Here is a 57,671-nt window from a genome sequence, read left to right on the forward strand (position 1 = left end):
CCCCTTTAGGGGCTGACTGAAAAGGTTATGCGGTTGGTAGACTTTTTCAGAGAGTCTTGAGACTCAGCTAGTGTCATGCCCTTATAGGGCGTAATCAAGCCACCCGTTTTACGGGTGGGTACTGACTATTATTTCTTCTTATATACATCCCATGCTTCTAAAATTTTCTTGCGAGAAAAATCTAAACGGTTAGCTATTATTTTTGCTCCGGCCTTATCATTTTCAACAGATAAATCGTAGAGGGAATTCGTGAGAGACGCAATTACCACAGTTAACAACTCTTGCAAAGCTTGTTCCGTAACTGTCTTTACCGGCTGCGGTTCTTGAGGAGCTGGAGTCAAAAGTGATTTTATTGACTCGATTGCCGCAGGTACTTTATCTTCTGGTAGATTCTTAAGTAATTCTAGAAGTTCGGCTTTATTCTTCATATTATCTCCTTAAAAAGTCGCTTATTTTAAATATAAGGTAAAAGACTGCTTAGTGCAACTATATTGAGCATTTATCAGAATTAGCATAATTATAGACAAAAATTACCGATAGCTCTAAACAGCTGCAAGTGTTAAAGTAATATTGAGGTGGGAACATGAGTCATACATATTATATTTTAGCATTGGCAGTTGTAATAGTTAAGACATCAAGTAAGTATGTTGTTTATTTTTAAACGTCCATTAGGGCGTTTTTTTTTAACTGTTTTTTTGGATACTTTCGTAAGCTAACTGTAAAAAAGCAGATATTGCTGGGGATAACCATTTATCTTTATGATAAGCAACTTGATTTAATACAGCAAAGTCTGGTCCGTTCCAATTTAGATCAGCCAAGTCTCCGCTCGTAAGTTCTTCTGTCACGGCGGTTTTTGATAGCAGCGTTATGCCGAGGCCGTTAATTGCACACTGCTTTATTGCGGCGATGCTTCCAAGTTCTAAAATATGTCCAGGTCGCACATGGGCATCTATGAGCATTTGATCTAAAATAGCCCGGTAACTGCAGCCTTGTTCAGATAAGATTAAGTATTGGTTATGCAGATCAGCCGGTTGTATTTTACCTTTACTAACCAAAGGGTGATCAGGGCTGCTAATAATAACCATAGGCTCAGTATATAGAACATTGCTAATTAATTCTGGGTAATTAAGTTTGCGATCAAGAAAAAAAGCAATATCTACTGTATTGTTGTTAAGCCAGCGGCGAAAGTCGCTGCAAGTCCCTGTCTTAAGCACGATCTCTACCTGGGGATATCGCATGCGATACTCGCGGAGCATTTTAGGTAGTCTGATGGCACAAAGTGAGTCTGGGGCACCGATTATTAACGTTCCTTTTGGTACTAATGAGTCTGAAACAGCATCCTTAGCTTCTTGAGCCAGATGAATAATTTTTTTTGCATAGGTTAAAAACTCGGCACCTTGTTTAGTTAGTATTACTCTTCGGCCAAGGCGTTCAAACAACTTAGTGCCAAGTTCTGTTTCAAGCATCTTAATTTGAGTGGTTATGCTTGATTGTGCATATCCTAGTAAGTCCGCCGCCTGCGTAAAACTCCCAGTTTTAACAATAGTACAAAAAGTTTCTAATTGCCTAAATTCCATACCTTCTCCAATTGTTCGATATTTTTGATCGTTCCAATCTAAAGATTCAATTTAAATAATTATATTTTACATGTTATTATAGTTTCTAAATATAGTCTAGGCTTTTATAGGAGGAGTATATGGAAAATGAAACTTTGAGTTTAAAAAAGGTAATTAGCTGGCAGCAGGGTGCTGCTATGACAATAGGTGCAGTTCTTGGTTCAGGCATTCTGATATTGCCGGTAGCTGCAGCGGAAATTTCTGGTCCGGCTTCTTTGATAAGTTGGGCCCTCATGGGGCTCTTGGCTATACCTTTAACGACAGTTTTGGGAATTTTAGGTTCAAGATACCCTGATGCAGGTGGGATAGCGGCATATACGAGGCGTGCATTCGGGGAAACAGTTGGAGCTGCTACTGCTACGCTCTTTTTAGGGACTGTTCCTATCGGGGGGCCAGTAGCGGCGCTAATAGGAGCAAATTATCTGGGGAGCTTATTTGCATTATCTGACCAAGCGATCTATGTTATCGCTGCTTGCATGTTAGTTTTAGCTATATTTTTTAATTATTGGGGTATACAGCTATCAGGGAAAGTTCAAGTTGGAGTTATTATTTTGATAGCGGTAATATTATTAGTCGTTGTTATTGCAGCGTTGCCGCAAGTGGAAATGACTAATTATATACCCTTTGCCCCTAATGGATGGTTGGCAGTTGGTAGTGCAATGACAATGCTCTTTTGGGCATTTGTAGGCTGGGAAATGATTGTACATTTGTCAGAGGAATTTAAGAATCCAGCTAAGGATATACCGCGTAGTTTAGCGGCTGCTCTTGGTGTTGTGAATTTATTGTATTTTGGAGTTGCCTTCGTAACAATTGGAACGGGTGCATATTTAGGAGCAAATAATGGTGCGGCATTGGCAACTATGATTGGAAATGGCTGGGGGAAGTGGGCAGGAGTTATTACCGGTATTATAGGCTTTTTAGTGTGTTATGGCACAATACATACATATGTCGCAGGTTTTTCCAGACTGATTTATTCACAAGCTAGAAGTGGTGTCTTTCCGGAATATTTTTCACACCTTAATGCAACGTATAAAACTCCAGATCGGGTACTACTTGCTCTTGGGCTGGTTTTCTTTATTGTTATTGCATTTAGTTATTCAAATAGTTATAATATCGCCTTTCTTATGCAGCTGCCAAGTTCTATATTTATTGCGCTATATATATTGGCAATGGCAGCAGCTGTAAAGCTCTTTTTTGATAATAAATTATTAAGATACTGTGCCTTAGTATCATTAATTACCTGCACTATAATTTATGCTTTTACAAGCTGGGTAGGTTTGTATCCTATTATTTTAGGCGGAGTCGGTTTGTGCTTAAAGTATTTTAAGAAGCAAACCATTAGTAAAAAATAATATTTACAAAGTAACTGAATTTTTTGTAGGGTTTTGTTATAATCTGTAGAATAACTAGGTATAAAGTCCTGCTTGGGGGGAATGAATAATGCCTAGTAGATATCATAATAAAATTAGTATATACCTATATAAATTTATGTCTCCCAAAGAATTGGTGATTTGGGCAGGAGTGATATCAGTATGCGTTTATATAAGTTCACTGAACTATTTGCTATACCACACTTTGGCGGAATTATTCACAATAATTATTAGTTGTTCAATAGCTTTAATTGTAATTAATACTAGAAAAATTTTAGATAATGGCTTTTTTCTATTCTTAGGTATATCTTTTGCTTTTTCTGGCATGTTTGATTTGTTGCATATTCTGGCTTACCAAGGGATGGGTGTTTTTCCTCAATACGGCACAAATCTTGCACCACAAATGTGGCTAATAGCCAGATTTATTGATAGTATTGCCTTAATGGCCGCTGGTTTTTTCCTTAATCGCAAATTTAAGCCGCATCCGCTTATTATTGTATATAGTCTAATATCGCTATACCTTTTATGCATGGTTTTCTATTGGCGGACTTTTCCTACATGTTTTGTTGATAATGAGGGCTTGACTGCATTCAAAATAAATAGTGAATACTTAATATCTACAATATTAGTGTTTGCCATTTTCGCCTTGGCCAAGAATAAGCACCACTTTCATGCTAAAGTATATAGGAAGCTTATCTTTGCTTATCTAACCACAATAGCAACTGAGCTTTCGTTCACAAGCTATGTCAATATGTATGGACTTTCCAACATGATTGGTCATATATTTAAACTTATATCTTATTATTTTTTATATATGGCTATAGTAGAAACAAGCTTGCGAGAGCCTTACAACCTGCTATTTTATAAATTGACAACTGCCAATAAAAATCTTCAATTGAAAACGGAAGAACTAAATTTGGCTAATAAACTTTTGCATGATGAAATAAGTGAGCGAACTGCTGTTGAACAGCGTCTGCAATATATAAGTTACCATGATGTACTTACTGGATTATATAATCGCAGCTATTTTGAAAATTACATAAATAAAAAAAGAGATATTAAGGATATTGTGAGCCTTATAGCTATTGATATTGACGGTTTAAAAAAGGTTAATGATAGTTATGGTCATCAAGCCGGTGACAAATTAATTAAAAGTGCGGCAGATTTGCTTGTACTAAGTTTTTTTAGTTCGCACGTTATTGCTCGGGTCGGCGGTGATGAATTCGTTGTAATTTTGCCGCAAGAAGATTTAAGGACTGCTAATGAACTAGTAATAAGATTAGAAAATAATATCAAAACCTTTAATAGCAAGCGGCCTGAATATCCAGTATCGTTATCAATCGGCTGTGCTTGCAGTACCGAGGGCCTAACCAATTTTGAGGAATTATATAAATTAGCCGATAACAGGATGTATCAATGTAAGAAATTAAGAAAGTTAAACTTAAAAGCATTAGGTATGACTTAAAGCATTTGATAAGTGTGGTTACGATGCTGATAAAATATAAGAAAGATAATACAATTAACACTCAAAAATGGGAATTTTAAAATTCCCATTTTTTATTTTTTCTAAAAGTATTGCACAGAATGGACAAAACAGTTAAAATAGAAAATCGTTGATAAAATATTTTTAGGGGTGGTGAAAAGTGATATGAAAAAAACTATATCTATCATAGGCGCTCCGATGTGGTTGGGACAAACGCGCTATGGCACAAATTTGGCGCCTGACGCACTTCGTACCGCGGGTCTGTTTGACCGATTGGAAGCGATAAATCAAGATGTTAATGATCTTGGAAATATTCCTATCACTACCACCGGTCACTTTAGAACCAATGAGTCTAATGTTAAAAATCTTAAAGCAATTGCTTCGGCTTGCGATAAGATTGCCCAAACTGTATCTAGCGTAATTGCTGAAGATAGCTTCCCACTCGTTATCGGCGGTGATCATAGTATCGCCATCGGTACTATTGCAGGGGTTGCCCAGCATTATAATAATCTTGGAGTTATCTGGTATGACGCTCATGCCGATATCAATACACCTGAAACTACTCCAAGCGGAAATATACATGGAATGCCATTAGCTGTCAGCATGGGAATCGGACATGAAACGCTTGTTAGTATTGGCGGAAATAATGTCAAAGTAAAGCCTGAGAATATCGTATTTATCGGGGTTCGTGATATTGATCCTGGTGAAGCAGATTTAATCGCTGACAAAAAAATTAAGGTATTTACTGCCGAGGATGTCGATCGTTTAGGTATGGCAGATGTAATCAGCCAGACGCTGAAACATTTAGAAAAGTGTGACGGCATTCATTTGAGTTTTGATATTGATGGTATTGATCCTTCGTCAATGCCGGGTGTCGGTACACCGGTAGCTGACGGTGTCAGCTACGAAGACAGCATGCTTGCAATCAAACTGCTTGAGCAAAGCGGCTGTATTACTTCTGCAGAATTTGTTGAGCTTAATCCGCTCTTGGATAAAGAGGGAAAAACTACTCAAGCGTCTGTTAATTTAATCGCAGCTTTTTTAGGCGAACATTCAAGTGTCGGACTTGGTGTGTTTGCTCGTCAGCCAGATGTTAGTATAAAAATCTAATAAACCACAAGTAATAGCGAGAACTAATGTTCTCGCTATAGTTATAATAGTCCGTATAGTAAGAACATGAGTAATAAAAAAGCTGGAAATATTATATATATAAAGGATTTAGTAGACTAATGTAAAAAATAGCCTATATAATATTAATTAAAATAGTGTAAGGGGATTTTGATGAGCAAAGAACCTGAAATTATAAATTCTGTTGATCGAGCGCTCGATATCTTGTTATTGCTGCAGCAGGAAGGCAAAGAAATGGGTGTTACTCAAATAAGCACTCATTTGGGAATGTATAAGAGTACTGTTTACAGAACAATCAATACCCTTGAGAACAAAGGTTTTATTCAGCAAAATCCGGATAATGGGAAGTACTGGCTAGGGATGAAATTATATTCTTTAGGGATGTTAATACGAGAAAAATCTCATCTTACAAGTGTTACATACCCTTTTGCTAAAGCACTATCGGAAAAATACCGAGAAGTTGTTCATATATCAGTTTTGGATAAAAGTGCAGAAGGTTACCCTAAACATATAATTATCGATAAAGTAGAAAGTCAGCAAGTGCTAAGTTTAACTCCTCCAATTGGCTCAAGCGCCCCATGTCACAGCTCGGCAGTAGGTAAATGTTTACTAGCTTTTAGTCCGGAACACTATATTGAAAAATTTTTGGGTAACGAACTGCCTGGGTATACAAATAAGACAGTAACAGACTGGGATAAATTAATAATTGAGCTGGCGGAAATCCGCAAACAGGGCTACGCTGTCGATGATGAGGAATTAGAATTAGGTCTAACCTGTATTGCTGGTCCTATATTTGGCAGAGGCAGTGATGCCATTGCGGCACTTAGTTTATCTGGACCAACTTCAAGGGTAAAGTCGGATCGTTTTCAAGAGCTGGCAGCTGAAATTATTAAAACCACTAAGCTAATATCATCAAAATTACGTTAAGATACAGGTCTAGGCGGCATACTTCCGCTTAGACTTTTTTATTTTGGTTAAAGTTATTTTGCAATAACATTAACTGTATACATGGATACCTGCGTAAGCAAAGAGGAATATATGGCTAGTTGGTGAATAGACTAAACTAGATAAATGGAACGACGTTCCGGTGAGTGGAACAAATCGAGTGAAATACGGAGGCTTATATGGCAGATAAAGAGTTTATATTAGTAATAAATCCTGGTGCAACCTCGACTAAAATTGCCTTATTCGATGGGGCACAGCTTTTTAAAGAAACAATTGAGCATTCTGTAAGTGATTTGCAGGAGTTTAATCAGATATTTGACCAGTATCAATACAGGCTTCAATTAATTCTGGCAATTCTTAATGAGAAGAAGATACAACTGAACTGCCTAAAAGCCGTTGTAGGTCGTGGTGGTCTTCTAAAACCGCTTTCTGGTGGTACTTATATAGTTAATCAGTTAATGGTAGACGATTTGGAAGCTGCTGAGCGGGGTGAACATGCTTCGAATTTGGGGGCAGTAATGGCTTTTAATATCGCCGAGCGGCTAAGTATACCTTCATATATCGTTGACCCCGTTTCAGTTGATGAAATGGATGCTGTAGCTCGAATCTCAGGACTGCCGGACTTACCGCGTATAAGCTTATCACATGCTCTTAATATGAAGGCAGTGGCCCGTAAAGCAGCCTCAGAACTAAATAAGAAATACGAAGACGCAAACTTCATTGTTGCCCATCTAGGAACAGGAGTTTCTGTTACTCCACATAAGCAAGGAAAAATGATTGACGTTAATAATGCAATGGAAGAAGGACCATTTTCCCCAGATCGCTGCGGTGGATTACCAGCAAGTCAGTTAGCAAAACTTTGTTATTCAGGTAAATATACATATCAAGAACTGAAGAAGAAACTTAATGGATCTGGCGGCATTTTTGCCTATCTCGGTACTAAAGATATTCGCGAAGTTGAAGCAATGGCCCAGCAAGGAAATGACCAGGCAGAGCTGATACTCCAAGCACTAAGCTATCAGGTAGCCAAGGAAATAGGAGCTATGGCTGCTGTTCTAGCAGGCCAAGTTGACCGGATTATAATTACAGGCGGCATTGCCTACTCTGCAAGGATTGTAGCTGATATTAGAAGGCGTGTCGAGTTTATTGCTCCAGTAGTGGTTATTCCGGGCGAAGAAGAGCTGGAAGCGTTAGCCTTAGGGGCAGTTAGAGTAATTCGAGGCGAAGAAGTGCCAAGATTATATGTGTAAATAAATGAGGTGGCTAGGTTGTTTAAAAACTATCAGCAAGTTTTAGAAAAAGCAAAAGAAATTGGACCGCTAACTATAAGTGTTGCGGCGGCCCAGGATAAAGAGGTTATTGCCGCAGTAAAGAGCGCTCAAGACGCCGGGATTGTAAAGGCAATTTTAGTTGGCGACAGTATACAGATTAAGGCATTGATGAATGAAGTGGGTTTACCACAAGATACACCAATTATCCATGAACCAGATATTGATCAGGCTGCACAAACAGCTGTTGCTATGGTAAATCGGGGCGATGCTCAAATTCTAATGAAAGGTCTTATAAATAGCAGCGGGTTTCTTAAAGCTGTACTCAACAAAGAGCAGGGATTGCGCACAGGAAGATTATTAAGTCACTTGGCATGCTTTGAACTAGGCAATAGGGAAAAATTACTATTTATAACTGATGGCGGTATGAATATATCTCCTAATCTAACAGAAAAAAAAGATATTCTAGTAAATGCAATGCTGGCACTTAATTCTATGGGCATCACGCCTAATGTGGCAATTCTAACTGCTAACGAAGAGGTGAATCCCAAAATGCCCGCTACTGTCGATGCATTACAATTGACTGAATTAAGTCTGGCTGGGCATTTACCAGAGGGTATTGTCGAAGGGCCAATTGCGCTTGACGTAGCCATAAGCCGTGAGGCGGCCGAACATAAAAATATTAAAAGTAAAGTTTCAGGTGTTGTTGATTTAATGCTTGTTCCTAGCATTGAAACAGGAAACGTTCTTGGTAAAGCTCTGATTTATTTTGGCGGCGGAAAGATGGCCGGGTTAATACTAGGAGCGACTAACCCGATAGTAATGACATCAAGAGCAGAAAATGCAGAAGGTAAGCTTAATTCTATTGCGCTGGCTTGTCTTGCATATAGCGTAAGGCAAAGCTAAAGGAGGGTATGATTATGGCAAAAGTAACAGTCTTTCACGAATACTGCAAAAGCTGTGGGTTGTGCATAGCTATTTGTCCAAATAAGGTTCTAGAAATCGGAGATAAGGCCAACCAAAAAGGCTATTACACAGTAAGGACTAATGATGAATCCAAATGTACTGGATGCTCATTGTGCGGAATTATGTGTCCTGATTTGGCCCTGGAAATATCAAAGTAGGAAAGCGGGTGGACTTAATGGATAAAGTTTTAATTAAAGGGAATGAAGCAATAGCCGAGGCGGCGATACGTTCAGGATGTAAGCTGTTTTTTGGTTATCCTATAACACCTTCGACCGAAATTATGGAATATCTGTCCAAAAATATGCCTAAAGCGGGCGGTACTATTTTGCAGGGGGAGGACGAAGTTGCCTCGATAAATATGTGCTATGGTGCTGCTGCCACAGGAGCACGAGTAATGACAGCCTCGTCAAGTCCTGGTTTTAGTCTTAAGCAGGAAGGATTGTCATATATTGCCGCAGCTGAACTGCCAGTTGTTGTTGTTAATGTTAACCGAAGTGGTCCTGGTCTAGGTGGACTAGGTCCAGCTCAGTCTGATTACTTTCAATGCACTAAGGGTGGCGGTCACGGTGATTATCGGTTAATAGTGCTAGCTCCATCCAAAGGGCAGGAAATGTACGATTTTACGATGCAAGCGTTTGATTTGGCGGATAAATATCGTAATCCTGTGCTCATTTTAGCAGATGGTTTTTTGGGACAAATGATGGAGCCTATTGAGTTAAAAGAAAGACCAGCTGTAAACTTGCCTGCGAAAGACTGGGTTACTAATGGATGCCGCGGCAGGAATAAGAGGAAAATAGCCAGCTATGCGTTAACGAACGAAATTGGTGAAGCGAACTGTATGTACTGGCAGACTAAATATAAACAAATTAAGGAAGAAGAACAGCGGTGGGAAAGTTACCAGGCAGATGATGCTGAATATTTGCTGGTAGGATACGGAACTTGTGGACGAATTGCTAAAAGCGTAGTGATAAATGCGCGAAAACATGGTATTAAGTTGGGTCTAATACGTCCAATTAGTCTGTGGCCATTTCCTGAAAATGCATTTAAACGCCATATTAGCACAGTAAAAGGCATTGTTGCTATTGAGCTGAACGCCGGTCAAATGGTTGAAGACATTAGACTTGCTGTTAACTGCAAGATACCAGTAGAGTTGTATAACAGGCAAGGTGGAATGCTGCCTACGGAAACTGAAATATTCCAATATGTCAGCCAAGTCTTTAATCTAAAACTTCCAGAGGAGGGCTAATAATGCAGAAAGTATTTACAAGACCCAAAGGCCTTACCGAACTGCCTTTTCACTATTGCCCGGGCTGTACACATGGGATTATTCATCGGCTAATTGGTGAGGTACTTGACGAATTAAATATTATCGAGGATACAATCGGTGTTGCCCCGGTAGGCTGTGCTGGGTTTTCCTTGGATTTTTTCAGCTGTGATTTTGTTGGGGCGGCGCATGGCAGAGCACAGGCCGTAGCTACAGGTATTAAACGGGCATTACCTGATAAATTAGTTTTTACGTATCAAGGTGATGGTGATATAAGTGCGATAGGTACATCCCACGCTATCCATGTTGCGGCCAGATCCGAGAAGATTACTTCAATTATGGTTAATAATGCCGTTTTTGGAATGACTGGCGGGCAAATGGCACCGACAACTTTGAGTGGCCAAGTGACGACAACAAGTCCATATGGCCGTGACTCAGCAGCCTTTGGAAATCCAATTGATCTACCTAAAATAATCGCAACGATGGATGGGGCGGCTTACGTTGCAGCAGTTTCTGCAGATTCACCAAAGAATATTATTGCTGCCAAGAAAGCGATTAAAAAAGCATTTCAGGTTCAGCAATTAGGCTTAGGTTTTGCTTTTGTCAGTGTATTATCTACGTGTCCGACGAACTGGGGATTATCGCCTGTAGAAAGTATCAAATGGCTGCAGCAAAATATGCTGCCAATTTATCAAATGGGTGAACTTAAAGTAAACAAGGAGGTAGAAGCTATATGATAGACAAGATTCTGCTTGCCGGATTTGGCGGACAGGGTGTTATGTTTATTGGCAAGGTAATGGCTTATGCGGGAATGCTAAGTGACAGCCAAGTATGCTGGATACCATCCTATGGCCCGGAAATGAGAGGCGGAACAGCAAACTGTTCGGTAATAATATCCGACGAAGAAATAAACTCACCTGTCATTGATACAGCGGATGTCGGAATCGTGCTTAATCAGCCGTCCTATGAAAAGTTTATTACCCTTATTAAGCCTGGCGGGGTACTTGTTGTAAATAGTTCGATTGTCGAGGCAGCTGCTTCTCGAACTGATATTACTATAATTAGAGTTCCGGCGAGTGAAATTGCAAATGATTTAGGTAAAGCAAACTTGGCAAATATGGTATGTTTGGGAGCTTTACTATCGAGTTTAAACTTAATTAATAACATTAGTATAAAGAAAGCTGTGGAGACCATTGTAGGAAGTAAAAAACCTGAACTTTGTCAGTTAAATCTAGCTGCCGTTAATAAAGGAATTGAATATAGTGTCTGTTAAAAATAAGTATGACCTAGTCTTTTAGTAAGAGACTAGGTCATACTTATTTTTAAGTTAAGCATTATCATTTCTTTGTATTTAAAATAGAATCAGGGTAAATGGGCAGAACTTGACTGATATAAACATTAGGCGTACTATAGGAGGTATTCTATAGTACAGGTGAAAATATGAGAAATATTTTTGAGACTTTTTTGATTGCTGTATCGGGAGCTTTAATTTTTAATTACTTACATATACCATTGCCATGGATGTTAGGCTCGCTTACAGCCGTTGGAGCTTATAAAATTGTTATGGCTAAATCATTAAAATGTCCAAGGAAACTGAGGAATACATCACTAGTAATATTAGGATATGCTATTGGCAGACCTTTTTCCCAAGATGCAGGTTTAAAGATTATAGAGCAGCTTCCATTAATGGTTCTAGTTACAACAATAACTATAGCCGCTAGTCTGTTCATTGGTTATATTATGCACAAAAAAACTGGTATTAGCTTGGCAAGTGGATTATTGGGCAGTGTGCCGGGAGGACTTTCCCAAATGGTCGTTTTAGCTGAAGAAATTGCCGGTTCAAGTGTTACAATTGTAACCTTCATACAAACTGTACGTCTGCTGACAGTAATCTTTACAGTGCCTTTTCTAGCAACTCATGGTCTTGCAGGCACGGAGAACCTACATAATCAAATTGTTCAGCCGCAGCTATCGGGAGAATCTACCGAAGTTGTGAGCGCTCTGATGTTTTTCTTGATAGTAGTAGTCAGTGCACTTGGAGCAAAATACGCTAAATTACCTACACCATATTTATTGGGGCCTATTCTTGCAACAGGATTTACAATTATAATTACCGGCATTGAAGCACCTGCACTGCCTTCAGCAGTAATTATTGCAGCCCAAATAGTTTTCGGAGTTTACTTAGGCACTTCAATTAACATAAGCAGTATTAGTAATTATCCTCTGCTTTTGCCATATGCAGTGTGTGGCTCGTTGGCAATTGTGTCAACTGCCTTGGCAGCAGGATATTTGTTAAACTTTTTAGGAAGGATGCCGCTTATAACTGGTTTTTTGAGTACGGCTCCGGGAGGAATGGCTGAGATGGGGCTTACAGCAATGCAGCTCCACGCTGATATTTCAATAATTGTTGCATATCAGCTATTTCGGCTATTAGTAATATTAATAATAGTACCTTTATTACTTAAAAAATTTCTTAAGAATGTTTCGTTATGACCGTATCTCCGTAGAGTTACGGTCTTTTTTATTTGATGACTTGCATATGTTTAAAACAGTATAAGGATTATAGTATTTCTTTATTTCCAGGCCATAAGGAGGAATTTATATGAATGAAACTGATAAAAAATTCATCATACCAGAATTTGGTCCTCTTGCAGGTGTTAAAGTTGTAACTGCCGGCACACTTATAGCTATGCCGCACGCAGCAAATATGATGGCCGACTTTGGTGCAGAAGTAATACATATCGAACGCCCAAATACAGGTGATACGTATCGTGGTATGCCGCCTTTCGCAGAATGTAATGACAAGCAGATAAGTACAAGCTGGGCTCAGGATGCGCGAAACAGACTAAGTTTAACTCTGAATTTAAATCTTAATATTCCAGAAATAAGAGAAATATTTTTGGGTCTTATAAAGCAGGCCGATATTTTTATGGAAAACCTTGTATGGCTTGAGAAATATGGAATAACAGATAAGCTTTTACTCGAAACTAATCCTAAGCTAGTAATAGTACATATCAGCGGTTATGGAAAAGCACAGTTTGGCGGCAATCCTGATGTATGTAACCGAGCTTCGTACGACATGATAGGCCAGGCTTATAGTGGTTTTCTTAGTCTTAATGGTGAAAAAGAACCTTCGGTCCCATTGATTACAAAACCTTGGCTTAATGATTATGTGTCATCGCTATATGCTGTTTTTGGTGCTTTAACAGGCTATATACATGCTCAAAAAACGGGTATAGGCCAGGCTGTTGATGTTGCACAGTTCGAAGCTAATGCTAGAATAATGGCTGACACATTTGTATCTTTTACCGAAGCGGGAATTATTCGATCGAGAACAGGGTCAAAAGCAGCGGCCTTTCAACCGTGCGGGTTATTCCAAGATAAAAATGGAAACTATTTAGTTTTAGGAGCTTTTGGTCCGGTGGTATACAACAGGTTTATCAAGGCACTGCAGCTTGATGAGGAATACTACAGCTTTAAAGAATGTGCTTCGTCTATGGAAGCAGTTAATTCTGATAAAGGGCAGGAGTTGGACCGCAAAATAACTGAGTGGGTCGCTAAGCATAGAGTTGATGAGATTGTAGAACATCTAGCTAATTTTAAAGTTCCTTGTGCTAAGGTTAATACGGCAGCAGATGTCATTAATGACCAACATTGGATTTCCCGCGGCGACTTTATTGAATATGAGGATCAGACTTTGCAAAAGAAAATTAAAGCTTTTGGGATTATACCTAAATTTGAATCTACTCCCGGGCAGGTCTGGAGAGGGGCTCCGTCATTAGGACAAGATAATGAAGTTATTTTAACTAGATTACTTGGATTTACAGAAGAGCAAGTGCGAAGTTTGAAAGCTAAAGGTTTAATCTGATCTAAAAAAGATACCTTCCAATAACTGATTACTGAAAAAGCAGAATTACCTGGTTGGTAATTCTGCTTTTTCGGTTAATCGCAACTCTGCTGATATGCCTTGAGTTGATAATTTTAAAACAATATAACTAAACCAACGTTCTTTGCGCTTATAAAAAGGCGAACCGGGATTTAACATTAGTATTTTATTTTTAGTACAAATGCTAGGTTGGTGGCTATGTCCGTAAATAATTATATCGACTTTCTCATTGCAAAAAGCCGTATAGGCTCTTTCTAAAGTGTTTTTTCCACTACCGTGACCATGACATATGCCAATATGGTAATCCTCGATAACTACTTTCTTTTTCAGTGGAAGTAAATCATCGAAGCACGCGGCATCGTTGTTTCCGCGAACAGCAATTAAAATAGCTGCTCTCTCTAAAACTGGAATAACCTCTAGACCTACAAAATCACCTGCATGGATAATATAATCAACTTGTTCAATTCGGTTAATCCATAGTGAAATGCTTTCATGGGTGGTGCTAAGATGGGTATCAGATAGTACCGCAATCGTTATCATTGATACAATACCACCTAATGAATATATTCTGACTGGGTCCGAGGGCTGATGAAAAGTTTGCCTTGTGAATCTATCACCGCATATGTTACTTGAGAGGCGTGGCTGATTCCTTGTATACTAAGCTGCTCATTCAGCCAAACTTCCGAAAGGTTATTGTTTTGAAGGTTTTCTGCTATTATTTCGCCGTCCATAATCAGCTCAATCGGATATTGAACTCCAGCCTGCTCTACACCAAACTCCTTTTTAGTAACAGGCTGATAATCAGCCTTTTTGATAACACTTAAATCACCGGTTGTTTCGACAATTGCAAACTGTACTTCGGACGGATCTAAAACACCATTTATTCTAAGCTGACACGTTAGCTCATCTAGATCATAACGCATCTGTTTCATATTATTCTCTAATATACGTCCATTCTCAATAACTAAGGTAGGTGCTCCATCAATAAGTTTGCGCAGGGGACGGCTTCTGATTGTTATTTGGGACAGCAGATAAGTCAGCAAAACAAACAATAGTAAATCATAATAATGATTCCAAACTTTATCCGGCTCGGCTGCTGCAATATTAGCCGCGATAGAGCCAATAGTGATTCCGCTGACATACTCGTAAAATGTTAGCTGGCCGATCTGCGTTTTACCAAGAAATCTAGCAAATATTAATAAACTTATAAAGACAAGCGAAGTTTGCCAAGTATCACGAATTAGTTCCTGAATATCCAATACATTCACCTGCCCCTTATAAAGTATCATGACTATTTTATTATAGAGAGAATTAAACATCGGCTCACTCAGAAAGTATGTGCAGAATTTTTCAGTCTTATTATTTAATTGCGATAGATTTTTTAGCTCGCAATAAGAGAACTCATATGTTTGTACCATATCGTACCATAAGGCACATATAATATACATAAAGCAGTAAGCCTCATTATGAAAGAGGTCAACTCCGACTGTGGGCGCAGGGGGCTGATTATGGAGAGTGCCAACAATAAATAAAGCAATTATAATAATTGAAGGAGACAGCCTTTTATCCGGTTAGACTTTCTAGTAGAGCCGGAGTTTTGCCAGCTTGTATGTCTTTAAGTAAAAAAGACAGATAATTTAAAAGGAGGAACTTAATTGAAAAAAGATTTGAAAAAATACGTACTACTCGGAGTAGCTTCTTTAATATTTGCAACTTCAGCAATTCCGGCAGAGGCTGCAGAATTAAATCAAACTCAATACAATAATATCCAAAATTTCTATAATCAGTTAGCTAATAGTCCATTGGCAAAATACTTTAATGTTAAACAGCCCACGACTACTCCAAAACCTGCACCGGCGCCAGCTCCCGCACCAACTCCAACTCCAACCCAAACACAAACACCAGCCCCCACTACAAACACTGGGACAGCATCAATTTCGGCACAAGAGCAGCAAATGGTGAATCTTGTGAATCAGGAGCGCGCAAAGCAAGGGCTCCCAGCTTTACAAGTAGATTCACGTCTAGTTAAAGTCTCCAGAATGAAAAGTCAGGATATGATTAGCAATAACTATTTTGGGCATCAATCGCCAACTTATGGTTCACCGTTTGATTTATTGAAATCACAAGGTATAACTTATAAATACGCTGGTGAAAACTTAGCCGGGGCGGGCACAGTTGCAAAAGCTCATGAGATTTTAATGAATTCAGCAGGTCATCGTGCTAATATATTAGATCCGCGCTTTACCAAGATCGGTATCGGAATAATTAGCGGCGGTCCTTATGGTTTAATGGTAACTCAAACATTCATTGGATAAAAGATTTTAAAATTAAATAAGTAAGTTTAAAAACAACAAACCCTTCTATTAGATTGCAAAATTTGCAAAATCATAGAAGGGTTTTTATTAATTATCTCGAAATATAAAATCTGGAATTTCAATTGAATAAGGCATTGTGAAAATTATATCATAGTTTCATTTGGTTATTCAATAGATGTTTTCTAAAAGTGCAAAAATTTTTTGAATAATGAAGAATTTTTTGTAAGGATTGGTAGTAATAATTTTATAGACATCCTGTATTTACATTTATACAGGATCGTTGTATAGTAATAATATTGACACAGTGGGAAAAGTATAATTATTCATTGATTGAAACCTATTGGTATATTATTATACGGATAATTATGAGTTAAAATACTACTGATGTTAATATAGCGAATAATTATACAGTATTTCGCTGTATAATTTATATTTTGTTACCCTATATATAGAAAAAAGATAGAGAGAGAGAGGAGATTGTTTAATGGCAAGAAAAATGAAAACTATGGATGGTAACGCTGCTGCTGCATATGTCTCATATGCATTTACTGATGTGGCGGCTATCTATCCGATTACTCCATCTTCACCAATGGCTGAAAACGTCGACGAATGGGCGGCACAAGGCAAAAAGAATGTATTTGGACAAACCGTAAAGGTTATTGAAATGCAATCTGAGGCTGGTGCGGCTGGTGCTGTTCACGGTTCCCTGCAAGCAGGTGCTCTTACTACTACATACACCGCATCTCAAGGTCTTCTGTTAATGATTCCTAATATGTACAAAGTAGCGGGTGAACTTCTGCCTGCAGTTTTCCATGTGAGCGCGCGTGCATTAGCTGCTAACTCCCTTAACATCTTCGGTGACCACCAAGACGTTATGGCTGCTAGACAAACTGGCTGCGCTATGCTTGCAGAAAGCAGCGTTCAGCAAGTTATGGACTTGGGCGCAATTGCACATTTAGCTGCAATTAAAGGCCGTGTACCTTTCATTAACTTCTTTGACGGTTTCAGAACATCACATGAAATTCAAAAAATCGAAGTTTTAGAATTCGATGAACTTGAAAAACTTCTTGATTGGGATGCAGTTGCTGCATTTAGAAAAAATGCTCTAAATCCTGATCACCCTGTTGTGAGAGGTACTGCACAAAATCCTGATATTTATTTCCAGGAAAGAGAAGTATCCAATAAGTACTATGAAGCTTTACCTGAAATTGTTGAATCCTACATGGGCGAAATCAGCAAGCTGACTGGCAGAGAGTATCACCTGTTTAACTACTATGGTGCACCAGACGCTGACAGAATGATTATTGCTATGGGGTCAGTTTGTGAAGCTATCGAAGAAACCGTTGACTACTTGAACGCTAAAGGTGAAAAGGTTGGTCTTCTTACAGTTCATTTATACAGACCTTTCTCCCTTGAGCATTTCTTCAAATATATCCCTGAAACAGTAAAAACAATTGCAGTTCTTGATAGAACTAAAGAGCCAGGCGCTTTAGCTGAGCCTTTATATCTTGATGTTAAAACTGCTTTCTACAACAAGGCTTATCAGCCTAAAATCGTTGGTGGTCGTTATGCATTAGGTGGTAAAGATATCGTTCCTAGCCATATCGTAGCAATTTACGATAACCTTAAAGCAGAACAGCCTAAAGACGGCTTTACTGTAGGTATCACAGATGACGTAACTTTCAAGTCCCTTACAATTGGTAAAGATGTTGATACAACTCCAGCAGGAACTACAGCTTGTAAGTTCTGGGGTCTTGGTTCCGATGGTACTGTTGGTGCTAATAAAAGCGCTATCAAGATCATTGGTGATAAAACTGACATGTATGCTCAAGCCTACTTTGCATACGACTCCAAGAAATCTGGCGGTATCACCATGTCTCACTTGAGATTTGGTAAGCAGCCTATTAAATCACCATACCTAATTAACAAAGCTGACTTTATTTCATGTTCACAGCAGTCCTATGTAAATAAATATGATTTACTAGCTGGTTTAAAACCAAACGGTACTTTCTTATTAAACTGCACTTGGAACGAAGCTGAACTTGAAGAAAAGCTTCCAGCTGCTATGAAACGCTACATTGCTGACAACAACATTAACTTCTATATTGTTAATGCTGTTAAGACTGCTCAGGATCTTGGTCTTGGCGGCCGTTTCAATATGATTATGCAATCTGCATTCTTCAAGCTTGCTAACATCATTCCATTAGATCAAGCTGTTAAATACTTAAAAGATGCAGTTGTTGACTCTTATGGTAATAAAGGTCAAAAGATTGTTGACATGAACAATGCTGCGATCGATAACGGAATTGAAGCTCCTGTTAAAGTAACTGTACCTGCTTCCTGGAAGAGTGCTGTTGACGAAGCTGCTGCAGCTAAAGAAGTACCTGCTTTCATTAAGAATATTCTTGATCCTATGAACAGACAAGAAGGCGACAAACTTCCTGTTAGCGCATTTGTTGGCAGCATGGAAGATGGTACATTCCCACTAGGAACTGCTGCTTATGAGAAACGCGGTATTGCTATCGATGTTCCAGAATGGCAAGTAGAGAACTGTATCCAATGTAACCAATGCTCTTATGTTTGTCCGCATGCGGCTATTAGACCAGTTCTTGCAAATGCAGAAGAAGTTAAAAATGCACCAGAAGGCTTTACTGTAAAAGCTGCTATTGGTGTTAAAGATACTAGCTACCGTATTGCTGTTTCACCTCTTGATTGTGCAGGTTGCGGAAACTGTGCAGATATCTGCCCAGCTAAACAAAAAGCACTTATCATGAAGCCTCTTGAATCACAAGAAAACGAAATTGCTCTTTGGGATTATGCTATGACTGTATCCCCTAAAGCAAACCCTGTAAATAAATACACAGTAAAAGGCAGCCAGTTTGAGCAGCCATTACTTGAGTTCTCCGGAGCTTGCTCAGGTTGCGGCGAAACTCCTTATGCTAAACTTGTAACTCAACTATACGGCGACAGAATGATGATTTCTAACGCAACTGGTTGTTCTTCAATCTGGGGTGCTAGTGCTCCTGCTGTTCCGTACACAACTAACCATAAAGGTCAAGGTCCTGCTTGGGCTAACTCACTGTTTGAAGACAATGCAGAGTTTGGTCTTGGTATGTACCTTGGTACAAAAGCTGTTCGTGAGAACCTAGCAAACGATGTTAAAGCAGCTATCGAAGCTGGCGTTAGTGCAGAACTTGAAGCAGCTCTTACTGAGTGGCTTGAAAACAAGGATAAAGGCGAAGGCACTCGTGAGCGCGCAGATAAAGTTGCAGCTCTCATCGAGGCTGAAAAAGGCAGCAACCCACTTCTTAACAAGATTGCTGGCAGCACAGACTTCTTGGTCAAGAGATCACAATGGATATTCGGTGGAGACGGCTGGGCATATGATATCGGTTTCGGCGGCTTAGACCATGTGTTAGCTTCCGGCGAAGATGTAAATGTTCTAGTATTCGATACTGAGGTTTACTCCAATACAGGTGGTCAATCTTCAAAAGCTACCCCAGCTGCAGCTATTGCTCAATTTGCTGCTAGCGGTAAGAAGACAAAGAAGAAAGACCTTGGCATGATGGCTATGAGCTACGGTTATGTATATGTTGCTCAAATCGCTATGGGTGCTGATAAGAACCAAACTCTAAAAGCTATTGCTGAAGCAGAAGCATATCCAGGTCCATCCCTAATCATTGCTTATGCTCCTTGTATCAACCACGGTTTGCGTGTAGGTATGGGTTGCAGCCAGCTTGAAACTAAGCGTGCTGTTGAAGCTGGATATTGGGCAATGTACAGATTCAACCCAACACTTAAAGAAGCAGGTAAGAATCCGTTCTCACTTGATTCAAAAGAACCAAGTGCTAGCTTCCAAGAGTTCTTGATGGGCGAAGTAAGATACTCTTCCTTGAAGAGACAATATCCTGAATTCGCTGATGCTCTGTTCGCTAAAACTGAACAAGATGCAAAAGAAAGACTTGAAGGATACAAAAAACTTGCAGGCTTAGGCTGCGCAACACAAGAAGTAGCAGCTAGCAAAGAGTAATAATTAAATTATTAAAGGCATCTGATGACTTGGTCATCAGATGCCTTTTCTTTTTGATATATATTAAAAGAAGATCAGAATTTATTAACAAATCCTTGAATGAGCGGGTAGTTATAGAGTTTTCCATCAAGAACGCGTAAAGACGCAATTAATGATGTAATTACAAGGGAAATCCAAAGAATTGCAAGTATTGGGATAAGCAGTATGCCAATAAGTAATGAGCAAAGTATAGATACAACTAAAGAAACAATTAAAATTGCTAAATGGGCGATTAAAGCCTGTTTGGAGTGATGATATACAAAAGGATCATCTTTTTTTAATAGCATCAATATTAAAGGGGCAATAATAAAGCCTACGCCTCCTAAAAAATATGCTGTATGAGCAATAATTGCAAAAAGCTTTTGCTCTCCAGATACTGTTTCCATAAAGTACCTCCCTGGAAATATCATTTTAATCTTTATTATAATATATGATATCACCTATTGGGATTAACATCATCATAAAGAAGGTTGTTCGCAAGACTTGATAATTAAAATTGCATATTTTAGTGCTTACTGCATATAAATATTTTTGTCGGTTCTTTCCGCCTTGCTCCACATTGCAAAAACTTTAGATCATAAAGTTATTAAATTGCAATTTTAGAAATAAAATTCTGTATATTGAAATTTAATCGAATTGTAGGTGAGAATAGTTGTTGACCAATAGTTTGAATTAATGTATAATAACGGAACGCCTAGTTTCCATATTTTTCAAGTTACAAAGGAGGATGTTACAATGGTTGAGAAAAGAATAAAGCATTTATATAATAGGCTAATGGCATTAGGATATTCACCGTTTCATGTAGAACGAATATTGCAGGAAACTATTGGCATTCAAGATATATCTACCGTTGAATACGATCAGCAGCAAGACCTGATAAAGGTATTAGAGGAATACGAAAAACTTGGTACAGAATATATGATAGCTTATAGCAAGTAGTTTATGAATAAATCAGAGTTATATGTTATAAGATGAAAGGCGATTAAGCTTCAGCTTAATCGCCTTTCATCTACTTTATTAAGCTTTTCCGTTTGCGTCGTACTGGGAAGTCAATGAGCCTGTTTTACTAGTTTTTTTACTGTTAGTTGATAGAGTTGAAGAAGAGTAGTCGCCGTTAGCATCGGAAAGAGCAGTCATTGTACCATACTGTGATTTGCTGGCGCTAGTGCTGCCCGCGAAGCCGCTTGTTGTTGAGGAAGAGTAGTCGTTGTTAGCATCGGAAAGAGCAGTCATTGTACCATACTGTGATTTGCTGGCGTTAGTGCTGCCCGAGAAACCGCTTGTTGTAGAGGAAGAGTAGTCGCTGTTAGCATCGGAAAGTGCAGTCATAGTACCATATTGTGTTTTGCTGGCACTAGTGCTAGGAGAAGAGCTTGTTGTAGAGGAAGTGTAGTCACCGTTAGCATCTGAAAGAGCAGTCATAGTACCAAATTTAGCTTTACTTTCTGATGTTTTTTTAGAGTTCATTCGAAAACCTCCTTTAAATTAAATTCGACTCCTTTTATAGTATCTAAATCTTTTGCTAAACAATGCGTGGAATTATTTGCAACCATATCTCTTTATAAATAGAAAGGACAAATGTATACTAATATCTGAAATTACGACAATATATTAGCTTATAAATACAACAATGTTCGCGTGTACAAAACAAATGTTATAAATATATCGAAAAAATTAACAAAAATAGCTTGACAAAATGACTCCAGATTGGGATAATGTATACAACGTTACAAGGTTACACCTTGATACAAACGAAGTATAAATTACGAAACTTAATGATAAAAGTAATGATTGGGAATAAGGCACGGATAATCGTTTCAGAGAGCCGGTGGATGCTGTGAACCGGTACGATATGTTGCTAGACTCACCCATGAACTCTTTTGCTGAAACCGGCTGCTTAGCAGCCTGAGATAGGTGAAAGCGCAGCCTTGCGTTATAGGGGAAGTTGGTAATCCAGCGATGTAAGTATAATGTAGGGTGGTACCGCGGTTAATAACCGCCCCTATTGACGGATAGGTCAATAGGGGCGGTTTTATATTCCTAGTAAAGGGAGGGATGCCATTGAAGCACGTATTGTCGGTATTAGTACAAAATCAGCCAGGAGTATTGGTTCGTGTCGCCAGTATGTTTTCACGCCGTGAGTTTAATATAGACAGTTTAGCTGTTGGTGTTACCCAACTTCCCGAGTATTCTCGGATGACAGTCGTAGTTCACGGTGATCAAGCAATAGTTACTCAGATGATCAAACAGCTTGAAAAGCTAGTTGAAGTTGTTGCCGTACAGATACTGCCATCACATTCATCAGTAAGCCGCGGCATGACACTCCTAAAAATTAATGCTGATGGCGAAAAAAGATCAGAGATACTTAAAATGGCTGAAATATTTCGTGCCAAAGTAGTAGATGCCCAAAAGGCGACACTGATTTTGGAGATTACTGGTGACGATGAAAAGATTGATGCCTTTACCGAATTATTAGCACCGTATGGAATTTTGGAAACAATCCGCACTGGGTTAATCGGCTTAGAGCGGGGAGATAATACAATTTACAAAAGATGTGAGGAGAGAGATAATTATGGCGAAAATGTATTATGAACAAGATGCAAACTGGGATATGATCCAAGGTAAGACTGTAGCGGTTATTGGGTATGGTAGCCAAGGGCATGCGCATGCTCTTAATCTTAAAGATAGCGGAGTAAGAGTAATTGTAGGTTTATATGAAGGTAGTAAGTCTTGGAATAAGGCTGAGGCTGAAGGGCTTACAGTAGCTCCGGTAGCTCAAGCAGTTGCTGCAGCAGATATTACTATGATTCTTATCCCAGACGAAAAACAAGCAAAAGTGTATAAAGAAGATATTGCCCCAAATCTAAAAGCTGGCAGCGCATTGGTGTTTGCTCACGGTTTTAATATTCACTTCAATCAAATTGTTCCTCCAGATGATGTTGATGTATTCATGGTAGCTCCAAAAGGTCCTGGACATCTAGTGCGCCGGGTATTTACTGAAGGCGGCGGCGTACCTTGCCTAATGGCAGTATATCAAGACTATACAGGTACTGCCCAAGAAGTTGCTTTGGCTTACGCTCGAGGTATTGGCGGAGCGAGAGCAGGCGTACTTCCAACTACATTTAAAGATGAGACTGAAACCGACTTATTTGGCGAACAGGCTGTACTTTGCGGTGGTTGTACTGAACTTATCAAAGCAGGCTTTGACACCCTTGTAGAAGCAGGTTATGAACCAGAATTGGCATACTTTGAGTGTCTGCATGAAATGAAATTGATTGTAGATTTAATGTATGAAGGCGGAATGGCTGCGATGCGCTACTCTATCAGTGATACTGCTGAATATGGTGATTATATGATCGGTAAGCGTATTGTAACTGATGAGACTCGTGCCGAAATGAAGAAAGTATTAGCTGAGATTCAAAACGGTATATTCGCAAGAAATTGGATTTTAGAAAACCAATCTAATCGGGCTGAGTTTTCAGCAACTCGTCGTAGAGAAGCTGAACACCAAATCGAAAAAGTAGGTAAAGAACTGCGTTCAATGATGACATGGTTGAATAAGAAGTAATAACAAGAGGCTGTTGATAAACGAAATGAGGTAACTCATTAGTTTCTTAACAGCCTCACTGATAAAAAGATATTGAGGGGTGTGCGTTATGGATATAAAAACAATTAAGATTTTTGATACAACTTTACGCGATGGAGAACAAACTCCCGGGGTTTGTTTGGAAGCTAGCGAAAAACTTGAAATAGCGCAAGCCCTTGCCAAATTAAATGTCGATGTAATTGAAGCTGGTTTTCCTATTGCATCGCCCGGGGACTTTGCAGCAGTCAGTATGGTAGCGGCAAATATAAAAGGACCCACGATAGCAGCTCTAGCTCGAGCAAGCAAAAAGGATATTGACGCAGCTCGTCAGGCTTTAGAGAAGGCCGAGAGAGCTAGAATTCATACTTTTATTGCTACAAGCGATATTCACCTTGAGCACAAGCTGAAAATGAGCAGGGTCCAAGTGTTAGCGCAAGCCCAAGAAGCTGTGCGTTACGCTAAACAGTTTATTCAGGACGTCGAGTTTTCAGCAGAAGATGCATCACGCTCCGACTGGGATTTTCTCTGTCAGGTATACACAGCTGTTATCGCTGCTGGTGCAACAACTATTAATGTTCCAGATACAGTTGGCTACACAACACCAGCAGAGTTCGGTGCACTAATTAAGTATTTGCGTGAAAACATTCCTAATATTGATAAAGCAGTTATAAGTGTCCATTGCCATGATGATCTTGGAATGGCTGTAGCTAACTCGTTAGCTGCTGTCTCAAGCGGAGCTACCCAAGTAGAATGTACTATTAACGGCTTAGGTGAGCGTGCAGGTAATGCTGCGATGGAAGAACTAGTGATGGCTTTAAACACCCGTAAAGAATATTACAGAGCAGCTACAAATATTGATACAAGACAAATATATCGTTCATCAAGATTGGTAAGTACATTAACCGGTATTGTTATACCGCCCAATAAAGCAGTTGTAGGAGATAATGCTTTTGCCCATGAATCTGGCATTCATCAGCATGGAGTTTTAAATAACTCCTTAACATACGAGATTATTCAGCCTGAACTGATCGGTGTTAGTCGTAATAATATTGTTCTTGGCAAGCATTCAGGTAGACATGCATTTGAAGAAAGATTAAAACATTTAGGCTATGAGCTTGATAGTCAAGCGATTAACAATCTATTTGTACAATTTAAAGATTTGGCAGATCGTAAAAAAATGGTATTTGACCGTGACCTTGAGGCGCTTGTCAGTGTTAAAAAGGCGGAGATACCTGAGGTTTACCGACTGACATATCACAATGTTGTAAGCGGCAACAAAACAGTCGCTACAGCCTCTGTTCAGTTAACAAGCCATGGTAAAGTAGTTGAAAACGCTAGCTGCGGCGATGGGCCTGTTGACGCAATTTTTAAGGCAATAGAAAAGGCAGTAGGTTTTGAGGTTGGATTAAAAGATTATCTACTTAAGGCTGTAACTGCCGGTGAAGATGCTCTTGGTGAAGCTACAGTCTGGGTCGAGCGTGAAGAACGTATATTCAGCGGCCGCGGTCTTAGTACAGACGTTATTGAGGCAAGCGCTAAAGCTTATCTAAATGCTATTAATAAAATGCTGGCAGCCTGTGGCTGTCCATCCGAGGGGCAAGGCGAGGAGGTAATTTAACGATGGGAATGACGATGACAGAAAAGATTCTGGCCCGTCACGCTGGTTTAGCCAGTGTGCAGCCAGGACAATTAATAAAATGCAAGTTGGATCTGGTATTAGGAAACGATATTACCACACCGCCTGCTATCAAAGAGTTTAATAAAATCGGGCGTCCGGTATTTGATAACGAAAAAATTGTATTAGTACCAGACCATTTTACGCCGAATAAAGATATTAAATCTGCGGAAATGGCTAAGACTGTACGTGAATTCGCTAAGAGACATGAAATTGTGAACTACTTCGAGGTCGGGCGCATGGGAATAGAGCATGTACTGCTTCCGGAGCAAGGTCTTGTTGCACCAGGCGATGTAATAATTGGTGCGGATTCTCATACTTGCACTTACGGAGCTGTAGGGGCTTTCGCTACTGGCGTAGGCTCAACCGATATGGGAGCGGCAATGGCTACTGGAGATACTTGGTTCAAGGTCCCATCTGCAATTAAAGTTGAATTGAAGGGCAAGCTGCCAAAATGGGTAACTGGCAAAGATGTTATTTTAACACTTATCGGTATGATTGGGGTAGACGGTGCACGGTACCAATCCCTTGAATTTACAGGTGAAGGTGTAGCAGCCTTAACTATGACAGACCGTCTTACTATTGCTAATATGGCAATAGAAGCAGGTGCGAAAAATGGGATATTCCCGGTAGACGATATTACAAGGGAGTATATTAAAGACCGTGTCAAAAAACAGTATGAAGAAGTAGAAGCAGATGCGGATGCTGTTTATGATCAAGTAGTAACAATTGATCTAAATAAATTAGCCCCGGTTGTGGCATTACCGCACTTGCCGGAAAACGTAAAAACAATTTCTGAGGTTCCGGAAATAAGTATTGACCAGGTTGTAATAGGATCCTGTACCAACGGTCGTATTGAGGACTTGGAGCAAGCAGCGCAAATACTTGCTGGCAGAAGTGTACATCCATCTATTCGCGCAATTATTATACCTGGAAGCCAAGAGGTGTATTTAGAGGCTATGAAACGTGGTTTTATTGAAACCTTTATTAAAGCTGGTGCTGTTGTAAGTACACCAACCTGTGGCCCTTGTTTGGGTGGATATATGGGTATCCTAGCTTCAGGCGAACGTGCTGTAGCAACAACAAATCGTAATTTCCGTGGACGTATGGGTCATGTTGATAGTGAGGTTTATTTGGCTGGGCCATACGTGGCTGCTGCTAGTGCCGTACTTGGCCGCATAGCTGCTCCTGAGGAGGTAATAGCATGATTTTAGAAGGAAAAGTGTGGCGATATGGTGATAATGTGGATACGGATGTTATCATCCCAGCCCGTCACTTAAACACTTCAGAGCCCAAAGAACTGGCCGCTCATTGTATGGAAGATATTGACATTACCTTTGCCGCTAATGTGCAGGCAGGAGATATAATAGTAGCTGATAAAAATTTTGGCTGTGGTTCTTCTCGTGAACATGCCCCTGTGGCAATCAAGGCTAGCGGCATAACCGTAGTTGTTGCCGATAGCTTTGCCCGAATTTTCTATCGTAATGCTATCAATATTGGTTTGCCGTTGTTAGAGATTGGCGAAGCTGTAAAAAATATTAAAGCAGGCGATAAAATTCGGATTGACTTAAGTGCAGGAACAGTTGAAAACCTCGAAAGCGGCGAAGTATTCAAGTCTCAGCCGCTGCCTGGCTTCATTCAAGATATAGCTAAAGCCGGCGGTCTTGTTAACTATGTTAAGGAGGCGCGGTCATGAGTAAAAAGATAGTAGTTATTCCAGGCGATGGGATTGGTGGAGAAATTACCGATGCAGCTACTGCAGTGCTTAGAAAAGCTGCTCAAAAACATTCGATAGATTTAGAATTTGAAACACATCATGCTGGAGGGGCTGCCATAGATCTTTATGGCATTCCGCTTCCTGACAGCACGATAGAAGCAGCACGACAGGCTGATGCTGTACTACTCGGTGCAGTTGGAGGTCCTAAGTGGGATAACGTTGCACCAGACATCAGGCCAGAAAAAGCAATATTGGGTCTTAGGAAGGCTCTAGGGCTATATGCAAATCTCAGGCCAGTACGTGTGCCAGCTTCGTTGTCAGAATACTCACCCTTAAAGCCTGAAATTGTCAGTGACACTGATGTACTGATCGTTCGCGAGCTGACTGGCGGTATTTACTTCGGCGAAAAATGCGAAGCTACAGTAGTCGATGGTGTAGAGCAAGCATGGGATATAGAGGTTTATAGCGTCCCTGAAGTAACAAGAATTGTTGCTTTAGCCTGTCAAGCTGCTAAACTGCGTCGAGGCAAAGTTGTATCAGTTGATAAAGCTAATGTTCTAGCATCATCAAGATTGTGGAGACGTACAGCTGACAAAGTCGCTCAAGATCATGCTGATGTTGAGCTTAGTCACATGTATGTAGATAATTGTGCAATGCAGTTAGCACTTGCGCCGAAAAACTTTGACGTAATAGTTACAAGCAACTTGTTTGGAGATATACTAAGTGACGAGGCTGCTGTGCTAGGCGGCTCAATTGGTATGATGCCATCAGCTAGTATGGGTGAAGGCACCGGATTGTATGAGCCAATTCATGGTTCGGCTCCTGATATTGCAGGCAAAGGTATTGCAAACCCAATCGGTACTATCCTATCAGCGGCAATGCTGCTTCGTCATTCACTAAACGAAGAAGCGGCTGCTGCTAGTATTGAAAGTGCTGTAGATAAAGTATTAGCAGAAGGATATCGTACTGCTGATTTATATAGGGCGGGTCTTACTAAAGTTTCAACAGGAGAAATGACCCGCCTAATAGAAAACAATATTTAGAAAAGATTTCGCTATAGCGGAAAGAGGAGGCAGTCATGAAAATATCGGGTGCTAAGGCAGTAATTGAGTGTTTATTAGAACAAGGTGTAGATACTGTGTTTGGCTATCCGGGAGGGATGATACTGCCTCTGTATGACGCTCTCTATGATGCGGAAGGAATAAATCACATACTGACGGTACATGAGCAGGGAGCTGCTCATGCAGCTGACGGCTATGCTCGTGCGAGTGGGCGAGTGGGAGTATGTATCGCAACTTCTGGCCCAGGGGCGACAAATCTTGTTACCGGCTTAGCTGCAGCTTATATGGATTCCGTACCAGTTGTTGCAATAACAGGTCAAGTGCCAACAAATCTGCTTGGGCGAGATGCTTTCCAAGAGGTCGATATTACCGGCATTACCATGCCTATAACAAAGCATAATTTTCAAATTAAAGATATACGGAAGTTGCCGCAGCTTTTACGCCAGGCATTTAAAATAGCAAAGAGTGGTAGACCAGGTCCTGTACTTGTTGATATTCCAAGAGATGTTCTAAGCTCTGAGTTTAACTTTGACACAATTCCGCTGGCGCCAGTACCTGAGTGGAAGCTGACTAGGAGAGTAGAAAGCCTTATTCAAGAGGCGGCAGAAGTCATTAGCAAGGCAAGAAGACCGGTTATTGTTGCCGGTGGCGGTGTTATATCTGCTGGAGCCAGCAATGAATTAATGAATCTTGCCGAGGCTAATCAATTGCCTGTCGTGAGCACTTTAATGGGGCTTGGTTCATTCCCTGCCTCTCATCCACAATTCTTAGGGTTAACTGGTTTGCATGGCTGGCAAGCAGCTAATAATGCTGTTCATGATGCTGATGTAATCATTGCTGCAGGCAGCCGTTTTAGCGATAGGCTTACAGGCAACAGAGCTCAGTATTCTACGGATAAAGTAGTTATTCATATTGATATTGATCCTGCTGAAATAGATAAAAATGTTCTTACTCACTTAGGCTTGGCAGGGGAAATGAGAACAATTTTATCAATGCTTAAGCAGTATACTCAGCCAGGCAATACTGATGAGTGGTGGAGTATAATTGATAGCTGGAAAAAGCAGTATGTGTATAACTACGATGAGAGTATTTTAAATGTACCATGGGTTATGAGGAAAATAGCCGAAAGTACTGCTGACAAGTCAGTCATTTTTACGACAGATGTAGGACAGCATCAGATGTGGGCTGCGCAACATCTAAAGATCGAAAAACCCCGCACGTGGCTAACATCTGGCGGCCTTGGGGCAATGGGTTTTGGTTTGCCTGCTGCACTTGGGGCACAGTTGGCGGCAAAAGATAAAAAAGTAATTCATATTGTTGGTGACGGCGGGATGAAGATGACTGGTAATGAGCTTTATACCATTGCGTCGCAGCGTCTGCCAGTCTTATCAATAATAATAAATAACAGTGGGTTAGGTATGATTAGACAACTTCAGCATGCTTTTTATGACAAAAGATATACGGCTTGCTGTTTGCCGCCCGATGTTGATTTCACCCTTTATGCCAAAGCCTTTGGTGTAAATAGTACTGCTGTCAACAGTGCGGCTGAGTTCGTTAAAGCCTTCGATTCAGCATTAGCATCTGACCTGCCTGAAGTTATTGTTGTAAATGTCGCTAAGAATTTTGTGACACCAATGATTACTCCGGGAGCGGCCCTGAACGAATTTGTTGAAATGTGATAGTTTAAAACGGGAATATAAAATCCACTTCATTTTTGTGAAGTGGATTTTATATTCCCGTTTAGTATGTAGCCTGCATATTAGTATAGAAAGTTTTAATATGAGGTGGAAAATATGTGGAGACAAATAATGGAACAGCCGCGTTTTTGTATAGGGGCATATACGGCTATGTTCGTTTTGATTTGGCTGATCGGCTGGGCTTGTAACGCAGTTTATAGCACTCATTTTGATTTAGACAGACTTAAGGATATATATATTTGGATAATGTCGCAGCTTAATGCTACTCATGCGATTAATTCAATCTGGAATAGCCCAAGAGGCATTGATCCTGGCGACAATGATAATAAAGCAGGGTGTTCTATTAAGTTATAGCTTACATACAAGCGTATTAATTGTAATTACTGCTAGTAATTTCGATAAGGACTTAGTTTATATAAGTAGTGATGTATTAGTGCTAAGCCAAATAAATAACGGTTTAAAAGCTTGTTTAATTAAAGCATATCCAAATTTCTGCAAAATGGAATAGCTATTTATAATGTTATTTTTCGTAATTTAATAAAGATAATTCTGGATAAAAATCCTTTTTCTTGGTAAGATTTATTGTAAGGATATAATAATCAAATAGCTTTTGGTTATCCGTCGGAGGGATACTAATGCATTTATGGTGTACTGAAAAACAAACTCATTCACTAGGTTTAACCACACGAATTAAAGAGACGCTTTATACTGGTACTTCAGAGTTTCAAAATATAGCTGTTGTTGATTCAATGCAATTTGGCCGTATGCTTATACTTGATGGTGTTTTTCAGACAAGTGTCTTTGATGAGTTTGTCTATCATGAAATGATTGCTCATGTACCTCTATACATTCATCCTAATCCTAGAAATGTACTTATAATTGGTGGTGGCGATGGCGGAACTGTGCGTGAAGTTGTAAAACACGATTCAGTAGAAATTGCCGAGATGGTTGAGATTGACGGTATGGTCGTAGAAGCCTGTCAAAAATACTTGCCTGAAATTAGTATTGCATTAAATGAAAATAATCCTAAAGTACGCCTTAAAATTGGGGATGGTATTCAGCATATGAAAGAAGCTGAAAAAAAATATGACGTAATTATTGTAGATTGCTCAGACCCAATTGGACCAGGCGAAGGATTATTTACGCATGATTTTTATAAAGATGTTTCTAGAGCACTTAAAGATGATGGTCTTTTCGTGCAGCAGACAGAGTCGCCTTATTACCACCAGGAACTAATAAGGCGTTTAACGAAAGATATTTCGTCGTTATTCCCAATTACTAAGATGTATCTAGCAAATATTCCGCTCTATCCAGGTGGACTGCATTGCTTCACGATTGGTTCAAAACAATATTATCCAGACAAAGTTGATATCAAAGGGCGTCAAAAAATAACAACTCGTTATCACAATGCAGAGATTCAAAAGAGCTGTTTCGTTTTACCTAATTTTGTTCAAGATTTAATTAAATAGTTAAATATTAAAATCACCCCTAACTGTAACGGTTAGGGGTGATTTTAATATAGGTCATTGATATAAAATAGTTATTTTAATTTTTCTGGGTTAAGTCCATCCAGCTCTGAAATTACAAAACGTCCATCTTTCCTAATCAGACGGTTATCAAACCAGATTTCTCCGCCGCCATAGTTTTCAGTCTGGATTGATACCAAATCCCAGTGGATTGCAGATTTATTGCCGTTATCAGCTTTTTCATAGGCCATACCAGGTGTGAAATGAAAGCTTCCCTGGATTTTTTCATCAAATAACGTATCCTTCATTGGTGTAGTTATATAAGGATTTACACCGATAGCAAACTCTCCAATATACCGAGCGCCCTCATCAGTATCTAAGACTTTATTGATTTTATCAGTATGATTGGCAATGGCCTTAGTGATTTTTCCATTGGTGAATTCGAACCTAATATTCTCATATGTAACTCCTTGATATACTGCTGGAGTGTTATATGTAATAAAGCCATTAACCGAATCTTTCACTGGAGAAGTATAAACCTCTCCATCAGGAATGTTTCGCAGCCCAGCGCATTTTATAGCAGGAATTCCTTTAATCGAAAAGCTGAGATCGGTATTTGGGCTGACAATACGAACTTTATCTGTCTTTTCCATTAATTCTACTAGTGGTGTCATGGCATCCGCCATCTTAGCGTAATCAAGATTGCAAACATTAAAATAAAAATCTTCAAAAGCTTCTGTACTCATATTGGCCAACTGAGCCATTGAACCATTTGGATAGCGCAGAACACACCACTTTGTTTTCGGAACTCTAATATCGCTGTGAACAGGTTTCAGCCAGTATTGCTGATATAGCTGGATTTGTTCACCAGGTACGTCAGATAATTCGCTTACATTTTCACTGGCTCGTAGGCCGATATAGGCATCCATATGCTGCATTCGGGCAGATTCAAATTGGCCAATCAATTCTAACTGCTCTTTACTTGCGCTTCGGACAAGAGCCCGTTGAAGCTGATTGTTTTTTATAGATATAAAGGGCAGAGCTTTTGCGGCATAAGCTTCATCTACCAGTGCTTTTGCCAGCGGGAATGCATCATCAAATACTTCAATCAGGATTTTTTCACCTGCTTGAAGATTAGTTGAATAAGTTATAAGATTTTTAGCTAGCTGTTGAATACGAATGTCCAAAATATCGCCTCCGAGTTAAGATAAACTTACTCCATTAGTATTGCATAAAAGGCATAAAATACCTCTAAAAAATATTTAGTATAGGGCTTGTTTTTTTTTACATAATGATTTATAATTTGTTATGTCGTTCCTCGATAGCTCAGCTGGTAGAGCAATCGGCTGTTAACCGATCGGTCGTAGGTTCGAGTCCTACTCGAGGAGCCATTTATGCAAGGCCCGTTGGTCAAGCGGTTAAGACACCGCCCTTTCACGGCGGTATCAAGGGTTCGATTCCCTTACGGGTCACCAAAATTGGGTGATTAGCTCAGCTGGGAGAGCGCCTGCCTTACAAGCAGGATGTCGGCAGTTCGATCCTGTCATCGCCCACCATATTAAATGCTTAGAGTGTTTAGATTTAATCTAAACACTCTTTTTGTTTTACAGTACATCTTTTGTGATGTTTTAAAAAACAATTATACCGTAATTTTAACTTGTGTTCTCATTGAACGCAGAGGAAATTGTGATAATTTGGCGAAAGTATGTTATCGATGTAAGTGTATGGATGTGATTATGTGAAAGAAGATAACTCACGAGGTGCTTGGGCTAAGTTTGCTATTATTGTAGCTCTATTATTTTTACTTGCGGGTATGTGTAATCTTCTGTTTGAAATTAAGTACCATACAGTTGTTGCTAACAAACGTGAAAGCTTGAACATGGTTACAAACCATCTGGACGTACACCTAAATAGTCGTCTTACAGCATTGCAGTTGATTGCAACAGATGCTAAGATTTTATCAATGATACCTAGCGAAATCCAACCTGAGCTTAATCGAGCAGTGAAGGTAATGGGATTTTTTAATGCAGTAGTATTTGATATTGAGGGAAACTTTATAGCCGAAGGTGAACCTGAAAGACATATTGGACAGGTATATGATCAGGAAAGCTTTGCTAAGGCAGCTCGAGGTTCGCCTGTTATTTCAGGGAGAATTGTCTATAGTGATTTAAATAGCGCCTATGTTAGTCTGCGTGTGCCAATAATAACTTTAGATGGAGAAATTAAAGGTGTACTTGTAGCGGGGCTGACTATTGATACGATAAGAAATTTTATTGAATCCAAATCTCAAAAAGATGATTATATTTTTATTATTGATCATAATACAAACTTTATTGCCCACCCTAAGCTTGCTGAAATATATCCTGAAAACAAAGCTTTTGCTAAATATGAAGGACAATTCTTCAAAACTTCGGAAGGCCAATTAATTGATACAGCAATAATTGACGGTTTTGAAAAGTTATATATTTATACCGCTTTTGATAAAACAGATTGGAGAATCGTAAGAGCCATTCCTGTTGATTTATTGTACTATGAAGTTCTTAAAGCAATGATCCCAGAGCTAACATTCATTGTTTTAATGATATTCCTTATTGGACTATCATATAGAGTTGTACGGCAATCACAGCGCTTTCATGCTGAAAGAGAGAATATGCGGCTTGAACGTCTGACAACTGTAAGCACTATAGCCGCTGGTTTAGCTCATGAGATTCGTAATCCCCTAACGGCAATTAAGGGTTTTGTTCAATTAATGCTAAGGAAGACAGATCGGCCTGTTCAGCCTAGTCATTTGCAGATAATGCTAACTGAAATTGAGCGGATAGAAAGATTGACAAACGAGTTCCGAATGCTGGCTCGCCCGCCAAGGCCGCCGAAATATGAGCCGCAGGATCTTGTTAAAATTATTAATGATGTTTTGTTTCTTATTGAACAGCAAGCAGAGGATTTGGGGTTAGAAATAGTTTTTCAAGTTGATACTTCGAGTGGAAATAACCAGTTATTATGGCCTATCTTAGTAAATTCAGAACATGCCCCTGAGGGCTTTTATCTTGTTTTTGGTGATGAAGGTCAGTTGAAGCAGGTCCTTCTAAATCTTCTGCGCAATGCTGTGGAGGCAACATCAGAAGGTGGAAATATACTTGTTACTCTCGGAAAGCATGATCAAAATATTGTAATTACAGTTAAGGATACTGGTGTAGGTATTCCGCCGGAAATACTTACAAGGCTTGGTACACCCTTTTTTACAACAAAAGAATCGGGAACTGGCTTGGGGTTGTCGGTTTGCTTTAGTATTATTCAACAACATGGTGGTAAAATAGAAATAAACAGTGATATAGGTGAAGGAACAAAAGTAGAGATTACTTTACCTAAACTAAAAAATTGATAACTACTCATTGGTTTTTCTTAAAAATGGACTTGGCATTGCCAAGTCTTTTGCAAATATAACAACTCATAAAGATATATATAATAATCTATTGCAATTTATATTGCGTTTTGGGAAAGGTGTGATTGAAATGGAAACGCAGGAACGTCGTTCAAAGATTTTAGCTAGGTTAAAGTCAACAAGTAGTCCGCTTACTGGAACGGCTTTAGCGAAAGAATTGGGTGTTAGCAGGCAAGTTATTGTAGGTGACATTGCTATTATACGGGCTTCAGGGATAACTGTTTATGCAACACCTCAGGGATATATGATACCGCAAGTACACACTGCATCTGTTATTGCAACTATAGCATGCCGGCATGATCGCGATGAGTTGGAGAAAGAATTATCCATTATTATAGATAATGGAGGTAAGGTACGTGACGTAATAGTTGAACATCCTATTTATGGGGAAATAACTGCGAACCTTATGTTAAGCTCTCGACGTGAGTTGGCTGATTTTTTACATAAACTTGCTGAAAGTGGTGCAGCGCCATTAGCGACTGTAACTGGTGGAGTTCATCTTCACACTATTGAAGTTCCTAGCGCTGAAGTACTCTCAACAATAGAAGAAGAACTACGTACCAAAGGTTTGCTTATGAGATAATTTCAAAAAGTAAGTAAGACAGTAGCTATAATATTGGATATTAACTTAAGCTGGGTGGTAACATATATCCACCCAGTTTTCTATTTTTAGAAATTCAAGTTGTCTTTTGCCTTATCTGGTTGTATAATAATCCCATTGACAATACTGGTGTAAAGACAGTAGGTGGAGGTAAAAATGGATATAATCAGTCGTCTAGAGCAGATACCGGTGAGTCGCTTTCACTATAAGCTTTTGTTAATAACAGGACTAGGGTGGATGTTTGATGCAATGGATACTGGCATCATTGCATTTGTTTTGCCAACCCTTGCTAAGAACTGGGGATTATCGGCAGCGCAAATGGGGTACATTGGCAGTATCGGACTATTAGGAATGGCATTAGGAGCCGTTCTTGCTGGAACTTTAGCTGACCGTTTTGGTCGTAAGTGGCTTTTCGCTGTAACGTTAGTTATTTATAGCGTAGCTACAGGTCTTTGTGGACTAGCTTGGAATTATGAGTCATTATTAGTATTCCGATTTTTGGTAGGTTTTGGACTTGGGGGACAGCTCCCTGTAGCTGTAACTTTGGTGAGTGAATATTCACCACCGGCTGCACGGGGCAAGTTTATTGTGTTGTTGGAAAGTTTCTGGGGATTAGGCTGGTTGGCAGCTGCATTGATAGCATATCTTGTCATCCCTCGTTTTGGTTGGCAGTCAGCCTTTTTGATAGGGGCATTACCGGCATTTTATGTTTTTTATGTTTGGCGTTCTGTTCCAGAATCGGTCAGATATTTAACCAACAAAGGGCGCTTAGATGAAGCGCACGCAATTGTCAGTGCTATGGAAAGAGAGACTGGACGTAAGGTTGAAACTAATATTATTGGCCCGCCAGTGATAAATGCTGGGAAAATTTCATTTGCAGATATCTGGGCACCCCAGTTTGCTAAGCGTACAATTGTACTATGGCTATTATGGTTTGGCATCGTATATTCATACTACGGGATATTTACCTGGCTTCCGTCGTTGATGGTTGGCCAAGGTTATACAGTAATAAAAAGCTTTGAATATGTACTTATAATGACTTTGGCACAGCTTCCAGGATATTTTACTGCCGCGTATTTAGTCGATAAGATTGGAAGAAAGCATACTTTGGCAGGTTTTCTAGCGATGAGCGCAGTGTGTGCATTCTTTTTTGGTCAGGGCGGCAGCCCTCAGAGTTTAATAATTTGGGGCAGTTTAATGTCGTTTTTCAACCTAGGAGCTTGGGGCGTTGTCTATACATATACACCGGAGCTTTATCCTACCAGGATAAGGGCATTTGGTTCAGGTTGGGCTGCTGCTGTTGGACGTATTGGTGGTATCTTGGCCCCAACAGTAGTTGGATATATGATAACAGGAACACAGGGGTTTGCTAACGTTTTTATGATGTTTACTGGCGTAATGCTGCTTGTTGCGTTAATCGTATGGATAGCAGGGGAAGAAACTAAAGGAAAAACACTTGATGAAATAAGCAGCTAGTCGGGCTTGAAAATTAAAACCAGCCCTTAATAGAATGCATGGGCTGGTTTGATTATTTGTGCTATAAAGAGTATAATTAATTCATATGTTTTTTTGGGGGAGTTAGATGGCAAGTTTAAGTTTTTTAATTGCTTTACTGGCAGCGTTCTGGGTATATAAAGATGCAAAATCTCGAGGTCAGAGTAAAAATACGGCATTGTTATGGGCTGTGGGCACTCTCGCTATGTTAATAGTATTTTTGCCGTTATACCTGCTGTTTGGGAGGCGCAAACCAGAAATGCGTCGCAATGATGAAAAGACAATTGATGTTGAGGCAACAGTGATAGAAGATTCTATCAGCTGCCCGATGTGTGCTAGTAAAGTTAAAGACGACTTTAAGGTTTGTCCTTACTGCAGCTATACACTTCAGCCTAAATGTGAACAATGCGGCCATGAGCTAAAACGAGAGTGGAAAGCATGTCCTAACTGTCAAACGCCAAATTCTAATAAATAATCAATTGGATTAATATTCAAATATATAAGCTAACTTTTTATTAGACATCGCACCTGAATGTATGTTATAATAGCTTTTGTCATTAAATATGCGCCCGTAGCTCAGGGGATAGAGCGCCGGCCTCCGGAGCCGGGAGCGCAGGTTCGATTCCTGCCGGGCGCGCCATAAAATCATGCGATAATTACCAATTCTTAAGATCCGTCAATAAGAATTGGTTTTTTGATTTTTTAGTGGAATGCCAGATTACATACATAGAAGATTGTTATGAAGATTCTTGATATAGCATATACATTCTTGATATATTTAAGAAAGCAGCTCAAACCATCTCGAGTATCGCAGAGAAGATTTAAGCTGCTTTATATGTCAGTGTAATCTAGAATCCCTTCCTTAAATCTACAAAATTCTACATTGAAAAATAAAGCTGAGTGATATATTATAATATGTAAACTAGTAATAATTTCTAGTAAATAATTACTAAGATTGGAATGATAGTGTGAAATTTTTATTAATTGCAATAGTAATTGCGACAGCTGAGCTAGCTTATACGATCTTTCACGAGCTAGCGGAACACTCTAGCAGTACCCTAACCTTTTTTAAATTAATAAGTTTCACATTTTTAGTTTCAAGCGTAACAGTGCTGATTGCAAAGTATCGCAGCGAAGCTTCATCTGCAAAACAAAAAGCTGAGGAGTCTATAAAAAACAGTCTTAATGATCGAAACCTATGTGAAAATCTTCTAGAGAATATGCCATGCGCGATTGTATCCGTTGATCCAGATTTTGTGCTTCGGCGCGTAAATAAGCAGGTGTATCATATTACAGGTTTTGATCCGGATAAAATGATCGGGAAAAAATGTTATGATTTTTTTGGCATGGGAAAAGTTTGCATTGGATGTCCGGTTCAAAAATCGCTAGAGTCTGGACAGGTTAATTATAATGTTAAGCAAGAAGTGGACAGCAAGGGTAATGAAATTTTCATACATCAGACAGCTATTCCTATTTTTAATAAGGATAAATCCATAGATTACGTTCTCGAAGTAGTTATTGATGTAACTAATCAGAAAAAGCTTGAGTATTTGAATAGTAAATTATATAAACAAATGGTTATTAGCTTAGCTCATCTAATTGAAAGCAGAGATGAGTATACTGGCAGCCATTCATTAAGAGTTAGAGAAATAGCAGTAGAAATTGGAAGAGAACTAAATTTGGATTCAAATATTATCCAAGAGCTTTCAATTGCAGCTGAACTGCATGATATAGGGAAAATTGGGATACCCGAGTCCATCTTAAATAAACCCGGAAAACTTAGCAATTTGGAATATGACATTATAAAACAACACCCGATACTAGGCTATAATGCTTTAAAGAATATTGACCAGCTTGTATCAGTATCTGAGGCTATACTTTATCACCATGAAAGGTTCGATGGGACAGGTTATCCAACCGGAAAAAGCGGCGTAAAAATACCTATCATAGCAAGGATTTTAACAATAGCTGATGTCTATGAAGCGATTACCTCAAATAGGATTTATCGAAATGCAATGACGCAAGAGAAAGCTGTGGAAGTAATGGAAGATGGACGTGGAAGTCATTTTGATCCAGAAATTTTGGATGTATTTTTTTCAATATTAAGGCGGAAAGATAAAAATAACTAGCTGAGTTTTGATAATAAAATATGCAAATAAGAAAAAGAAGGCTGCCTGGCCTTCTTTTTTATATATTGATGAACTTCGAAACTCAATAATATGTTTAGGTTATCAACGCTTCTCGACTGCATTAATATCGTCCCGAACAAAAGATTTTGTGCACTCGTCTAATCTGCATAATATTTGACAATAGGCGTCCATAACAAAATCAATAGTTTCAGGCCGTAATAAATTACTTGTCTGAAATGAACTTGCGTTAAGCAGATTCAAAAGAATATTTTGGGCTAGCTGCAATCGTACAATGGTTATTTCGGCAAGTAATGCCGGGTCAGTTATCTGTCTTTCATTCATTATAATTCTCCTCCACCAATTGATCTAGATTATCCGAGGACTAAGCCACGCTAATACTACTAGTTTATACAAGTCGATACTCACTACTAATCATGCTTTTTAGATGGGTTTATACCCAAGGGGCACAGGCAAGTTTCACCTGAAATGGGGCTCACTTTATATATATTGTAGGCGACTGTAATTATTCTCACTTGTACACCTAGTATGACTTGGTAATACTGGCTTGTTTTGACAAATAGAAAAAAGGAAAGTAAAATGTATAAGGCATTAAAATCCATCAGTAAGTAACTTTTTTTCAAGAAAAGTCGATTTTACTGAAACGTTGTAAGGGATGATATTATGGCTGTTATTTTACGCGAAAGAGTACGTTTTGTAGAGACAGACGCAATGGGGGTAGCACATCATGCTAACTATTTTCGCTGGTTCGAAATGGGGCGTGTAGAATTCTTGCGTCAGGCAGGTATTTCTTTAAACGAGCTAATTAAGGCAGGCATATTGTTTCCAATTACTAATGTTGAATGCAAGTATCGTGCATCAGCAAGATTTGATGATAATATTCTTATTGAGACTGAGGCTATTGAATTTACGTCAGTAAAAATGATATTCAATTATAAAATTTTTCGGGAAGAAGATAGATTATTATTAGCAAATGGGCAAACTCAAAATGTATTCACTGATTTAAATAGTAAAATCATAAGATTACCTTCAGAATATGTTGTTAAGATAAAAGACTTAATAGCTTTAGAAAACTAAATAAGCATATTAGGAGTCGACAGGAGGTGGCGTAATGTCTAACAATGCGCCAATCGGTATATTTGATTCGGGAATCGGCGGCCTTACGGTTGTAAAAGAAATTAGAAAAATTATGCCGCAAGAAAACTTGATATATTTTGGTGATACTGCCAGAGCACCCTATGGTTCACGTTCACCGGCGCAGATTATAGAATTCATGCATCAGATTCTTAAGTTTTTTTCAGAGCAGAATGTAAAAATGGCTATTTTTGCCTGCAATACTATGACTGCGTTAGGACTAAACCAAGCTAAAGAAAAATATCCTTTTCAGCTTATTGGAATGAGTACTGGTGTTGAGCAGGCTCTTAGTAGAAGTGTAAATAAAAATATCGGCGTTATTGCTACACAGGCTACAATTGCCAGCGGCTCGCATGGCAACGATATTAAGAACACAGCGCCAAAGGCAAGAATTTTCCCTCAGGCCTGTCCCAAATTTGTACCCCTTATTGAGAATGAAGTGATTAATGGCGCTGAGATTAGTGAATCGGTATGTGAGTATTTGACACCAATGAAGGATGTCGGCGTTGACACTCTTATACTGGGATGTACACACTATCCTTTTATAAATGAAAGTATTCGCAGTATTGTTGGTCCTGACGTTAATATAGTAAATCCTGCAAGTGATACAGCAGCCGCTGCGTATAATGTATTAGTGCGGAAAGGACAATTAGCTGATGATAAGCAGCAAGGACGTGTAAGACTGTGTTTTTCAGCTGGCGTAGACAAGGCTAAACGCATGGCGGATTTGGTTATGGACACAACAAATGTTGAATTTGAATTAGTAAATTTAGAAGTATAGTGTTAAATCGTAGTAGATAAGGGAAAAATTTGGTATAATAGTGATTGTTAGGACTTTGGTTAGAGATGGAGGCGTAGGTGTGGAGTTTCTAATAGGTTTATTAATTGTAGCAGTTTTAGTGGTAGTTGCTATTCGTCTGTTTATTGCCAATCAGGGTGATGCCGAATTTTTATTTCAGGTAGATCAGGCCTCAGCCTTTGAAGTATCTAAAATGAGTGAGGATACTGTTACAGTAACATGCAAGGTTCCTTTCGTTAACAAAGGGAGTCAGGATGGTACAATTATGGATTGTTATACCCGACATTTGCTGCCATGCGAGCAGTATGATGGCGTCGAAGTATATTCCCGGTTGGAGTTGGAAGCAGCTCCGCGAACAGATGGCTATTTTGAGGCTATAATTATCCCTAAGCAAACAGGACAAACAATAATTGTAACAGTTACGTTAAAAGCAAAAGATGGCGATATAAAGCAAGCGCTTGCGCAAATGGTGGACATGCCTATCGATATTGTATATCAAATTGTAGCTCGCAGTGATTGGTATATTAATAAAACGCGCTTAATGATGAAGGCGAACGAAATTGTACGGGCCGCGGGCGTTTCGGCTGGCGCGCGATAGGAGGATAATTATATGGCAGATATGGAATTAGTACCGGTACGTACTCGTATCTTAACAGATAATGATAATATCGTTGATATTATCGAGAAATATGCTAAAGGCAACGTAGGACCTAATGATGTAATATCTGTTGCTGAAAGTGTTGTTGCTATAACTCAGGGACGAATGACTAGACCGGAGGATCTTAAGCCTGGCTTGTTAGCTCGGGTTATGTGTCGGTTTGTTCCGCAAAAAGGCAGCTTATCCAGCGCCTACGGAATGCAGGCAGCGATGAATATGGAAGGAGAATGGCGGTTCTTCTTTGCGATGGTTGTCGGAACGTTGGCGAAGTTTGTTGGAAAGAATGGTGTATTTTATGAATTAGCTGGCGAGCAGGCTGCTTTGATAGATGATGTCACTGGAACAATGCCGCCTTTTGATAAGCACATAGTATTTGGTCCGCTAGATCCTGTAGGTGTTGCCGAGCAGATTAAACAGCGCTTGGGATGTTTCGGGGCGACTGTTGCTGATGTTAACGATTTAAAAAGATCCCGTATTGTGGGAACGTCATCAGGTCTTAATCCTGACCTTTTAGCTAAAATCCTTATAGATAATCCATTTGGAAACGCATCCCAGAAAACACCAATAGTAATCATAAAAAACTATGCGCAAGCGCAAGCTAAAGCATTGGGTTAAATGTCCCATAAAGAGGATAGAATAAAACTATCCTCTTTATATATTTATCCCGTCCTTAGTAATAGGAGGTATTGTATGTCACGAATAGGCATTACTACGACAGTGCCTGTTGAAATTATCCTTGCTGCTGGTCTGGTACCAGTAGATCTTAATAATATTTTTATCAGTAATAAAGATGCCACGAAATTTATTGAAACAGCTGAGGACGCAGGTTATCCACGCAATATCTGCGGCTGGATAAAGGGTTTGTATTCGGTAGTACTAAACTCTGGGGATATAGATAGGGTAATTGCTGTAACCCAAGGTGATTGCAGTAATACTCATGCCTTAATGGAAACGTTTGAGCTGGCAGGTATAAAGAACTTGCCTTTTGCTTACCCCTTTGATCGTGATTACGATATGCTAAAGCTGCAGATGGAAAAAATGATGACTGCACTTGGTACGGATTGGAGTACCGTAAATTCTGTAGCAACCCGCCTAAAGCAGCTTCGGCTTAAGGTAGCCGAAATTGATAGGCGGACTTGGCAGGAAAACACAGTAAGTGGTTTTGATAATCACCTTTTTCAGGTTAGCTGTAGTGATTTTGATGGTGATGTTGATGCCTTTGAACAGCTGGTTGATGATTTTCTGATTAAGACTTCAACAGCTGCTGAATTTAGTGAGAATATTCGACTAGCTTATATCGGAGTACCGCCGATTTTCACAGATCTATATACGTATATTGAACAAATGGGTGCGCGAGTGGTTTTTAATGAGGTTCAGCGTCAATTTGCAATGCCCAATATGGTTGAAGACTTAGTAGAACAATATCGTATGTACACTTACCCTTATGGAGTATTTGGGCGGATTAAAGATATCCAAGCTGAGTTGGAAAAACGTAATATTGACGGTATTATTCATTACGTGCAGAGTTTTTGTTTTCGCCAGATTGAAGATATGATATTTCGTGAAAAGCTGGACGTGCCTATACTAACAATTGAAGGTGATAAGCCGGGACGTGTAGATGCGCGGACTAAGCTTAGGATAGACAGTTTTTTAGAAATGCTAAGATGAGGTGAGTTTCTTGTTTTGCGGAATTGACTTAGGAAGTCGCAGTGTTAAGTTGGTCATATGCGACTCAGCCGGAGAAGTAAAACATTCTAAGGTTTTTGAGACAGTTCGGTTTTACCGTGAATATGGGAGACGTCACCAAGAGGGGTTAAGTGTAGATTTCGCAGCCTTGGGTTTTGGCGAGGTGTCTGAAGTTATTGCAACAGGTTATGGACGTAATACAATTGACATTATTGGTGCAACCGTAATACCTGAATTAAAAGCCCATGCTATAGGTGCTATTTGGCAAACTGGATTAAAAGATTTTACACTCTTGGATTTAGGTGGGCAAGATAGTAAGGTTATTAAAGTTCGTAAAGGCAAAATGGTTGATTTCGCGACCAATGATAAATGTGCAGCTAGTACAGGGCGATATCTCGAGAACATGGCTAATGTTTTAGACGTGACCCTCGAAGAATTGAGCCGTTACAGTGATAACCCAGTAGAGCTTAATTCAACTTGTGCAATTTTTGGCGAATCAGAACTTATTGGCCGAATTGTAGAAGGATATGAGGTTCCTGAGCTTGCCGCTGGGGTAAATTACACGATTTTTAAACGAATCAAACCCATGCTTACGTCATTGTCAAGTGACACTATTATTTTTACGGGCGGAGTTGCCTTAGGGCAATCGATTCGTTACATGATTGAAAAAGAGCTTGCCGTTAAGGTTGTAGTTCCCCGCTATCCACAGCTAAATGGAGCAATTGGCTGTGTTGCCTTTGCCCTTGAAAAGAGTGAGCGAAATGCTGTTAGGAATTGATGTAGGCGGCACTTTTACCGATGCAGTTATCATAAAAAATAGTAGTATCATTAAACATACGAAAAAACCGACTACTCATGGTCGGCTTTTAGATTGCATAGTAACGGCTCTTGATGATGTGCTGGCAGATATTAATTCCGAAGTTATTACACGGGTGGCTTTATCCACAACTATTGCGACTAATGCTATTATTGAAAATAATATCGATAAAGTAGGTTTAATGGTTATACCTGGCCCTGGTGCTGATTTATCATGTTTATTTCCTGTTAAACCAGTGTGTTTATCTGGTTACACAGATCATCGCGGACGCGAAGTTTCGGCAGTATCAGATGGCGAAATAGGTGAGGCTTTCCGCAGTTTATCCAAACAAGGCTGCGAAATTTTTGCTATTTCCGGGAAATTTGCTGTACGCAGTCCAAGGCAAGAGCTGCAGGTGGCCGAGATTATAAATAAGCAAACTAATGCCAAATTTATAACTTTAGGCTCGAGTTTAACTGGTGGTTTAAATTTTTGGCGTCGAACAAATAGTGCTTATTTTAATTCTGCTATATGGCGATGTTTTAATAATTTCGCTCAAGCCGTCGAATTGGCTCTTAAGCAGCGTAATGTATTTGCGCCGGTTTTTATACTTAAAGCCGACGGTGGCACTATTCCTTTAGAAGTAGCCAAAAAGTTCCCAGTTGAGACCATCTTTACAGGACCAGCTGCAAGTGTTCTAGGGATTATGGCAATGACTCTCCCGGAAGTACCGACTGTATCTCTTGATATTGGGGGGACGACAACTGATATTTCGCTCTGGAATAGCGGTGTGCCGTTATTTGAGCGAAAAGGTATAAAAATCGCCGATTATCCAACCTCAATCCGCGCATTTAGAATAAAGTCAATTGGTGTGGGGGGGGACAGTTACGTCCGCTGGGAAAATGGAAAACTAGAAATAGGTCCTAATCGTCTCGGACCAGCTATGGCTTTAGGCGGTTCTTCGCCGACAGTTACGGATGCTTTAATAGTTGCAGGGGCGATTCAGTTTGGGGATAAAAAACAAGCTCAAGTAGCAATGGGTCAAATTGCTGGTTCAGAAATGAACGTACTTGAGGCCTCGAATTTAGTTATTAGCTGTGCGGTGAGCAAAATACATAATGCAATTATTACAATGGTAAAAGAATTGGATTTAGAACCAGTCTATTGCGTAGATGATATTGTTTCGTCTGAACAGTTTAAACCTCGTCTAATAATTGGAATTGGTGGTGCGGCATCTGGCTTGGTACCATATTTAGCCAATATAATGGACTTACCATATCAAATACCTTGCTTCGCTCCAGTCGTAAATGCAGTTGGTGCTGCTATTGCAAAACCAACATTGGAGGTTAATTTTAGGGCTGACACAGAGCAGGGAGTATATACGGTTGCGGAATTAGGTATTAAAGAGAACATTCCTAGCAGACGGTTCGGTATGTCAGAGGCTTATAATATGACTAGCAAATATTTGTATCGAAGGGCAGAGCAGGCTGGTATCTCAGTAGACGAGACTGAGATTGTGCATCAGGAGGAATTTAATTTAGTCAGAGGTTTTAGTACAGTTGGTCAGATTTTGACCTGCCATATGCAGATAAAACCGGGAGTTCTTACAGCCATTTCCGAAATGGCGGAGGTTAACTATGACAAGTAAGTTAGGTCTAGTGTTCTTCCCTGCCTTTGATTGGGCAATTTCGCCTACTCATCCCGAGAGACAGGAAAGGCTGCTCTATACGAGAGATCAGATAGTTGAAGAAGGAATTTTGGATTTACCGAGTATCAAGGAATATAAACCGCGGTTGGCAGAGTATGCTGATATTAATAGAGTGCATATTGGTATTCCAAACATTGCTTCTTTGATTACTGATGCTCATCTTGTGTCGGCTGGCGGTGCAATAGCAGCCGCCGATGCAGTTCTCAATCGAGAGGTAGGGAGGGCTTTTGCGTTAGTTAGACCTCCTGGACATCACGCTATGCGTGTTGTTCATGGCACGAGAGGTTTTTGCACAATTAATATTGAAGCAATTATGGTTGAGTATATGCGAAGACATTATGGTTTAAATAGAGTTGCAATAGTTGATACTGATGTTCATCATGGTGACGGGACACAAGATATTTTTTATCACGACCCTGATACGCTGTTTATTTCATTTCACCAAGATGGGCGTACGTTGTATCCCGGTAGTGGCTTTGTAGAGGAAATGGGCAGTCCAAATGCGTTTGGAACGACAGTCAATATACCTCTGCCTCCAGGTACAAGTGACGAAGGTTTTCATGAAGTGCTTGATCATTTGGTATTACCATTTATTGACGATTTTAAGCCTGATATAATTATCAATTCTGCTGGTCAAGATAATCATTATAGTGATCCATTAGCTAATATGGCGATTACTGCCCAAGGATACGCAAATTTGGCTAAAAAGCTAAAAGCCGATATTGCCGTGCTTGAAGGCGGATATTCGATTGAAGATGCACTTCCGTATGTAAATGTCGGGATTATACTAGCGATGGCTGGTCTCGATTTTAAGAATGTAATAGAACCAGATATTGCCAAACGGCCAAGGCAATCTTCTTCAACTGCAAAATATATAAGTCAGCTTGTGAGAGAATGGCAAGACATATGGCGTAACAGGGAAAGGCTAAAGCAACAGGAAAAAAGCAAAACCGGTGAATTTTGGCAAAGAAAACGCAATATTTACTATGACGATAGCGGCCTTAATGAAAGTCAGATTGAAACCGTGCGCATTTGTAATGAATGTGCTGGGTATATCACGATTGCGACTGAAGCTGAAGGATATAGCTTCGGAGCAAAATCTGCTTTTGTTGGTGTTATTCCCCGCAATTCTTGCCCACATTGCTCAGCTGCTGTTCGCGATGCTGTTCTTGCTGCTAAACGTATTGGCAATTACCAAAATTATTTTTTACAGGATAAGGTGCAGGATATTTTTGAAAAAATTTAGATAATGCATTAGGAGGAACTATGACTAGAGTAGACGGACGTACGCCAGAGCAAATGAGACAGGTTAAAATAACCCGGAATTATTTAAAGTATCCAGAAGGCTCTGTTTTAATTGAAGTTGGCAGTACTAAGGTAATTTGTACTGCGACTATTGAAGATAAGGTTCCGCCATTTTTAAAAGGCTCAGGAGAAGGTTGGATAACGGCTGAATATTCGCTATTACCTCGGTCTACCCAAGTTCGTAATTCGCGTGAATCAACTAGAGGGAAGATTACTGGCCGTACCCACGAAATTCAACGTCTTATAGGGCGCGCTTTGCGCAGTGTAGTTGATTTAAAAGCTTTGGGTGAACGTACAATATGGATAGATTGTGATGTTATTCAAGCAGATGGAGGAACAAGAACTGCGTCAATAACCGGTGCTTTTATCGCATTGGTCGATGCAATTAATTCAATCTATACTAATGAAGAAAAACCTTTTCCTATCAAGGACTTCTTAGCTGCAGCAAGTGTTGGCATTCTAAAAGATGGAACGGTTGTGCTGGATTTATGTTATGACGAAGATTCTAATGCCTTGGTAGATATGAATGTCGTTATGACTGGAAATGGTCTGTTTGTAGAAGTTCAAGGTACAGGAGAAGAAAGGCCATATAGCAGGCAAGAATTAAATGACATGTTAGCAAAAGCTGATAAAGGAATCCTTGAACTGATTGATTATCAGAAAGAAATATTAGGGCAGTTATCTTGGAAAGTGGGGCGTGAGCCTTGAAAGAAGTAGTTATAGCAAGCAAAAATAGTGGCAAAATTACTGAAATAGCTGCCGCTTTAGCACATTTGCCGGTGAAGGTGGTATCGCTTGCTGATTTTGGCGAAGTAGCCGAAGCGGTTGAAGATGGCTCAACATTTGCTGAAAATGCATTAATAAAAGCTAAATACTATTCTAATTTTACAGGAAAAGCTTGTCTTGCTGATGATTCAGGCTTGGAAGTTGATGCGCTTAACGGTGCGCCTGGTGTATATTCAGCGCGTTATGCAGGTGAAAACGCTTCAGATTCAGAGAATAATAAAAAGCTGTTAGAAAATCTTAAGGATGAGGATTGCCGTACAGCTCGCTTTCGTTGTTCATTGGTGTTTTATGATATAAATGGAGAAGTCTTATCAACAGATGGGGTATGTGAAGGGGTATTGCTTAATGAACCTCGCGGCAATGGCGGTTTCGGTTATGACCCACTGTTTTTGATACCAAATTTAGATAAGACGCTAGCTGAAATTAGTATTAATGAAAAAAATGCTATTAGTCATCGTGGGGCAGCACTGCGAAGTATGGCTGAAAAAATGGCGGTATATTTAAAGTGAGAATCGGTGTTATCAGTGATAGTCATGGTGATATTAGGGCGATTAAAAAAGTGTTGGAGGATGCAAAGGATATAAATCTTTGGATTCATGCCGGCGATTATAGCCAAGACGCTGAGTTAGTTGCCGGTAGGAACAATACAACTATTATAACTGTTGCTGGAAACTGCGATGGTGCCTGTAAGGCTAAACCTGATGAATTTATCGAACTGGAAGACAAAAAAATATGGGTGACCCACGGACATCGTTATGACGTAAAACAGAGTTACCACCAACTTCTATGGTGGGCTAAGCAATATGAAGTAGATATTGTTATTTTTGGGCACAGTCATGTGCCTGAAGTTAAACTACTTGATAGTGTATTGTTAGTTAATCCAGGCAGCGTTTCTAAGCCGCGGTGGCCTAAGCCAACTTATGCAATTATTGAAATTAAAAATAAAATAGCTGAAGCCCAAATAGTTGAGTTTTAATTGAGAATGCAGGCGAAGGTGCTATAAAGCGCTTTTGCCTGCATTTTTTATATTACGAAAAAATATAAGCTTTCCGTATTTATAATTAAAGTCGTTAATTGGCATGCATTATTAGCGCTCCAACGCCTTTTCGTATAATAGGGCTGATCCTTGTGCCTAAATGTTGTAGAGGGCTCGACTTTATAATTAATTCTTAAGCTCCTTCCGGAGATAGTTTAAATCTTACCAGAGGTAAGTCATGCGACGATTATATTGCATATATTATAATGTGTCAGTTCTAAGAGAATTCTCGAAGGGAAGGAGTGAGTTAATGAATAATGGTAATGTAACCTTAGTCGGGGCAGGTGTTGGTGTAAGGTTTGTTGCTATACTAATTGACGGGCTTATATTCTTACCGGTTTCATACTTGGTTGCAGCGATTTTCGGCACTACCATATCGGAAGGATTTACTCTAGAAGGAATTGGTTTTTATATTACAATGCTGCTGAGTTTTGCTTATTATATTTATTTCGAGGGAGTGCGGGGCGCGACAATTGGGAAACTGATCATTGGCCTAAAGGTCGTAAAGCTTGATGGAACACCCTGTGACACTAAAGCAGCGGTTGTCAGGACAGTAGCGAGAATAATTGATGGGTTGCCTTTCGCGTATCTTCTTGGGGCATTGTCGATATGGGTATCTGTTAATAACCAGCGAATTGGTGACAGGTTGGCCGGAACAATAGTTGTTAGGAAATAGGCGAAATAGTGAGTATTTTTAAAGAAATATGAGAAATTAAGCAAGCTAAAGGAGATCTCGCGATCTCCTTTAGCTTTTTGTATACAAATTGAGATTGTTTTCTGACAATATATATGCGATAATATTTATATAGTACAAATTGGATTAATGGATTAATCCAATTTGAGGAGAGTGAATGGATGATACTGCAAAGATTGGGTGTGCCGATTTATCTTCAAGTTAAAAACTACATAATGGATAGAATCAAATCAGAAGAGTTCTCAGTAGGTGCTAAAATACCTACGGAACGAGAATTGGCCCAAAAACTTGGTATCAGCCGAAATACTGTAAGCGCAGCTTATAAAGAATTGCTGCTTGAGGGGGTTTTAGAAGCTCGGCAGGGTCGGGGAACCTTTGTAAGACAGGTTTCGGACGAACTTGATAGCACGTCAACTGAGTTTTCTGGCACACGCCAGGAGCGGGCGCTGAAAATTATTGACGAGGCTATCGCAAAAGTTACTGGGCTAGGATTCAGTGTAGATCAATTCATAGCTTTTGCCAGTATTCGCGCGAAAGAAAAAGCTGAAGACGCAAAACAACTGAGAATAGCTATTGTTGCTAATACACCGGAATTTATAAAGCATTATATATTCCAAATAAGTCAGGTTGTTAAGGCTAGTTTTGAAGCCGTTGAACTTAAGTCATTAATGCAAGGAACTGTTCCTATTGAATTGCTGCATGCTTGCGATCTGGTGGTTACTAGCATTGAAAATCAAGCGGTAATAATGGGAATGATGGGGAATAGTAAAAAGATAGCGGTTGTTTCAACTGTGCCTTATCTCGAAGCTGTTGTAAGATTAGCGCGGCTTTCCGGTGGAACTTCAGTCGGTATTATTGCTGAAACTCGTGAATTTATCGATAGTATTAGAAATTTAATGGCTAAAACAATGATTGAGACTGGTGAGATTAACGAATTAATAGATAATGGCAATCGCGAAAAGCTGCGTCAATTCGCTAACCAGCACGAAGTGCTGGTTGTCGATGAAGGACACGAAAGTTTAGTACGTCAAGTAGTACTAAATGATAAAGAAATAATAACTTTTTATTATGAAATAGACCAAGGATCGCTCAATCAGCTTATTGGAAGAATAATGACATGAAGAATATTTCTAAAAATATATAAAGGGGTAATTAGAATGCAGAAAGATAGAACAAAAATTGTTTTAGGAGTTATAGGGGCGGATTGTCATGCTGTGGGTAATAAAATTTTGGCTCACGCAATTACAGCTGCGGGGTTCGAGGTTGTAAATCTTGGTGTGCTTGTACCTCAAGAAGATTTTGTGAACGCAGCTATTGAAACAGACGCTAAGGCAATTCTTGTTGCTTCTTTATACGGTCACGGTGAAATAGACTGTCGTGGATTAAGAAGCCGCTGCGATGAAAGTGGGATCGGCGACATTTTACTGTATGTTGGCGGAAATTTAGTTGTTGGAAAAACTGATTTTACCGAAGTCCAAGATAAGTTTCTAGGTATGGGATATGATCGAGTATATGAACCAGGTATTTTGCCAGATCAGGTAATCGAAGATCTAAAAAGCGATTTAGCGAAAAGGGGTCATTTTAGTGAATAATGTTCTGCTTATTGATTTCGGCAGCACTTACACTAAGATAACGGCAGTCGATGTAGAGCAGGAAATTATAATAGGTACGGCCAGAGGGATAACTACTGTCGAAACAGATATCACAGAAGGTCTAAATAAAGCCTTAAAAGAGTTGTTTTTACAAACTGGCAAGCTAGAATTTTCCAAAATTCTGGGATGTTCAAGTGCGGCCGGCGGTTTAAAAATGGTGGCAATCGGGTTGGTACCAGAATTAACAGCTGAAGCGGCAAAACGAGCTGCTTTAGGGGCCGGTGCAAAGGTGCTCAAAGTATTTGGTCATGAATTAAGTGAATACGAAATAACTGAGATAGCAGAGCTCAATCCTGATATTATTCTTTTAGCTGGCGGAACAGATGGCGGAAACAAACAAGTCATACTACACAATGCCCAGATGCTGAAAAACTTGGGTAAAGATGTACCAATTGTTGTAGCCGGCAATAAATCAGTTACACCAACTGTTGTTAAAATATTGTCGGAGACCATGACGCAGGTTGTTCCATGTGCCAACGTGATGCCTAAACTGAATGAGCTTAATATTGAATCAGCTAGGGAAGTTATACGTGACATCTTTTTGCAAAGAATAATTGAGGCTAAAGGCATTAATAAAGCAAATAAGATGGTTGACCGAATGGTTATGCCAACTCCGGCAGCAGTTTTAAAAGCTGCAGAACTTCTTAGTATTGGGACCAATAAAGAAAGTGGAATAGGCGATCTTATGGTAGTGGATATTGGGGGAGCAACAACTGATGTTTATTCTATAGCCAAAGGTGACCCAACTACCAATGCAGTACTTAGAGGTTTGCCAGAACCGTTCAGTAAGCGTACAGTTGAAGGTGATTTAGGAATGAGATACAGTGCTTCGCCTTTACTAAAGGCTGCTGGAGCTGAACTAATAGCCAAGTTTGCTAATGCTGATGAGAGTGAAGTTGCAGAGTATGTCGAGAAAGTAACAGCGGATATTGAATACTTGCCTCAGAACGTACAAGATAAAGGTATGGAAGTTGCAATGGGGCGGGCGTGCACTAAACTTGGAGCTGATCGTCATGTCGGGCAGTTGGAAACACATTATTCAGTTTTAGGTCAGGTTTTTGTCCAAACAGGTAAAGATCTGACAAACGTAAATAATGTAATTGGAACTGGCGGAGTTATAATCTCAAACGAAAGACCTAATGACATATTAAAAGGTATTATTTTTGAAGATGCTAGTCCGCATGTGTTAAAGCCCAAAAAACCGGAATTTGCAGTAGATAAAGATTACATTATGGCTTCAATGGGCTTATTGGGCGAGGACTATCCAGAACTTGCGATTCGAATGATGAAAAAATATATAGTACGGAGGTAATATAAAATGGAACTTAAAAATAAGAAATGGACACATGATGAGTTTTATGCAATTCGTGAAGATATACTAAAGCAGTGGCCAACAGGTGCTGAAGTTGATATGGCTGAGGCCTTCAAATATCACGAGACTATACCTGCAAAAAAACACTTTGCTAAGCGCCTTGTAAAAGCAAAGAAAAACGGCGAGACGTTAACTCAGCCGCGTGCTGGTGTTGCACTGATTAATGAGCATATTAACTTGTTGAATTTTTTACGTACTGAGGGCGAAGCTGATCTATTACCAACTACGATTGACAGTTATACCCGCCAGAATCAGTACAAAGAAGCTGAAAATGGTATTGAAGAGAGTAAACGTGCGGGTCGATCGCTGCTTAATGGTTTTCCTGCTGTTAACCATGGTGTAGCTGGCGTTCGCAAAGTAATTGAAAGTGTTGATGGTCCTCTGCAAGTTCGTCACGGCACTCCTGATGCTAGACTTCTTGGTGAAATTACCTTAGCTGGCGGATACACAGCCTATGAAGGTGGCGGTATTTCCTATAACATCCCTTATGCTAAAAGTGTTTCTCTTGAGCAAACTATCTATGATTGGCAGTATTGTGATCGTTTGGTAGGTATTTATGCGGAGAATGGTATCGAAATTAACCGTGAACCATTTGGTCCTTTAACTGGTACTCTTGTTCCACCAAGTGTTTCCCACTCTGTTGCAATCATCGAAGGTATATTAGCTGCTGAGCAAGGGGTAAAAAACATTACTTTGGGTTATGGTCAATGCGGTAACTTATTCCAAGATATTGCTGCAATAAAAGCGTTAGAGCAATTAGCTGATGAGTATTTTGCTAAAAATGGCTATAATGACTGTGTTCTTACGACTGTATTCCATCAGTGGATGGGTGGTTTCCCGCAGGATGAAGCTAAAGCTTTTGGTGTAATTTCCTGGGGGGCAGCGGCGGCTGCTTTAGCGAAGGCAACTAAAGTTATCGTAAAAACTCCACATGAAGCTCTAGGTATTCCGACTAAAGAAGCTAATGCGCAAGGATTGAAAGCAACTAAGCAGCTAATTAATATGCTAGCTGATCAGCCATTCCCTCTAAGCTCAGAAGTGCAAACTGAAATTGATATAATTAAAGCAGAAACTCGCTGCATCTTAGATAAAGTATTTGAGTTAGGAAATGGTGACTTTGCTAAGGGCACAGTTAGTGCTTTTGCGGCAGGTGTTTTGGATGTACCTTTTGCACCAAGCAAATATTCACTCAATAAAATATTACCTGCTCGTGACAACCATGGTGCGGTACGCTTGTTCGACACTGGAAACCTTCCTTTTACCCAAGACATAATTGATTTCCATCGTATTAAAATTGAAGAGCGGGCAAACTCTGAAGGTCGTAAACCTAGCTTCCAAATGGTTATTGATGATATTTATGCAATCTCAAAAGGTCGCCTAGTAGGAAGGCCAAATAGAAGTTAATAGCTTTTAAGTCTAAATTTGAGGGATGGAGATGTTATCATGAAAATTATAGATGTAGTGTGTTCACGCGGTCTTACAGGTTTTTACTTTGATGATCAAAGAGCAATAAAAGCTAATGCTCATCATGACGGCTTTACTTATAAAGGAACTCCGGTTACACCTGGTTTTGAAAAAGTACGTCAGGCTGGCGAATCAGTATCGGTAATGATAGTGCTTGAAGATGGCCAAGTTGCATATGGCGATTGTGCCGCTGTACAGTACAGCGGTGCAGGCGGCCGTGATCCTCTTTTTTTAGCTAAAGATTTCATCCCAGTAATTGAGTCTGATATTAAAAATCGCCTAGTAGGCCGGGAGTTAAATTCGTTTAAAGAGTTGGCTGAAGATATCGACAGTATGGTTGACCCTAATACAGGTCGATTAATCCATACGGCACTAAGATACGGTGTGACCCAAGCTATTCTTGATGCAGTTGCTAAGGCAAAGAGAAAACTTATGTGTGAAGTAATAGCAGAAGAGTATGGTACAACAGTTAGTACTAAGGAAATACCTGTCTTTACTCAAAGCGGCGATGATCGTTATAACAATGCGGATAAAATGATTATTAAAAAAGCTCAAGTTCTGCCGCATGCCCTTATTAATAATGTTGCAGAAAAGTTAGGTGCAAATGGCGAAATTTTGCTTGAGTATGTAGGTTGGCTAAAAGATCGAATTTTTGCTGTACGTACAGAAGACGACTATCTGCCAACACTTCATATTGACGTTTACGGTACTTTCGGAATTGCGTTTAATAATGATATTGAGAAGATGGTTGAATATTTCCGTAAATTAGAGCAGGCAGCTGCACCTTTAAAGCTACGTATTGAAGGTCCTATGGATGTTGAGGAACGTGATAAGCAGATTGATGCACTAGCTGAGTTAACTGCACGTTTGCACCAAGAACAAATCAATGTTGAGATAGTAGCGGATGAGTGGTGCAATACTTTAGAAGACATTAAGTTATTTGCCGATAAGCGTGCTGGCGATATGCTGCAGATTAAAACTCCGGATTTAGGCGGAATAAATAATATTATTGAGTCTATCCTCTATTGCAAAGAAAAGGGTGTAGGTGCTTATCAGGGCGGAACTTGCAATGAAACAGATCGCTCAGCTCAGGTGTGTGTTCATATTGCAATGGCAACCCAGCCAGTACAAATGTTAGCTAAACCTGGTATGGGTGTCGATGAAGGATTAATGATAGTTTATAATGAAATGAACCGTATCCTTGCACTCCGTCAGGCGCGTAAATCATAGTACTAAACTAAATATAACTGGCTTATACTCAGTAAAAATTTTAAAATATAGGTAAGCCCACGACATCGGCATTCGATCAACTGATTGAATGCCGTAACGTGGTTATAAGGAAAACTACGCTTGGGGGAATATAAATGAAATCTATGATGCTTGAGCAGTTAATGTATGCCAGTTATTTTGCACCTCGCGGTCGAAATAGGATGTATATACTCGGTCAGCAAGTAAGTGAGCGTTATCTCTCGCCGCTGGATCGATTGATCGGTGTGATTGGTGATGCAGGTGCTGGTAAATCGTCAATGATAAAAGGTATGTTTCCTGGATTAGAGCTTACAAATGATGACGACGGCGTTAATGTTCGTCCGCTGCCGCTGCTTAAAAATATTGATAAGGGTTTTTTTACAAGTCATACATACCATGTCGATATTCGTTTTGAATCTGCGTTTACTCAAATATATGTGATAGCTGACGCTGTTAAAAGAGCACTTATGCAAAACAAGAGGGTTATTGTTGAGCACTTTGATTTGTTATACCCAGTCTTAGGGGAAAACGCCGATGTCTTAATTGGTGTTGGCGGTGATGTTATAGTAGTAAGACCAACTACTTTTGGCCCTTTCCCGGATGAGATTATAAATGTTGTAACAAAGACGCTGCGCTACCGTAAGATGGCTCATACTGCTGAGGATATAACATCGCGGATTTTACTGCATGATTATGGTGCTATATTGCCGTTTGGTCATCGTGATGTTCATAATGGCTTTGTTCTTGAATACCCATTACCATTAGATGCTGACCTAACTGAGGTCGAAAAGAAAGTAAAGCGGCTTATAGATGAGGGTCTTTCAGTCTGTTATGTTGATGAAGGTCATATTAAGTTAGGCGAGGATTTGTGGGTTTGCTCAGGACCGCGGACTCATGTTCGTAATACAGAAGACATTGAGAATTTTAGATTAATACATGAGTATAAATATGATCCTAAAACTAATTCTTATCTGATTATCGGCGTAGTTGGCCCGAACTCGGACAATCTCGACGGGTTTGCTGGGCTCAGTTACGCGGCAACTATTTAATTCAAGTAGATTAAATATATACGGAGGTATCTCATGAGTAGTTTAATTAAGACAGCCCAGGCAGGGACGCTGGAGTCTGGTGATATCATGATAACAATAGCTCCAGCAACAACTGAGGGTGGCGTATTACTAGATTTGGACAGTATAGTACTGGCTCAGTATGGTACAGCTATCAGAAAAACTATCCTTGATATCATTAGTGAATTAGGCGTAACTGATATTTATATTAAGGCAGTCGATCGTGGTGCGCTAGATTGTACTATCAAGGCGCGGACGCTTACAGCACTTGGACGAGCAGGAGTTGTGTGTGAGGGGGAACTATTATAATGGAATTGCGCAGAAGTATGCTGTTTATTCCTGGCAATAGTCCAGGGATGCTTCAAAATGGTGGTGTTTTTGGGGCAGATGCGGTTATCTTAGATTTAGAGGATGCTGTGGCGCCTAATGAAAAAGATGCTGCTCGGATACTTGTAGCCCATGCATTAAACAATGTTGATTATGGCGCTAGTGAGAAAGTAGTAAGAATTAATCCGCTAGATACATTTGGCCATGAGGATATTAAAGCAATTGTTCCTTGTGAGCCAGGCGCTTTAATGGTACCAAAGGTACAAACCGCCGAGGATATTAAAAAGGTTGTTGAACTTGTAGCGGCTGCTGAGCGTACAGGTCAAAAGGCAGTAAAAATAGTCGCGCTGCTAGAAACGCCGCAAGGTATTCACGAGGCTTATAATATTGCTAAAGCCGATCAAAGAGTAGTTGCTCTGGCTTTAGGTGCAGAAGATTACACTGCAGCATTGGGAGCAAAGAGGACAAAGGAAGGGACTGAAATATTTACGGTCCGTTCTATGATTGTAAATGCTGCGTCGGCTGCAGGAATACAATCAATAGACACACCTTTCACTGATGCAAACGATGAAGAAGGCCTGCTTCAAGATACTATAGTTGCTAAGCAATTTGGGTTTAAGGGTAAAATGGCGATTAATCCTCGACAGGTTGACGTTATTCATGGCGTTTATAATCCTAGTGACACAGATATTGAATGGGCGCAGCAAGTAATTGAAGCACTTAGAAAAGCAGAGGCGGAAGGG

Annotated in this window: 57 protein-coding genes, 4 tRNA genes and 1 other annotated feature (1 of these 62 running past the window's edge); of the genes, 53 read left to right on the forward strand and 8 right to left on the reverse strand. The window is 39.7% G+C overall.

The genetic code is table 11. The features are described from left to right. Window positions 1-128: 128 nt before the first annotated feature. Window positions 129-428: a hypothetical protein gene (locus tag V6C17_RS00625; protein WP_333520624.1), complete on the reverse strand. Its 300-nt coding sequence runs from the start codon at window positions 426-428 to the stop codon at window positions 129-131. A gap of 255 nt (window positions 429-683) precedes the next feature. Then, a complete protein-coding gene (locus V6C17_RS00630) occupies window positions 684-1,577 on the reverse strand; it encodes a LysR family transcriptional regulator (RefSeq protein ID WP_333520625.1) in 894 nt (297 codons plus the stop codon). A gap of 119 nt (window positions 1,578-1,696) precedes the next feature. Here V6C17_RS00630 and V6C17_RS00635 point away from each other — a divergent pair, with 119 nt between their 5' ends. From V6C17_RS00635 to V6C17_RS00690, 12 genes are all read left to right on the forward strand, one after another. Further along, complete coding sequence (locus tag V6C17_RS00635) at window positions 1,697-2,968, forward strand: amino acid permease (RefSeq protein ID WP_333520626.1); 1,272 nt, start codon at window positions 1,697-1,699, stop codon at window positions 2,966-2,968. A gap of 88 nt (window positions 2,969-3,056) precedes the next feature. Next, a complete protein-coding gene (locus V6C17_RS00640; protein ID WP_333520627.1) occupies window positions 3,057-4,451 on the forward strand; it encodes a sensor domain-containing diguanylate cyclase in 1,395 nt (464 codons plus the stop codon). Window positions 4,452-4,634: 183 nt separating this feature from the next. Continuing rightward, window positions 4,635-5,579: an arginase gene (rocF, locus tag V6C17_RS00645; protein WP_333520628.1), complete on the forward strand. Its 945-nt coding sequence runs from the start codon at window positions 4,635-4,637 to the stop codon at window positions 5,577-5,579. A gap of 171 nt (window positions 5,580-5,750) precedes the next feature. Next, the gene (locus V6C17_RS00650; protein ID WP_333520629.1) at window positions 5,751-6,524 is read left to right on the forward strand and encodes an IclR family transcriptional regulator; all 774 of its coding nucleotides are present in this window, start codon (window positions 5,751-5,753) and stop codon (window positions 6,522-6,524) included. Window positions 6,525-6,721: 197 nt separating this feature from the next. After that, the gene (gene buk / locus V6C17_RS00655; protein WP_333520630.1) at window positions 6,722-7,792 is read left to right on the forward strand and encodes a butyrate kinase; all 1,071 of its coding nucleotides are present in this window, start codon (window positions 6,722-6,724) and stop codon (window positions 7,790-7,792) included. 18 nt (window positions 7,793-7,810) lie between these two features. After that, window positions 7,811-8,716 (forward strand): phosphate acyltransferase, encoded by a 906-nt coding sequence (locus tag V6C17_RS00660; protein ID WP_333520631.1) that lies wholly within the window; start codon window positions 7,811-7,813, stop codon window positions 8,714-8,716. A gap of 14 nt (window positions 8,717-8,730) precedes the next feature. Beyond that, window positions 8,731-8,934, forward strand: a complete 204-nt coding sequence (locus V6C17_RS00665; protein WP_333520632.1) for a 4Fe-4S binding protein — start codon at window positions 8,731-8,733, stop codon at window positions 8,932-8,934. Window positions 8,935-8,951: 17 nt separating this feature from the next. After that, window positions 8,952-10,022 (forward strand): 3-methyl-2-oxobutanoate dehydrogenase subunit VorB, encoded by a 1,071-nt coding sequence (gene vorB, locus V6C17_RS00670; RefSeq protein ID WP_333520633.1) that lies wholly within the window; start codon window positions 8,952-8,954, stop codon window positions 10,020-10,022. Window positions 10,023-10,024: 2 nt separating this feature from the next. Continuing rightward, window positions 10,025-10,777 (forward strand): thiamine pyrophosphate-dependent enzyme, encoded by a 753-nt coding sequence (locus V6C17_RS00675; RefSeq protein WP_333520634.1) that lies wholly within the window; start codon window positions 10,025-10,027, stop codon window positions 10,775-10,777. Beyond that, window positions 10,774-11,313 carry a 2-oxoacid:acceptor oxidoreductase family protein gene (locus V6C17_RS00680; RefSeq protein WP_333520635.1) on the forward strand — a complete coding sequence of 180 codons (540 nt, stop codon included), beginning with the start codon at window positions 10,774-10,776 and terminating at the stop codon, window positions 11,311-11,313. Before V6C17_RS00675 ends, V6C17_RS00680 begins: the two co-directional genes overlap by 4 nt. A 167-nt stretch (window positions 11,314-11,480) precedes the next feature. Further along, complete coding sequence (locus V6C17_RS00685; RefSeq protein ID WP_333520636.1) at window positions 11,481-12,533, forward strand: AbrB family transcriptional regulator; 1,053 nt, start codon at window positions 11,481-11,483, stop codon at window positions 12,531-12,533. Window positions 12,534-12,642: 109 nt separating this feature from the next. Continuing rightward, a complete protein-coding gene (locus V6C17_RS00690; protein WP_333520637.1) occupies window positions 12,643-13,908 on the forward strand; it encodes a CaiB/BaiF CoA transferase family protein in 1,266 nt (421 codons plus the stop codon). Window positions 13,909-13,953: 45 nt separating this feature from the next. Here the strand turns inward: V6C17_RS00690 and V6C17_RS00695 are convergent, their stop codons facing one another. Beyond that, a complete protein-coding gene (locus V6C17_RS00695; RefSeq protein WP_333520638.1) occupies window positions 13,954-14,466 on the reverse strand; it encodes a metallophosphoesterase family protein in 513 nt (170 codons plus the stop codon). 14 nt (window positions 14,467-14,480) lie between these two features. Then, window positions 14,481-15,185: a DUF421 domain-containing protein gene (locus tag V6C17_RS00700; protein ID WP_333520639.1), complete on the reverse strand. Its 705-nt coding sequence runs from the start codon at window positions 15,183-15,185 to the stop codon at window positions 14,481-14,483. A gap of 396 nt (window positions 15,186-15,581) precedes the next feature. Here V6C17_RS00700 and V6C17_RS00705 point away from each other — a divergent pair, with 396 nt between their 5' ends. Together V6C17_RS00705 and nifJ are read left to right on the forward strand one after the other, a co-directional pair. After that, window positions 15,582-16,241 carry a CAP domain-containing protein gene (locus V6C17_RS00705; RefSeq protein WP_333520640.1) on the forward strand — a complete coding sequence of 220 codons (660 nt, stop codon included), beginning with the start codon at window positions 15,582-15,584 and terminating at the stop codon, window positions 16,239-16,241. Window positions 16,242-16,725: 484 nt separating this feature from the next. Then, window positions 16,726-20,271 (forward strand): pyruvate:ferredoxin (flavodoxin) oxidoreductase, encoded by a 3,546-nt coding sequence (gene nifJ, locus V6C17_RS00710; RefSeq protein WP_333520641.1) that lies wholly within the window; start codon window positions 16,726-16,728, stop codon window positions 20,269-20,271. A 74-nt stretch (window positions 20,272-20,345) separates the two neighbouring features. On the opposite strand, the gene V6C17_RS00715 is transcribed toward nifJ, so the two are convergent. Then, entirely contained in the window at window positions 20,346-20,696 is a 351-nt protein-coding gene (locus V6C17_RS00715; protein WP_333520642.1) for a DUF4870 domain-containing protein, read from the reverse strand. A gap of 349 nt (window positions 20,697-21,045) precedes the next feature. Here V6C17_RS00715 and V6C17_RS00720 point away from each other — a divergent pair, with 349 nt between their 5' ends. Continuing rightward, entirely contained in the window at window positions 21,046-21,249 is a 204-nt protein-coding gene (locus tag V6C17_RS00720) for a hypothetical protein (RefSeq protein ID WP_333520643.1), read from the forward strand. A gap of 78 nt (window positions 21,250-21,327) precedes the next feature. Here the strand turns inward: V6C17_RS00720 and V6C17_RS00725 are convergent, their stop codons facing one another. Beyond that, a complete protein-coding gene (locus V6C17_RS00725; RefSeq protein WP_333520644.1) occupies window positions 21,328-21,777 on the reverse strand; it encodes a hypothetical protein in 450 nt (149 codons plus the stop codon). A gap of 311 nt (window positions 21,778-22,088) precedes the next feature. After that, window positions 22,089-22,317 (forward strand) — a binding site (T-box leader). A gap of 54 nt (window positions 22,318-22,371) precedes the next feature. On the opposite strand from V6C17_RS00725, the gene ilvN reads away from it, so the two are divergent. From ilvN to speE, 9 genes are all read left to right on the forward strand, one after another. Beyond that, window positions 22,372-22,902 (forward strand): acetolactate synthase small subunit, encoded by a 531-nt coding sequence (gene ilvN / locus V6C17_RS00730; protein WP_333520645.1) that lies wholly within the window; start codon window positions 22,372-22,374, stop codon window positions 22,900-22,902. Beyond that, window positions 22,883-23,878, forward strand: coding sequence for a ketol-acid reductoisomerase (gene ilvC, locus V6C17_RS00735; protein ID WP_333520646.1), 996 nt, complete (start codon window positions 22,883-22,885; stop codon window positions 23,876-23,878). Before ilvN ends, ilvC begins: the two co-directional genes overlap by 20 nt. Window positions 23,879-23,966: 88 nt before the next feature. Further along, window positions 23,967-25,514 carry a 2-isopropylmalate synthase gene (locus V6C17_RS00740; RefSeq protein WP_333520647.1) on the forward strand — a complete coding sequence of 516 codons (1,548 nt, stop codon included), beginning with the start codon at window positions 23,967-23,969 and terminating at the stop codon, window positions 25,512-25,514. Between the two features lie 2 nt (window positions 25,515-25,516). Further along, a complete protein-coding gene (gene leuC, locus V6C17_RS00745) occupies window positions 25,517-26,779 on the forward strand; it encodes a 3-isopropylmalate dehydratase large subunit (protein WP_333520648.1) in 1,263 nt (420 codons plus the stop codon). Beyond that, window positions 26,776-27,267 (forward strand): 3-isopropylmalate dehydratase small subunit, encoded by a 492-nt coding sequence (gene leuD, locus V6C17_RS00750; RefSeq protein ID WP_333520649.1) that lies wholly within the window; start codon window positions 26,776-26,778, stop codon window positions 27,265-27,267. Before leuC ends, leuD begins: the two co-directional genes overlap by 4 nt. Beyond that, window positions 27,264-28,331, forward strand: coding sequence for a 3-isopropylmalate dehydrogenase (leuB, locus tag V6C17_RS00755; protein WP_333520650.1), 1,068 nt, complete (start codon window positions 27,264-27,266; stop codon window positions 28,329-28,331). The genes leuD and leuB overlap by 4 nt, the downstream gene beginning before the upstream one ends. Window positions 28,332-28,366: 35 nt before the next feature. After that, window positions 28,367-30,028 (forward strand): biosynthetic-type acetolactate synthase large subunit, encoded by a 1,662-nt coding sequence (gene ilvB, locus V6C17_RS00760; RefSeq protein WP_333520651.1) that lies wholly within the window; start codon window positions 28,367-28,369, stop codon window positions 30,026-30,028. 114 nt (window positions 30,029-30,142) lie between these two features. Further along, a complete protein-coding gene (locus V6C17_RS00765; protein ID WP_333520652.1) occupies window positions 30,143-30,400 on the forward strand; it encodes a hypothetical protein in 258 nt (85 codons plus the stop codon). A 281-nt stretch (window positions 30,401-30,681) separates the two neighbouring features. Next, on the forward strand, window positions 30,682-31,515 hold the full coding sequence (speE, locus tag V6C17_RS00770) for a polyamine aminopropyltransferase (protein WP_333520653.1): 834 nt from the start codon (window positions 30,682-30,684) through the stop codon (window positions 31,513-31,515). Window positions 31,516-31,586: 71 nt separating this feature from the next. Here the strand turns inward: speE and V6C17_RS00775 are convergent, their stop codons facing one another. Beyond that, window positions 31,587-32,699 carry an aminopeptidase gene (locus tag V6C17_RS00775; RefSeq protein ID WP_333520654.1) on the reverse strand — a complete coding sequence of 371 codons (1,113 nt, stop codon included), beginning with the start codon at window positions 32,697-32,699 and terminating at the stop codon, window positions 31,587-31,589. Between the two features lie 128 nt (window positions 32,700-32,827). Between V6C17_RS00775 and V6C17_RS00780 the strand changes: the two genes are divergently transcribed. From V6C17_RS00780 to V6C17_RS00820, 9 genes are all read left to right on the forward strand, one after another. Beyond that, window positions 32,828-32,903, forward strand: a tRNA-Asn gene (locus V6C17_RS00780). Window positions 32,904-32,912: 9 nt separating this feature from the next. Then, window positions 32,913-32,987 (forward strand) — tRNA-Glu (locus V6C17_RS00785). 5 nt (window positions 32,988-32,992) lie between these two features. Beyond that, a tRNA-Val gene (locus V6C17_RS00790) sits at window positions 32,993-33,068 on the forward strand. Window positions 33,069-33,250: 182 nt separating this feature from the next. Further along, window positions 33,251-34,894 (forward strand): sensor histidine kinase, encoded by a 1,644-nt coding sequence (locus tag V6C17_RS00795; RefSeq protein WP_333520655.1) that lies wholly within the window; start codon window positions 33,251-33,253, stop codon window positions 34,892-34,894. A gap of 130 nt (window positions 34,895-35,024) precedes the next feature. Next, window positions 35,025-35,537, forward strand: a complete 513-nt coding sequence (locus V6C17_RS00800; RefSeq protein ID WP_333520656.1) for a transcription repressor NadR — start codon at window positions 35,025-35,027, stop codon at window positions 35,535-35,537. Window positions 35,538-35,711: 174 nt separating this feature from the next. After that, window positions 35,712-37,031, forward strand: coding sequence for an MFS transporter (locus V6C17_RS00805; protein ID WP_333520657.1), 1,320 nt, complete (start codon window positions 35,712-35,714; stop codon window positions 37,029-37,031). 106 nt (window positions 37,032-37,137) lie between these two features. After that, the gene (locus V6C17_RS00810) at window positions 37,138-37,524 is read left to right on the forward strand and encodes a double zinc ribbon domain-containing protein (protein WP_333520658.1); all 387 of its coding nucleotides are present in this window, start codon (window positions 37,138-37,140) and stop codon (window positions 37,522-37,524) included. Window positions 37,525-37,614: 90 nt separating this feature from the next. After that, a tRNA-Arg gene (locus tag V6C17_RS00815) sits at window positions 37,615-37,689 on the forward strand. 328 nt (window positions 37,690-38,017) lie between these two features. Next, entirely contained in the window at window positions 38,018-39,178 is a 1,161-nt protein-coding gene (locus V6C17_RS00820) for an HD domain-containing phosphohydrolase (protein ID WP_333520659.1), read from the forward strand. 102 nt (window positions 39,179-39,280) lie between these two features. On the opposite strand, the gene V6C17_RS00825 is transcribed toward V6C17_RS00820, so the two are convergent. Then, window positions 39,281-39,520 carry a hypothetical protein gene (locus tag V6C17_RS00825; RefSeq protein WP_333520660.1) on the reverse strand — a complete coding sequence of 80 codons (240 nt, stop codon included), beginning with the start codon at window positions 39,518-39,520 and terminating at the stop codon, window positions 39,281-39,283. Between the two features lie 339 nt (window positions 39,521-39,859). Here V6C17_RS00825 and V6C17_RS00830 point away from each other — a divergent pair, with 339 nt between their 5' ends. From V6C17_RS00830 to V6C17_RS00925, 20 genes are all read left to right on the forward strand, one after another. Then, on the forward strand, window positions 39,860-40,273 hold the full coding sequence (locus tag V6C17_RS00830) for an acyl-CoA thioesterase (RefSeq protein WP_333520661.1): 414 nt from the start codon (window positions 39,860-39,862) through the stop codon (window positions 40,271-40,273). 34 nt (window positions 40,274-40,307) lie between these two features. Next, on the forward strand, window positions 40,308-41,111 hold the full coding sequence (murI, locus tag V6C17_RS00835) for a glutamate racemase (RefSeq protein ID WP_333520662.1): 804 nt from the start codon (window positions 40,308-40,310) through the stop codon (window positions 41,109-41,111). Window positions 41,112-41,190: 79 nt separating this feature from the next. Then, window positions 41,191-41,727 carry a hypothetical protein gene (locus tag V6C17_RS00840; RefSeq protein WP_333520663.1) on the forward strand — a complete coding sequence of 179 codons (537 nt, stop codon included), beginning with the start codon at window positions 41,191-41,193 and terminating at the stop codon, window positions 41,725-41,727. A gap of 12 nt (window positions 41,728-41,739) precedes the next feature. Further along, entirely contained in the window at window positions 41,740-42,402 is a 663-nt protein-coding gene (locus V6C17_RS00845; protein WP_333520664.1) for a coenzyme F420-0:L-glutamate ligase, read from the forward strand. 75 nt (window positions 42,403-42,477) lie between these two features. After that, window positions 42,478-43,455 carry a 2-hydroxyacyl-CoA dehydratase family protein gene (locus tag V6C17_RS00850; protein WP_333520665.1) on the forward strand — a complete coding sequence of 326 codons (978 nt, stop codon included), beginning with the start codon at window positions 42,478-42,480 and terminating at the stop codon, window positions 43,453-43,455. 10 nt (window positions 43,456-43,465) lie between these two features. Then, on the forward strand, window positions 43,466-44,251 hold the full coding sequence (locus V6C17_RS00855; protein ID WP_333520666.1) for an acyl-CoA dehydratase activase: 786 nt from the start codon (window positions 43,466-43,468) through the stop codon (window positions 44,249-44,251). Next, window positions 44,235-45,917: a hydantoinase/oxoprolinase family protein gene (locus V6C17_RS00860; RefSeq protein ID WP_333520667.1), complete on the forward strand. Its 1,683-nt coding sequence runs from the start codon at window positions 44,235-44,237 to the stop codon at window positions 45,915-45,917. The genes V6C17_RS00855 and V6C17_RS00860 overlap by 17 nt, the downstream gene beginning before the upstream one ends. Next, the gene (locus tag V6C17_RS00865; RefSeq protein WP_333520668.1) at window positions 45,907-47,223 is read left to right on the forward strand and encodes a histone deacetylase family protein; all 1,317 of its coding nucleotides are present in this window, start codon (window positions 45,907-45,909) and stop codon (window positions 47,221-47,223) included. Before V6C17_RS00860 ends, V6C17_RS00865 begins: the two co-directional genes overlap by 11 nt. A gap of 20 nt (window positions 47,224-47,243) precedes the next feature. Further along, window positions 47,244-47,990: a ribonuclease PH gene (rph, locus tag V6C17_RS00870; RefSeq protein ID WP_333520669.1), complete on the forward strand. Its 747-nt coding sequence runs from the start codon at window positions 47,244-47,246 to the stop codon at window positions 47,988-47,990. Then, the gene (locus V6C17_RS00875; protein WP_333520670.1) at window positions 47,987-48,577 is read left to right on the forward strand and encodes an XTP/dITP diphosphatase; all 591 of its coding nucleotides are present in this window, start codon (window positions 47,987-47,989) and stop codon (window positions 48,575-48,577) included. Before rph ends, V6C17_RS00875 begins: the two co-directional genes overlap by 4 nt. After that, window positions 48,574-49,044: a metallophosphoesterase gene (locus tag V6C17_RS00880; RefSeq protein WP_333520671.1), complete on the forward strand. Its 471-nt coding sequence runs from the start codon at window positions 48,574-48,576 to the stop codon at window positions 49,042-49,044. Before V6C17_RS00875 ends, V6C17_RS00880 begins: the two co-directional genes overlap by 4 nt. A 310-nt stretch (window positions 49,045-49,354) precedes the next feature. Next, complete coding sequence (locus tag V6C17_RS00885) at window positions 49,355-49,780, forward strand: RDD family protein (protein WP_333520672.1); 426 nt, start codon at window positions 49,355-49,357, stop codon at window positions 49,778-49,780. Window positions 49,781-49,959: 179 nt separating this feature from the next. Next, on the forward strand, window positions 49,960-50,919 hold the full coding sequence (locus tag V6C17_RS00890) for a GntR family transcriptional regulator (protein WP_333520673.1): 960 nt from the start codon (window positions 49,960-49,962) through the stop codon (window positions 50,917-50,919). 36 nt (window positions 50,920-50,955) lie between these two features. Continuing rightward, window positions 50,956-51,390, forward strand: a complete 435-nt coding sequence (glmS, locus tag V6C17_RS00895) for a methylaspartate mutase subunit S (RefSeq protein WP_333520674.1) — start codon at window positions 50,956-50,958, stop codon at window positions 51,388-51,390. Further along, a complete protein-coding gene (gene glmL / locus V6C17_RS00900) occupies window positions 51,383-52,762 on the forward strand; it encodes a methylaspartate mutase accessory protein GlmL (protein ID WP_333520675.1) in 1,380 nt (459 codons plus the stop codon). The genes glmS and glmL overlap by 8 nt, the downstream gene beginning before the upstream one ends. A gap of 6 nt (window positions 52,763-52,768) precedes the next feature. Next, on the forward strand, window positions 52,769-54,226 hold the full coding sequence (locus V6C17_RS00905) for a methylaspartate mutase subunit E (RefSeq protein ID WP_333520676.1): 1,458 nt from the start codon (window positions 52,769-52,771) through the stop codon (window positions 54,224-54,226). Window positions 54,227-54,265: 39 nt separating this feature from the next. Further along, complete coding sequence (locus tag V6C17_RS00910) at window positions 54,266-55,516, forward strand: methylaspartate ammonia-lyase (RefSeq protein WP_333520677.1); 1,251 nt, start codon at window positions 54,266-54,268, stop codon at window positions 55,514-55,516. A 134-nt stretch (window positions 55,517-55,650) separates the two neighbouring features. Beyond that, window positions 55,651-56,583: an alanine-tRNA synthetase second additional domain-containing protein gene (locus V6C17_RS00915; RefSeq protein ID WP_333520678.1), complete on the forward strand. Its 933-nt coding sequence runs from the start codon at window positions 55,651-55,653 to the stop codon at window positions 56,581-56,583. 33 nt (window positions 56,584-56,616) lie between these two features. Next, window positions 56,617-56,910, forward strand: coding sequence for a citrate lyase acyl carrier protein (gene citD / locus V6C17_RS00920; protein ID WP_333520679.1), 294 nt, complete (start codon window positions 56,617-56,619; stop codon window positions 56,908-56,910). Further along, a protein-coding gene (locus tag V6C17_RS00925) for an HpcH/HpaI aldolase/citrate lyase family protein (protein ID WP_333520680.1) crosses the window boundary here: on the forward strand, window positions 56,910-57,671 show its 5' portion. It continues 111 nt past the right edge of the window; 762 of the gene's 873 nt are visible here — the first part of the coding sequence; its start codon is at window positions 56,910-56,912; the stop codon falls past the right edge of the window. The genes citD and V6C17_RS00925 overlap by 1 nt, the downstream gene beginning before the upstream one ends.

Source organism: Dendrosporobacter sp. 1207_IL3150 (genome assembly GCF_036763085.1).
In the GTDB taxonomy this organism is placed as follows: domain Bacteria; phylum Bacillota; class Negativicutes; order DSM-1736; family Dendrosporobacteraceae; genus JBAIYU01.

Coding starts and splice junctions, on each gene's coding strand:
- V6C17_RS00625 (WP_333520624.1), bottom strand. CDS start 428: ATGAAGAATAAAGCCGAACTTCTAGAATTACTTAAGAATCTACCAGAA.
- V6C17_RS00630 (WP_333520625.1), bottom strand. CDS start 1,577: ATGGAATTTAGGCAATTAGAAACTTTTTGTACTATTGTTAAAACTGGG.
- V6C17_RS00635 (WP_333520626.1), top strand. CDS start 1,697: ATGGAAAATGAAACTTTGAGTTTAAAAAAGGTAATTAGCTGGCAGCAG.
- V6C17_RS00640 (WP_333520627.1), top strand. CDS start 3,057: ATGCCTAGTAGATATCATAATAAAATTAGTATATACCTATATAAATTT.
- rocF (WP_333520628.1), top strand. CDS start 4,635: ATGAAAAAAACTATATCTATCATAGGCGCTCCGATGTGGTTGGGACAA.
- V6C17_RS00650 (WP_333520629.1), top strand. CDS start 5,751: ATGAGCAAAGAACCTGAAATTATAAATTCTGTTGATCGAGCGCTCGAT.
- buk (WP_333520630.1), top strand. CDS start 6,722: ATGGCAGATAAAGAGTTTATATTAGTAATAAATCCTGGTGCAACCTCG.
- V6C17_RS00665 (WP_333520632.1), top strand. CDS start 8,731: ATGGCAAAAGTAACAGTCTTTCACGAATACTGCAAAAGCTGTGGGTTG.
- vorB (WP_333520633.1), top strand. CDS start 8,952: ATGGATAAAGTTTTAATTAAAGGGAATGAAGCAATAGCCGAGGCGGCG.
- V6C17_RS00675 (WP_333520634.1), top strand. CDS start 10,025: ATGCAGAAAGTATTTACAAGACCCAAAGGCCTTACCGAACTGCCTTTT.
- V6C17_RS00680 (WP_333520635.1), top strand. CDS start 10,774: ATGATAGACAAGATTCTGCTTGCCGGATTTGGCGGACAGGGTGTTATG.
- V6C17_RS00685 (WP_333520636.1), top strand. CDS start 11,481: ATGAGAAATATTTTTGAGACTTTTTTGATTGCTGTATCGGGAGCTTTA.
- V6C17_RS00690 (WP_333520637.1), top strand. CDS start 12,643: ATGAATGAAACTGATAAAAAATTCATCATACCAGAATTTGGTCCTCTT.
- V6C17_RS00695 (WP_333520638.1), bottom strand. CDS start 14,466: ATGATAACGATTGCGGTACTATCTGATACCCATCTTAGCACCACCCAT.
- nifJ (WP_333520641.1), top strand. CDS start 16,726: ATGGCAAGAAAAATGAAAACTATGGATGGTAACGCTGCTGCTGCATAT.
- V6C17_RS00715 (WP_333520642.1), bottom strand. CDS start 20,696: ATGGAAACAGTATCTGGAGAGCAAAAGCTTTTTGCAATTATTGCTCAT.
- V6C17_RS00720 (WP_333520643.1), top strand. CDS start 21,046: ATGGTTGAGAAAAGAATAAAGCATTTATATAATAGGCTAATGGCATTA.
- V6C17_RS00725 (WP_333520644.1), bottom strand. CDS start 21,777: ATGAACTCTAAAAAAACATCAGAAAGTAAAGCTAAATTTGGTACTATG.
- ilvC (WP_333520646.1), top strand. CDS start 22,883: ATGGCGAAAATGTATTATGAACAAGATGCAAACTGGGATATGATCCAA.
- V6C17_RS00740 (WP_333520647.1), top strand. CDS start 23,967: ATGGATATAAAAACAATTAAGATTTTTGATACAACTTTACGCGATGGA.
- leuC (WP_333520648.1), top strand. CDS start 25,517: ATGGGAATGACGATGACAGAAAAGATTCTGGCCCGTCACGCTGGTTTA.
- leuD (WP_333520649.1), top strand. CDS start 26,776: ATGATTTTAGAAGGAAAAGTGTGGCGATATGGTGATAATGTGGATACG.
- leuB (WP_333520650.1), top strand. CDS start 27,264: ATGAGTAAAAAGATAGTAGTTATTCCAGGCGATGGGATTGGTGGAGAA.
- ilvB (WP_333520651.1), top strand. CDS start 28,367: ATGAAAATATCGGGTGCTAAGGCAGTAATTGAGTGTTTATTAGAACAA.
- V6C17_RS00765 (WP_333520652.1), top strand. CDS start 30,143: ATGTGGAGACAAATAATGGAACAGCCGCGTTTTTGTATAGGGGCATAT.
- speE (WP_333520653.1), top strand. CDS start 30,682: ATGCATTTATGGTGTACTGAAAAACAAACTCATTCACTAGGTTTAACC.
- V6C17_RS00800 (WP_333520656.1), top strand. CDS start 35,025: ATGGAAACGCAGGAACGTCGTTCAAAGATTTTAGCTAGGTTAAAGTCA.
- V6C17_RS00805 (WP_333520657.1), top strand. CDS start 35,712: ATGGATATAATCAGTCGTCTAGAGCAGATACCGGTGAGTCGCTTTCAC.
- V6C17_RS00810 (WP_333520658.1), top strand. CDS start 37,138: ATGGCAAGTTTAAGTTTTTTAATTGCTTTACTGGCAGCGTTCTGGGTA.
- V6C17_RS00825 (WP_333520660.1), bottom strand. CDS start 39,520: ATGAATGAAAGACAGATAACTGACCCGGCATTACTTGCCGAAATAACC.
- V6C17_RS00830 (WP_333520661.1), top strand. CDS start 39,860: ATGGCTGTTATTTTACGCGAAAGAGTACGTTTTGTAGAGACAGACGCA.
- murI (WP_333520662.1), top strand. CDS start 40,308: ATGTCTAACAATGCGCCAATCGGTATATTTGATTCGGGAATCGGCGGC.
- V6C17_RS00845 (WP_333520664.1), top strand. CDS start 41,740: ATGGCAGATATGGAATTAGTACCGGTACGTACTCGTATCTTAACAGAT.
- V6C17_RS00850 (WP_333520665.1), top strand. CDS start 42,478: ATGTCACGAATAGGCATTACTACGACAGTGCCTGTTGAAATTATCCTT.
- V6C17_RS00860 (WP_333520667.1), top strand. CDS start 44,235: ATGCTGTTAGGAATTGATGTAGGCGGCACTTTTACCGATGCAGTTATC.
- V6C17_RS00865 (WP_333520668.1), top strand. CDS start 45,907: ATGACAAGTAAGTTAGGTCTAGTGTTCTTCCCTGCCTTTGATTGGGCA.
- rph (WP_333520669.1), top strand. CDS start 47,244: ATGACTAGAGTAGACGGACGTACGCCAGAGCAAATGAGACAGGTTAAA.
- V6C17_RS00885 (WP_333520672.1), top strand. CDS start 49,355: ATGAATAATGGTAATGTAACCTTAGTCGGGGCAGGTGTTGGTGTAAGG.
- V6C17_RS00890 (WP_333520673.1), top strand. CDS start 49,960: ATGATACTGCAAAGATTGGGTGTGCCGATTTATCTTCAAGTTAAAAAC.
- glmS (WP_333520674.1), top strand. CDS start 50,956: ATGCAGAAAGATAGAACAAAAATTGTTTTAGGAGTTATAGGGGCGGAT.
- V6C17_RS00905 (WP_333520676.1), top strand. CDS start 52,769: ATGGAACTTAAAAATAAGAAATGGACACATGATGAGTTTTATGCAATT.
- V6C17_RS00910 (WP_333520677.1), top strand. CDS start 54,266: ATGAAAATTATAGATGTAGTGTGTTCACGCGGTCTTACAGGTTTTTAC.
- V6C17_RS00915 (WP_333520678.1), top strand. CDS start 55,651: ATGAAATCTATGATGCTTGAGCAGTTAATGTATGCCAGTTATTTTGCA.
- citD (WP_333520679.1), top strand. CDS start 56,617: ATGAGTAGTTTAATTAAGACAGCCCAGGCAGGGACGCTGGAGTCTGGT.